This window comes from Mangrovimicrobium sediminis (assembly GCF_004745945.1).
Lineage (GTDB): Bacteria > Pseudomonadota > Gammaproteobacteria > Pseudomonadales > Halieaceae > Mangrovimicrobium > Mangrovimicrobium sediminis.
Genome location: NZ_SRLE01000012.1, coordinates 57,672 through 114,557, shown reverse-complemented (window position 1 = coordinate 114,557; position 56,886 = coordinate 57,672). Strand labels below are relative to the sequence as shown.

53 protein-coding genes (2 of these 53 running past the window's edge) are annotated in these 56,886 nt (G+C 67.1%); 35 read left to right on the top strand and 18 right to left on the bottom strand.

Going from position 1 to position 56,886, the window contains the following annotated elements; genetic code table 11:
- Together E4634_RS16840 and E4634_RS16835 are read right to left on the bottom strand one after the other, a co-directional pair.
- A protein-coding gene (locus E4634_RS16840; RefSeq protein ID WP_135445825.1) for an acetyl-CoA C-acetyltransferase crosses the window boundary here: on the bottom strand, window positions 1–1,025 show its 5' portion. Its footprint begins 184 nt before the window's first position; 1,025 of the gene's 1,209 nt are visible here — the first part of the coding sequence; the start codon lies at window positions 1,023–1,025; its stop codon lies off the left edge, out of view.
- A gap of 153 nt (window positions 1,026–1,178) precedes the next feature.
- Entirely contained in the window at window positions 1,179–2,162 is a 984-nt protein-coding gene (locus E4634_RS16835) for a zinc-dependent alcohol dehydrogenase family protein (protein ID WP_135445824.1), read from the bottom strand.
- Window positions 2,163–2,331: 169 nt separating this feature from the next.
- Between E4634_RS16835 and E4634_RS16830 the strand changes: the two genes are divergently transcribed.
- The 10 genes from E4634_RS16830 to E4634_RS16785 all read left to right on the top strand — a co-directional run bounded on the left by E4634_RS16830 (window position 2,332) and on the right by E4634_RS16785 (window position 12,312).
- Window positions 2,332–2,802 (top strand): VOC family protein, encoded by a 471-nt coding sequence (locus E4634_RS16830; RefSeq protein WP_135445823.1) that lies wholly within the window; start codon window positions 2,332–2,334, stop codon window positions 2,800–2,802.
- Between the two features lie 71 nt (window positions 2,803–2,873).
- Complete coding sequence (locus tag E4634_RS16825) at window positions 2,874–3,647, top strand: 5-formyltetrahydrofolate cyclo-ligase (protein ID WP_135445822.1); 774 nt, start codon at window positions 2,874–2,876, stop codon at window positions 3,645–3,647.
- An 11-nt stretch (window positions 3,648–3,658) separates the two neighbouring features.
- A complete protein-coding gene (locus tag E4634_RS16820) occupies window positions 3,659–4,372 on the top strand; it encodes a queuosine precursor transporter (protein ID WP_135445821.1) in 714 nt (237 codons plus the stop codon).
- Window positions 4,373–4,490: 118 nt separating this feature from the next.
- Complete coding sequence (locus E4634_RS16815) at window positions 4,491–6,455, top strand: amidohydrolase (protein ID WP_135445820.1); 1,965 nt, start codon at window positions 4,491–4,493, stop codon at window positions 6,453–6,455.
- 29 nt (window positions 6,456–6,484) lie between these two features.
- Window positions 6,485–7,309, top strand: a complete 825-nt coding sequence (locus tag E4634_RS16810; RefSeq protein ID WP_135445819.1) for a transporter — start codon at window positions 6,485–6,487, stop codon at window positions 7,307–7,309.
- Window positions 7,310–7,366: 57 nt separating this feature from the next.
- A complete protein-coding gene (locus E4634_RS16805; RefSeq protein ID WP_135445818.1) occupies window positions 7,367–7,774 on the top strand; it encodes a GFA family protein in 408 nt (135 codons plus the stop codon).
- 63 nt (window positions 7,775–7,837) lie between these two features.
- A complete protein-coding gene (pfkA, locus tag E4634_RS16800) occupies window positions 7,838–8,812 on the top strand; it encodes a 6-phosphofructokinase (protein ID WP_135445817.1) in 975 nt (324 codons plus the stop codon).
- A gap of 41 nt (window positions 8,813–8,853) precedes the next feature.
- On the top strand, window positions 8,854–10,440 hold the full coding sequence (locus E4634_RS16795) for a phospholipase D family protein (protein ID WP_167854952.1): 1,587 nt from the start codon (window positions 8,854–8,856) through the stop codon (window positions 10,438–10,440).
- Between the two features lie 194 nt (window positions 10,441–10,634).
- Entirely contained in the window at window positions 10,635–11,855 is a 1,221-nt protein-coding gene (locus tag E4634_RS16790) for an MFS transporter (protein ID WP_135445815.1), read from the top strand.
- 19 nt (window positions 11,856–11,874) lie between these two features.
- Window positions 11,875–12,312 (top strand): cupin domain-containing protein, encoded by a 438-nt coding sequence (locus E4634_RS16785; RefSeq protein WP_135445814.1) that lies wholly within the window; start codon window positions 11,875–11,877, stop codon window positions 12,310–12,312.
- Between the two features lie 62 nt (window positions 12,313–12,374).
- On the opposite strand, the gene E4634_RS16780 is transcribed toward E4634_RS16785, so the two are convergent.
- The gene (locus E4634_RS16780) at window positions 12,375–13,043 is read right to left on the bottom strand and encodes a TSCPD domain-containing protein (RefSeq protein WP_135445813.1); all 669 of its coding nucleotides are present in this window, start codon (window positions 13,041–13,043) and stop codon (window positions 12,375–12,377) included.
- A gap of 28 nt (window positions 13,044–13,071) precedes the next feature.
- On the bottom strand, window positions 13,072–15,222 hold the full coding sequence (locus tag E4634_RS16775) for an adenosylcobalamin-dependent ribonucleoside-diphosphate reductase (protein ID WP_135445812.1): 2,151 nt from the start codon (window positions 15,220–15,222) through the stop codon (window positions 13,072–13,074).
- Window positions 15,223–15,666: 444 nt separating this feature from the next.
- On the opposite strand from E4634_RS16775, the gene E4634_RS16770 reads away from it, so the two are divergent.
- The 5 genes from E4634_RS16770 (at window position 15,667) to E4634_RS16750 (ending at window position 20,530) form a co-directional block, all read left to right on the top strand.
- A complete protein-coding gene (locus E4634_RS16770) occupies window positions 15,667–17,667 on the top strand; it encodes an FAD-dependent oxidoreductase (protein WP_135445811.1) in 2,001 nt (666 codons plus the stop codon).
- 17 nt (window positions 17,668–17,684) lie between these two features.
- Window positions 17,685–19,100, top strand: a complete 1,416-nt coding sequence (locus E4634_RS16765; RefSeq protein WP_135445810.1) for a cytochrome c3 family protein — start codon at window positions 17,685–17,687, stop codon at window positions 19,098–19,100.
- Window positions 19,101–19,119: 19 nt separating this feature from the next.
- The gene (locus E4634_RS16760) at window positions 19,120–19,698 is read left to right on the top strand and encodes a Tll0287-like domain-containing protein (protein ID WP_135445809.1); all 579 of its coding nucleotides are present in this window, start codon (window positions 19,120–19,122) and stop codon (window positions 19,696–19,698) included.
- Window positions 19,685–20,050: a c-type cytochrome gene (locus E4634_RS16755; protein WP_240725228.1), complete on the top strand. Its 366-nt coding sequence runs from the start codon at window positions 19,685–19,687 to the stop codon at window positions 20,048–20,050. The genes E4634_RS16760 and E4634_RS16755 overlap by 14 nt, the downstream gene beginning before the upstream one ends.
- A gap of 66 nt (window positions 20,051–20,116) precedes the next feature.
- Entirely contained in the window at window positions 20,117–20,530 is a 414-nt protein-coding gene (locus E4634_RS16750) for a globin family protein (RefSeq protein ID WP_135445808.1), read from the top strand.
- A 96-nt stretch (window positions 20,531–20,626) separates the two neighbouring features.
- On the opposite strand, the gene E4634_RS16745 is transcribed toward E4634_RS16750, so the two are convergent.
- A complete protein-coding gene (locus E4634_RS16745; RefSeq protein ID WP_135445807.1) occupies window positions 20,627–21,586 on the bottom strand; it encodes a DUF3667 domain-containing protein in 960 nt (319 codons plus the stop codon).
- Between the two features lie 105 nt (window positions 21,587–21,691).
- On the opposite strand from E4634_RS16745, the gene E4634_RS16740 reads away from it, so the two are divergent.
- The 6 genes from E4634_RS16740 (at window position 21,692) to E4634_RS16715 (ending at window position 27,496) form a co-directional block, all read left to right on the top strand.
- Window positions 21,692–22,969: a valine--pyruvate transaminase gene (locus E4634_RS16740; protein WP_135445806.1), complete on the top strand. Its 1,278-nt coding sequence runs from the start codon at window positions 21,692–21,694 to the stop codon at window positions 22,967–22,969.
- Window positions 22,970–23,009: 40 nt separating this feature from the next.
- Complete coding sequence (locus tag E4634_RS16735) at window positions 23,010–24,881, top strand: AsmA family protein (RefSeq protein ID WP_135445805.1); 1,872 nt, start codon at window positions 23,010–23,012, stop codon at window positions 24,879–24,881.
- A 305-nt stretch (window positions 24,882–25,186) separates the two neighbouring features.
- Entirely contained in the window at window positions 25,187–25,921 is a 735-nt protein-coding gene (locus E4634_RS16730; RefSeq protein WP_135445804.1) for a DUF1538 domain-containing protein, read from the top strand.
- Window positions 25,921–26,730 (top strand): DUF1538 domain-containing protein, encoded by an 810-nt coding sequence (locus E4634_RS16725; RefSeq protein ID WP_135445803.1) that lies wholly within the window; start codon window positions 25,921–25,923, stop codon window positions 26,728–26,730. The genes E4634_RS16730 and E4634_RS16725 overlap by 1 nt, the downstream gene beginning before the upstream one ends.
- An 11-nt stretch (window positions 26,731–26,741) precedes the next feature.
- Entirely contained in the window at window positions 26,742–27,092 is a 351-nt protein-coding gene (locus tag E4634_RS16720) for a P-II family nitrogen regulator (RefSeq protein WP_135445802.1), read from the top strand.
- The gene (locus E4634_RS16715) at window positions 27,092–27,496 is read left to right on the top strand and encodes a CBS domain-containing protein (RefSeq protein ID WP_135445801.1); all 405 of its coding nucleotides are present in this window, start codon (window positions 27,092–27,094) and stop codon (window positions 27,494–27,496) included. Before E4634_RS16720 ends, E4634_RS16715 begins: the two co-directional genes overlap by 1 nt.
- 7 nt (window positions 27,497–27,503) lie before the next feature.
- On the opposite strand, the gene E4634_RS16710 is transcribed toward E4634_RS16715, so the two are convergent.
- From E4634_RS16710 to E4634_RS16695, 4 genes are all read right to left on the bottom strand, one after another.
- Entirely contained in the window at window positions 27,504–27,965 is a 462-nt protein-coding gene (locus E4634_RS16710) for a ferritin-like domain-containing protein (RefSeq protein ID WP_135445800.1), read from the bottom strand.
- A gap of 77 nt (window positions 27,966–28,042) precedes the next feature.
- On the bottom strand, window positions 28,043–28,333 hold the full coding sequence (locus E4634_RS16705) for a DUF1330 domain-containing protein (protein ID WP_135445799.1): 291 nt from the start codon (window positions 28,331–28,333) through the stop codon (window positions 28,043–28,045).
- 115 nt (window positions 28,334–28,448) lie between these two features.
- Window positions 28,449–29,315, bottom strand: coding sequence for an LLM class F420-dependent oxidoreductase (locus tag E4634_RS16700; protein WP_135445798.1), 867 nt, complete (start codon window positions 29,313–29,315; stop codon window positions 28,449–28,451).
- Between the two features lie 207 nt (window positions 29,316–29,522).
- Window positions 29,523–31,394 (bottom strand): N-acyl-D-amino-acid deacylase family protein, encoded by a 1,872-nt coding sequence (locus E4634_RS16695; protein ID WP_135445797.1) that lies wholly within the window; start codon window positions 31,392–31,394, stop codon window positions 29,523–29,525.
- 75 nt (window positions 31,395–31,469) lie between these two features.
- Between E4634_RS16695 and E4634_RS16690 the strand changes: the two genes are divergently transcribed.
- The 3 genes from E4634_RS16690 (at window position 31,470) to E4634_RS16680 (ending at window position 35,151) form a co-directional block, all read left to right on the top strand.
- On the top strand, window positions 31,470–32,936 hold the full coding sequence (locus E4634_RS16690) for a protein adenylyltransferase SelO (RefSeq protein WP_135445796.1): 1,467 nt from the start codon (window positions 31,470–31,472) through the stop codon (window positions 32,934–32,936).
- 153 nt (window positions 32,937–33,089) lie between these two features.
- Window positions 33,090–33,428 (top strand): YegP family protein, encoded by a 339-nt coding sequence (locus E4634_RS16685; protein WP_135445795.1) that lies wholly within the window; start codon window positions 33,090–33,092, stop codon window positions 33,426–33,428.
- 91 nt (window positions 33,429–33,519) lie between these two features.
- Window positions 33,520–35,151 (top strand): tRNA-dihydrouridine synthase, encoded by a 1,632-nt coding sequence (locus E4634_RS16680; protein ID WP_135445794.1) that lies wholly within the window; start codon window positions 33,520–33,522, stop codon window positions 35,149–35,151.
- Window positions 35,152–35,158: 7 nt separating this feature from the next.
- Here E4634_RS16680 and E4634_RS16675 read toward each other — a convergent pair whose 3' ends face one another.
- Window positions 35,159–35,518, bottom strand: coding sequence for a rhodanese-like domain-containing protein (locus E4634_RS16675; RefSeq protein ID WP_135445793.1), 360 nt, complete (start codon window positions 35,516–35,518; stop codon window positions 35,159–35,161).
- A 178-nt stretch (window positions 35,519–35,696) separates the two neighbouring features.
- Here E4634_RS16675 and nhaA point away from each other — a divergent pair, with 178 nt between their 5' ends.
- From nhaA to E4634_RS16650, 5 genes are all read left to right on the top strand, one after another.
- A complete protein-coding gene (gene nhaA, locus E4634_RS16670) occupies window positions 35,697–37,049 on the top strand; it encodes a Na+/H+ antiporter NhaA (RefSeq protein ID WP_135445792.1) in 1,353 nt (450 codons plus the stop codon).
- 204 nt (window positions 37,050–37,253) lie between these two features.
- Window positions 37,254–37,871: a hypothetical protein gene (locus E4634_RS16665; RefSeq protein WP_135445791.1), complete on the top strand. Its 618-nt coding sequence runs from the start codon at window positions 37,254–37,256 to the stop codon at window positions 37,869–37,871.
- Window positions 37,872–38,057: 186 nt separating this feature from the next.
- Window positions 38,058–38,549: a (2Fe-2S)-binding protein gene (locus E4634_RS16660; RefSeq protein ID WP_135445790.1), complete on the top strand. Its 492-nt coding sequence runs from the start codon at window positions 38,058–38,060 to the stop codon at window positions 38,547–38,549.
- Entirely contained in the window at window positions 38,546–40,699 is a 2,154-nt protein-coding gene (locus tag E4634_RS16655; RefSeq protein WP_135445789.1) for a xanthine dehydrogenase family protein molybdopterin-binding subunit, read from the top strand. Before E4634_RS16660 ends, E4634_RS16655 begins: the two co-directional genes overlap by 4 nt.
- 22 nt (window positions 40,700–40,721) lie before the next feature.
- Window positions 40,722–41,258: a GNAT family N-acetyltransferase gene (locus E4634_RS16650; protein WP_135445788.1), complete on the top strand. Its 537-nt coding sequence runs from the start codon at window positions 40,722–40,724 to the stop codon at window positions 41,256–41,258.
- Here E4634_RS16650 and E4634_RS16645 read toward each other — a convergent pair.
- From E4634_RS16645 to E4634_RS22015, 5 genes are all read right to left on the bottom strand, one after another.
- A complete protein-coding gene (locus tag E4634_RS16645) occupies window positions 41,218–42,300 on the bottom strand; it encodes an alpha/beta hydrolase (RefSeq protein WP_167854951.1) in 1,083 nt (360 codons plus the stop codon). The genes E4634_RS16650 and E4634_RS16645 overlap by 41 nt on opposite strands.
- Window positions 42,287–43,246 carry a lysophospholipid acyltransferase family protein gene (locus E4634_RS16640; RefSeq protein ID WP_135445786.1) on the bottom strand — a complete coding sequence of 320 codons (960 nt, stop codon included), beginning with the start codon at window positions 43,244–43,246 and terminating at the stop codon, window positions 42,287–42,289. Before E4634_RS16640 ends, E4634_RS16645 begins: the two co-directional genes overlap by 14 nt.
- Window positions 43,243–43,944: a hypothetical protein gene (locus E4634_RS16635; protein ID WP_135445785.1), complete on the bottom strand. Its 702-nt coding sequence runs from the start codon at window positions 43,942–43,944 to the stop codon at window positions 43,243–43,245. The genes E4634_RS16640 and E4634_RS16635 overlap by 4 nt, the downstream gene beginning before the upstream one ends.
- Window positions 43,941–45,140, bottom strand: a complete 1,200-nt coding sequence (locus E4634_RS16630) for a hypothetical protein (RefSeq protein WP_135445784.1) — start codon at window positions 45,138–45,140, stop codon at window positions 43,941–43,943. The genes E4634_RS16635 and E4634_RS16630 overlap by 4 nt, the downstream gene beginning before the upstream one ends.
- Window positions 45,141–45,252: 112 nt before the next feature.
- Complete coding sequence (locus tag E4634_RS22015; protein ID WP_276606633.1) at window positions 45,253–45,381, bottom strand: hypothetical protein; 129 nt, start codon at window positions 45,379–45,381, stop codon at window positions 45,253–45,255.
- A gap of 320 nt (window positions 45,382–45,701) precedes the next feature.
- On the opposite strand from E4634_RS22015, the gene E4634_RS16625 reads away from it, so the two are divergent.
- On the top strand, window positions 45,702–46,718 hold the full coding sequence (locus tag E4634_RS16625; protein ID WP_135445783.1) for a M20/M25/M40 family metallo-hydrolase: 1,017 nt from the start codon (window positions 45,702–45,704) through the stop codon (window positions 46,716–46,718).
- A 93-nt stretch (window positions 46,719–46,811) separates the two neighbouring features.
- Window positions 46,812–47,306 carry a peptidoglycan-binding protein LysM gene (gene lysM, locus E4634_RS16620; RefSeq protein ID WP_135445782.1) on the top strand — a complete coding sequence of 165 codons (495 nt, stop codon included), beginning with the start codon at window positions 46,812–46,814 and terminating at the stop codon, window positions 47,304–47,306.
- Window positions 47,307–47,606: 300 nt separating this feature from the next.
- Here lysM and E4634_RS16615 read toward each other — a convergent pair whose 3' ends face one another.
- Both E4634_RS16615 and uxaC read right to left on the bottom strand, forming a co-directional pair.
- Complete coding sequence (locus tag E4634_RS16615; protein ID WP_135445781.1) at window positions 47,607–49,082, bottom strand: mannitol dehydrogenase family protein; 1,476 nt, start codon at window positions 49,080–49,082, stop codon at window positions 47,607–47,609.
- On the bottom strand, window positions 49,079–50,500 hold the full coding sequence (gene uxaC, locus E4634_RS16610) for a glucuronate isomerase (protein WP_135445780.1): 1,422 nt from the start codon (window positions 50,498–50,500) through the stop codon (window positions 49,079–49,081). The genes E4634_RS16615 and uxaC overlap by 4 nt, the downstream gene beginning before the upstream one ends.
- A 347-nt stretch (window positions 50,501–50,847) precedes the next feature.
- On the opposite strand from uxaC, the gene E4634_RS16605 reads away from it, so the two are divergent.
- Genes E4634_RS16605 through E4634_RS16590 form a run of 4 tightly spaced genes read left to right on the top strand, consistent with a single transcriptional unit; the run spans window position 50,848 to window position 55,820 of the window.
- Complete coding sequence (locus E4634_RS16605; protein WP_135445779.1) at window positions 50,848–51,837, top strand: TRAP transporter substrate-binding protein; 990 nt, start codon at window positions 50,848–50,850, stop codon at window positions 51,835–51,837.
- Between the two features lie 3 nt (window positions 51,838–51,840).
- Entirely contained in the window at window positions 51,841–52,329 is a 489-nt protein-coding gene (locus tag E4634_RS16600; RefSeq protein ID WP_240725227.1) for a TRAP transporter small permease, read from the top strand.
- A 6-nt stretch (window positions 52,330–52,335) separates the two neighbouring features.
- Window positions 52,336–53,634 carry a TRAP transporter large permease gene (locus E4634_RS16595; protein ID WP_135445778.1) on the top strand — a complete coding sequence of 433 codons (1,299 nt, stop codon included), beginning with the start codon at window positions 52,336–52,338 and terminating at the stop codon, window positions 53,632–53,634.
- A 32-nt stretch (window positions 53,635–53,666) separates the two neighbouring features.
- Window positions 53,667–55,820: a hypothetical protein gene (locus E4634_RS16590; RefSeq protein WP_206046922.1), complete on the top strand. Its 2,154-nt coding sequence runs from the start codon at window positions 53,667–53,669 to the stop codon at window positions 55,818–55,820.
- A 39-nt stretch (window positions 55,821–55,859) separates the two neighbouring features.
- Here E4634_RS16590 and E4634_RS16585 read toward each other — a convergent pair whose 3' ends face one another.
- Window positions 55,860–56,886 carry the 3' portion of a DUF1552 domain-containing protein gene (locus tag E4634_RS16585; protein WP_206046921.1) on the bottom strand. The gene runs 317 nt beyond the window's last position, so 1,027 of the gene's 1,344 nt are visible here — the last part of the coding sequence; its start codon lies beyond the right edge, outside the window — the gene reads right to left on this strand; its stop codon occupies window positions 55,860–55,862.

The following is a 56,886-nucleotide window of genomic DNA, read 5'->3' as shown; positions in this document are numbered from 1 at the left end:
ATACCCAGGTCCTGCATGTAGCGCAGGCCGATGGAGGCGAAGGCCTCGTTGATCTCCCACAGGTCGATGTCTTTCTTCTCCAGGCCGGCGACCTTCAGGCATTTCTCGGCCGCAGGTCCCGGGCCGGTGAGCATGATGATCGGGTCGGTGGAGAGCACCGCGCTGGCGACGATGCGGCCGCGGGGGGTCAGGCCGAGGTCCTTGCCCGCTTTTTCCGAGCCGATGAGCACGGCGGAGGAACCGTCGACGATGCCCGAGGAGTTGCCCGGCGTGTGCACGTGGTCGACCTTGTCGATCTGCGTGTACTTGGACAGGATCATGTCGTCGAAGCCCAGGGCGCCCATCTGCTCGAAGGAGGCGCGCAGGCCGGCCAGGGTTTCCAGCGTGGTGCCGGGCTTGATGAAGTCGTCTTTTTCCAGGATGACCAGGCCGTTTTCGTCCAGCACCGGCACCACGGACTTGTCGAAGTAGCCGTTGTCGCGGGCGTGGGCCGCGCGGCGCTGGGATTCAACGGCGAAGGCGTCGACGTCCTCGCGCTTCCAGCCGCCGAGGGTAGCGATAGTGTCCGCGCCGATGCCCTGGGGCACGAACTTGGTCTTCAGGCAGAAACCGGGGTCGTTGCCGAAGGCGCCGCCGTTGGAGCCGATGGGCTCGCGCGACATGCACTCGACGCCGCCGGCGACGATGAGGTCCGCCCAGCCGGCCAGCACCTTGGCCGCGGCGGAGTTCACCGCCTCGAGACCGGAGGCGCAGAAGCGATCCAGCTGCACGCCGGGCACGGATTCATCCCACTCGGCGTTCTGCACGATGAGCTTGGCGATGTCCGAGCCCTGCTCGCCGGTGGGGGTGACGCAGCCCATGATCACGTCGTCGACATAGGACGTGTCCAGGTCGTAGCGGCGCTGCAGTTCGCGCAGCAGGCCGGCGCCCAGGTCCACGGGTTTGACCTCGTGCAGGCTACCGCCCGCCTTGCCCTTGCTCCGCGGGGTGCGGATGGCGTCGTAAATGTACGCGGTGTCGTTCATGGCTTAACCCCACTGCTGTGTCAGGAGGGCCACATGATGCGCCAGCGCCCCGCCAGGGGACAATGATGATTGCGCCACCAAAAATTGACCGTAGCGCCCACCCTAAAGTGGGGTCAAGTACAACGTTTTTTAAAGTCGTACCAGAGCCCACTTTCAGGGGACGAGGACGGCGGCGCCGGAAAAGCGGCCGGCGCGGAGGTCGTCGAGGGCCTCGTTCGCGCGCTCCAGGGGGTAGCGGTGGACGGTGGTGTGGATGGGAATTTGTGCCGCCAGGGGCAGGAATTCCTCGCCGTCGCGGCGGGTGAGGTTGGCGACGGAGACCAGTTCGCGCTCACCCCAGAGGATGGCGTAGGGGAACGAGGGAATATCGCTCATGTGGATGCCGGCGCACACCACGCGGCCGCCGCGGCGCACAGCGCGCAGGGCCTGCGGCACCAGCTCCCCGGCCGGGGCGAAGATGATCGCGCCCTCCAGGGGTTCGGGAGCATCGCAGGTGGAGTCGCCCGCCCACACCGCGCCGAGGTCGCGGGCGAAGTCCTGCGCCTCGCTGTCGCCCTCCCGGGTAAAGGCGAATACGCGCTGGCCGCGGTGCCGGGCCACCTGGATCAGGATATGGGCCGCCGCGCCAAAGCCGTACAGGCCGATGTTCTCGCAGTCCTCCACCAGGCGGTAGGAGCGATAGCCGATCAATCCCGCACACAGCAGCGGCGCCGCCTGGATATCGTCGAAGCCCGGCGGGATGGGGAAGCAGTAGCGCGCATCGGCCACGGTGTACTCGGCAAACCCGCCGTTGATCTGGTAACCCGTGTAGCGCGCCTCGTCGCAGAGGTTTTCCTTGCCGCGGCTGCAATACCAGCAGTGCCCACAGCTGCCACCCAGCCAGGGCACGCCGATGCGCTGGCCCAGTTCGAAACCGGTGACGCCCGCGCCCAGCGCGCTGACCTCACCGACAATCTGGTGCCCGGGCACCAGCGGCAGGGCCGGCTCGGTCAGGTCGCCATCGACGACATGCAGGTCGGTGCGGCAGATGCCGCAAGCGGTGATTTTCAGTTGTATCTGACCCGGTCCCGCTGCGGGCACCGGCAGGTCGCGCAGTTGCAGGGGCCTGCCCCCGCCTTCAAATACCATCGCACGCATGGCTGTACCTCCTTATTCCTTCATTCACAGCATGCCACCAACGATGGGCGCTTGCGCTGCGAATTCACATTTCCCGGCCAACCAGCAGCTATAGTGATGACGACCCCCGCGAGAACACCTCTCCGGGAATCCACCGGCCCGACCAACGCCCAACACCACGGAGTCCAGCATGCCGCCCAAACCCACCCCCGACGGTTACCACAGCATCACCCCCTACCTGAGCATCACGGGAGCCGCCAGGGCTCTCGAGTTCTACACGCAGGCCTTCGGCGCCCAGGAGCGTTTCCACATGGAGATGCCCGACGGCCGCCTGGGCCACGCCGAATTACAGATCGGCGACTCGGTCCTCATGCTGGCCGATGCCTGCCCGGAGATCGACTTCCCCAGCGCCAGTGAAATCGGCGGCACGGCGGTCGGCATCCACCTGTATGTCGAGGACGTGGATGCGGTGTTCGCGCAGGCCCTGCAGGCGGGCGCCACCGAGCTGCAGCCAGTGGCAGACCAGTTCTACGGCGACCGCACCGGTACCCTGCGCGATCCCTTCGGCCACATGTGGTTCCTCGCCACCCACAAGGAAGACCTCACCCCGGAGGAACTGCGCGCCCGCGCCGAGTCCATGAACGCCCAACTGGAAACCTGACCGCCCGGACAGGATTTCATTGGTACAGCTCTTGCATCACCCCTGGCAACAAAATCAGGGGAAGCAAAAGCATGACCGAGGGGACGACAATTCGTGACGGCCGCTGGCGCGGTCGCCACGCCGGCAAGGACGCGCTGCGCCAGCGCGTGTGGCGCACGCTGGATGAGCAGGGCTACGCGGTCGGCAGCCCCTACAGCGCCATCCCGGACTTTGTCGGCGCCGACCAGGCTGCCCTGCAACTCGCCGCCCTGCCGTTCTGGGCCAGCGCGCAGGTGGTCAAGTGCAACCCGGACCGCGGCCAGGCCTGGGTGCGCCTGCAGGCACTAAAAGAGGGCAAGCGGGTGTACACGCCGGTGCCCGAGCTGACCGCGGAGTTCCCGTTCATTCACCTGGACCCGGCGGCGCTCACGGCAGCGGGCATCCCGTTCGAGGACGTGATGTATTCCGAGGGCGCCCTCGCCCACGGCGAGCGCGTGGAGTTCGAGCAGATGGCGCCGATGGACATCTGCGCGGTGGGCTGCGTCGCGGTCAGCCCCAGCGGCGGGCGCACCGGCAAGGGTGCGGGCTTCGCCGATCTGGAGATGGGCATCTTCCGCGAACTCGGGCTGTTGCGTCCGGGCGTGCCGGTGGTAACCACGGTGCACGAGGCGCAACTGGTCGAGGACGCCGAGATCGTCATGCAGCCCCACGACACCCCGCTGGACTGGATCATCACCCCCGAGCGCTGCATCGAGACGCGCTCGCCCTACCCGCGGCCGGGGCAACTGGACTGGGATGCGGTACAACCGGACCAGTTCGCCGCCATTCCCTTCCTGTCCGCCCTGCGCGCGAGGCTCTCGCCCTGAACACCGACGCCGTGAACACTCACACCCCGAACACCGACGCCCACGACGCCAGCCACCTGCCCGAGCATCGCGAACTACCGCGCCGCGAGCTGAAGTTCATCATCCTGCTGACCATGTTCATCGCCTGCATGAGCTTCATCAACGTGGTCAGCGCCAAGTTGTGGAGCTTCGCTGGCCTGACCATCTCCGGCGGCATCATGGCCTACTGGCTGACCTTCCCGGTGACCGACGTGGTCGGCGAGATCTTCGGCCGCCGCCGCGCCCAGCTGGTGGTCTGGCTGGGCTTCGGCGCCAACGTACTGGTGCTGGGCATGTCGCAGCTGGCGGTGGCGCTGCCGCCCTCCCCCTACTACCAGGACCAGGCCGCCTTCAGCACGGTGCTCGGCGCCGTACCACTGATCGTGGTCGCCTCCCTGGCCGCCTACCTGGTCGCCCAGAGCCACGACGTCTGGGCCTTCGAGTTCTGGCGGCGGCGCACCGGCGGGCGCCACCTGTGGCTGCGCAACAACCTCTCCACCGTCGGCTCGCAGCTGCTCGACTCGCTGGTGTTCAACGGCATCGCCTTCTGGCTGTTTGCCGAGGAGCGCATGGCGCTGTCGGAGTTCATCGCCATGACCCTCGGCTACTGGATGTTCAAGGTCGGCATCGCCATCTGCGACACCCCGGTGGTCTACGCCCTGGTCTACTGGCTGCGCGCCGACGAGCCGCGAAGCGAGCCGCCCTGAGGCCCGCGTCTATCCCCTGACATACGTCACTGCCTGGTCGCCAGACCCGGCTATACTTGGCGTGGACCTGAGCGGCGCCGACCGCTTATGAAACCCAGTCCACACCAGGGGGGACTCCATGCGAGGCTACCGGACCACGCGCTTTGCGCCAGCATTCATCGTCACTTTCGCCTTGCTGCTCGGCGGCTGCCACGACACCCCATCGGACGAGGGCAAGGTCGCGCAGGAAAGTCCCGCTGCGGACGCCGCAACAGTGGCTGACGACAGCGCCAGCCGCCCGGAGACAAACCTCCCGCGCACGGCAAAGACAAAACCCGCGGACACCATCTACAGCGGCGGCACCATCCTCACCATCGACGACAACGCGCCGCGCGCCGAGGCGGTTGCGGTGCGTTCAGGACGCATCGTGGCGGTCGGCGACCGCGCGGAAATGGCGCGTTTTCGCGGTGCAGACACCCTCGACTTCGACCTCGGCGGCATGACGATGCTGCCCGGCTTCGTCGACAGCCACGGCCATGTCATCCTCGGCGGGCTGCAGGCGCTGTCCGCCAACCTGCTGTCCCCGCCGGACGGCGAGGTGCGCGACATCGACAGCCTGGTCAGCACCCTGCAAACCTGGGCCGACGGCCACGCGGACATCATCGACAAGATCGACCTGATCATCGGCTTTGGCTACGACCAATCCCAGCTGGCCGAAGTGCGCCACCCCACCCGCGAGGACCTGGACCGCGTGTCCACCGACGTGCCCGTGCTGATCATCCACCAGTCCGGCCACCTCGCCTCGGTCAACTCCCGCGGGCTGGAGAAGATGGGGCTGGATGCCAGCTCCGCCGACCCGGCCGGGGGCGTCATCCGCCGCGATGCCGACGGCGCACCCAACGGTGTGCTCGAGGAGAACGCCTTCTTCGGCAACGGACCTGCGCTACTCGGCGGCCTCGGCGAGGAGGGTCTGCTGGCCTTTGCCAAAGCCGGCAGCGGCCTGTGGGCCAGCTACGGCTACACCACGGCGCAGGAGGGCCGCGCCGTACCGGGCATCATGAACGCCGCCCTCGCCGCCGGCGAACAACAACTGCTCGCCATCGACCTGGTGGTCTACCCGGATGTGCTTATCGACCGCGAGGGGATTCTCAAGCATGTCTCCGGCAGCTACCGCAACCGCGTGCGTATCGGCGGCGCCAAGCTGACCATCGACGGCTCGCCGCAGGGCTTCACCGCATTGCGCGACCGCCCCTACTACGCGCCGGTGGGCGACTATGCGCCGGGTTATCACGGCTATGCCGCCGCCAGCATGGAACAGGTCGTCGACGCGGTGGATTGGGCCTACGTCAACGGTGTGCAATTGCTCACCCACGCCAACGGCGAGGGCGCGGCGGACATGCTCATCGCCGCGCTGCAGGCGGCCACCGACAAGTACGGCATGGCCGACCGCCGGCCGGTGATCATCCACGGCCAGTTCACCCGCGAGGACCACGTCGACGCCTACCGGCGCCTGGGCGTGTTCCCCTCCCTGTTCCCCATGCACACCTTCTACTGGGGCGACTGGCACCGCGAGCACACGGTCGGCCCGGTCAATGCAGACAACATCTCCCCCACCGGCTGGCTGATGCAGCGCGGCATGATGTTCGGCACCCACCACGACGCCCCGGTCGCCCTGCCGGACAGCATGCGCGTGCTCGACGCCACGGTCACCCGGCGCACACGCTCCGGCGACATCCTCGGCCCCGCGCACCGTGTAGACGTGATGACCGCCCTGAAAGCCATGACCCTGTGGCCCGCCTGGCAGCACTTCGAGGAACACGACAAGGGCTCTATCGAAGTCGGCAAGCTGGCGGACTTCGTCGTGCTCTCGGACGACCCCACCGCCATCGACCCGGAACAACTGGACTCCCTACGGGTCAAGGCGACGATCAAGGAGGACACCGTGGTGTACAGTGACTTCGAGGATGCCGATGCCCAGGGCTTCCACAGTGACTTCCCCCCCGGTACCTCCCTGGCCACGGACTACCCGTTGCTGGAAAGCGTGAAACACGCCGTAGGAGGCTCGCCAACACCGGACGCCGCCACAGATCCATCCACGAAGTAGCCACAGATCCATCCACGGAGGAGGAGACAATGGCCAAGCCCCGCATCCGCCGCCAGCGAGCGCTACTGCCCCTGGCACTGGCCCTGCTGCTGTCACTGCCCGCCGCGCTCGCCACGGCACAGAGCCAGGAAGACCTCGCCAAGCAGCTGGCCAATCCCATCGCCGCGCTGATCAGCGTGCCGTTCCAGCTCAATTTCGACTCGAATATCGGGCCGGAGAACGACGGCGAGCGGGTGACGCTGAATGTACAGCCGGTCATCCCCGTGTCCATGAACGAGGACTGGAACCTGATCTCGCGCACCATCCTGCCGCTGGTCTGGCAGGACGACATCGCCCCAGGTGCGGGCAGCCAGTCGGGCCTCGGCGACACCGTACAGAGCGTGTTCTTCTCGCCCAAGGCGCCCACTGACAGCGGCTGGATCTGGGGCGCCGGGCCGGTCATGCTGCTGCCCACCGCTACCGACAAACTGCTCGGCGCTGACCAGTGGGGCGCCGGCCCCACCGCCGTGGCCCTCAAGCAAAGCGGCGGCTGGACCTACGGCGGCCTTGCCAACCACCTGTGGTCCTTCGCCGGTGACGACGACCGCGGCGACGTCAACGCCACCTTCCTGCAGCCGTTCCTCACCTTCACCACGCCCACCGGCTACAGCTACGTGCTGCAGACGGAGTCCACCTATGACTGGGAATCCGAGCGCTGGAGCGTGCCGGTACAGGTGGGTGTATCCAAGGTGACGCGCATCGGCACGCAGGCGATCCAGTTCGGCGCGTTCGGCCGTTACTGGGCACAGAGCGCGCCCAACGGCCCGGAGGATTTCTCCCTGCGCCTGGTGCTGGTACTGTTGTTCCCGAAGTAACCTGTTGTTCCCGAACTAGCCTGTTGTTGCCAATGTAACGTAAGGAAACCCGTTCCCATGACCTACCCGATGCGAGGGGCCTGCCAGTGCGGCGGCGTCACCTACCAGTTGCTCAAGCCGCCGATGAAGGTGATCGCCTGTCACTGCCGCGAGTGCCAGAAACTCTCCACCAGCGCCTTTTCCATTACCGCCCTGGTGGAGACTGACGCCATCGAGTTCCAGGGCGAGCTCGCGCACTGGGAACGCAGTTCCGACAGCGGCAACATCAACGCGGCGAAGTTCTGCCCCACCTGCGGCAACCGTATCTACCACTTCAACCCCGCCGACCCGGGGCGCATCAAACTCAAGCCGGCCACGTTGGACGACACCAGCATCATCGAGCCCACCGCGCATATCTGGGTGAGCCAGAAGCAAGCGTGGTTCCAGATCCCCGAGGGTGTGGAGGTGTTCCAGGAGCAATCCTGAAACCCGCCCCTGTCACCGCGGCGCCCGGGCGCGCCTCTCCCTGGACGTGTTGGTAGTGTTGTTATGAAAAGAATCGGAGTGTTTACCTCGGGTGGCGATGCGCCGGGCATGAACGCGTGCCTGCGCGCGGTGGTGAAAACCGCCTGCGCCGATGGACTCGAGGTATTCGGCATTCGCCACGGCTACCGGGGCATGATCGCCGGTGACATCCGCGCCCTGGACCCGGCCGCGGTCAGCAACATGCTGCAACGCGGCGGCACCCTGTTGAAAACCGCGCGCTCGCCGGAGTTCGCCACCGCCGAGGGCCGCGCCCGCGCCTGGGCACACCTGCAGCAGTGGGGCATCGAGGGCCTGGTGGCGATCGGCGGCGACGGCACCTTCACCGGCGCCGAAGTGTTCAGCCGCGAGCACGGCATCCCCATCGTCGGTGCGCCCGCCACCATCGACAACGACCTGTACGGCTCGGACTTCACCATCGGCTTCGACACCGCCATCAACACCGCGCTGGATGCCATCGACAAGGTGCGCGACACCGCCAACTCCCACGACCGCGTGTTTTTCATCGAGGTCATGGGCCACCACGCCGGGCATATCGCCATCCACTGCGGCATCGGCGGTGGCGCCGAGTTCGTCATGGTGCCGGAGACGGCGACGTCCATCGAACAGTTGATCGCCGCCCTGAACCGCGGGCGCGATCACGACAAAACCTCGTTTATCGTGATCGTCGCCGAGGGCGGCGCCCTGGGCGACGCCGAGGTGATTGCCGCCCGCGTCGGCGAGGAACTGCCGGCCCTGGACATCCGCGTGTCCAAGCTGGGCCACGTGCAGCGCGGCGGCGCGCCCACTGCGGCGGACCGCCTGTTGGCCTCGCGCCTGGGTAACGCCGCGGTGGAGGCGCTGGTCGGCGGCGCCAGCGGTGTGATGCTCGGTGTGTGCAACGACCGTATTACGCACACGCCCTTCGAGCAGGCGATCCACACGCAAAAACCGATCGCGGCGGAACTGCTGAAACTGGTGGATGTATTGAGCAGCAGCTAGCCGCGTCCGCTATGCTGCTTACTCAACCCCGGAGCCAAGCCATGCCACAGGCGCCCGCCGCCCCACAATGTTTCGCGCTACCAGCCCGCCTGGCACTGCTGGTGCTGAACTTGTGCCTGATCCTGGGTCTGGCGGCCTGCAGTTCACTGCCGGTGCTGGAGGGACGCGACACCAGCCACGCCATCAGTGCCGACGCGGATACCACCTTCGGCCGCACTGTCCGCGGCATGCTGGAGAGCCACCCGCAGCAGTCCGGCTTCAAGACACTGCCCGACGGCGAAAACGCCTTCCTCGCGCGACTGCGCATGATCGCCGGGGCCGAGCGCTCGCTGGATGTGCAGTACTACATCTGGCACAAGGACCTCACCGGCAACGTGCTGGCCGGGCAGTTGCTGGCCGCCGCGGACCGCGGGGTGCGCGTGCGCCTGCTACTCGACGACCTCGACACCGCCGGCAAGGACCACCTGCTGCGCGTGCTCGACAGCCACCCGAATTTTTCCGTGCGCCTGTTCAACCCCTTCGCCAACCGCAGTGCCCGCGCTGAGGACTTCGTCGCCGATACCGCGCGCATCAACCGCCGCATGCACAACAAGACCCTCACCGCCGACAACCAGGTGAGCGTGTTCGGCGGGCGCAATATCGGCGACGAGTATTTCCAGGCGGGGACCGAGATGGGCTTCGGCGACATGGACGCCCTCGCCGTCGGCCCCATCGTGCAGGAGATCTCCGCCCAGTTCGACCTGTACTGGAACAGCCGCTGGGCCTACCCCATCGACGCCTTCGACTGGCCGCAGCCGGTCACCGCCCAGGACCTGGAGGCACTGCGCGCCGCCGCGGCGCGCAATCTCGAACAGGCGCAGCAGTCCGAGTACGCCGGGGTGCTGACCCAGTTCCGGCTGGCCCAGGTGAGTTCGCTGGCCGAGTTGGACTTTGTCTGGTCGGACTGGCTGCTGGCTTACGACCAGCCGGACAAGGTGACCGCGAGCGAGGTCGGCGACGAGACCCATCTGGCGCCAAAGCTCCGGCAGGGCCTGGACCTGACCCGCCACGACCTGATCATCGTCTCGCCCTATTTTGTACCCGGCAAGCAGTTCACCCGCTACCTGACGGACATGGTCGCGCGCGGCGTGCGCGTGCGCATCCTCACCAACTCGCTGCAGGCCAACGACGTCAGCCTGGTCCACGCCGGCTACATGCGCTACCGCGACGACCTGGTGCGCGGCGGCGTCGAGCTCTACGAATTCCGCGCCTCCCAGGAGCGCCTGGACGGCGGCGAGCGCACCCGCATCGGCGCCTCGCGCTCCAGCCTGCACGCCAAGTTCTTTGTCTTCGACGCCACCTACGTGTTTGTCGGCTCGTTCAACCTGGACGGACGTTCCGTAGCGCTCAATACGGAACTCGGCGCCTATTTCCTCAGCCCGCTGCAAGCGTCGGCCATGGCCGCGGACTTCGACGACTGGGCACTGCAGGTGGCCTACCGGGTGCAACTGGACGACGCCGGCAAGCTGCAGTGGCTGACCCGGGAATCGGGGGTGGAGCGCGTGGTGTACAAGGAACCGGACACGACCTGGTGGAAGCGCTTTTCCACCCGCGTGCTGTCCTGGATCGTGCCGGAGGCACAGTTGTAACAACGCGTACGGAGGCACAGTTGCAAATAAGCGTCCGGAGGCGAAGTTGTGAAGTAGCCCCCGGAAGCGCTGCTGCGAACCACCGCCGGAGACATTCCGGCTGCCCGCAGCGCGCACAGGCTGTATCATAACCGCGGGGGACAGCAGCCAGTGCTGGACCGGGCTGCAACAAGAATAACAATCGGAGTATTTCCATGGCTGTAAGCTTTGCCGTCGGCTGGCGCCAGATTCTCGCCAGTTTCATGATGTTGGCTGCCACCGGCATGATCGCCGCCACCTATTCGCTGGTCGCGGTACCGCTGGCGGAGGAGTTCCAGCCCACGCGTACCGTGCTGATGCTGTCCATGACGGTGCTCTCCGGCACCTGCGCTGTGCTCGCGCCGTTCCTCGGCACCCTGCTCGACAAGATCTCGCTGCGCCACGCCATGCTCGCCGGCGGCCTGATGCTCGGCGCCGGCTACGCCACGCTCTCGCTGTGCACGACCTTCAACCAGGTATTGCTGGTGTTCGGCGTACTGATGGCGCCGGCCAACCTGCTCACCGGGCCGCTGGCGGTCACTGTGCTGCTCTCGCGCTGGTTCGCCGAGCGTCGCGGTCGCGCGGTGGGTTTCGCGGTAGCCGGCATCTCCGCCGGCGGTTTCTGTTTCCCGCTGGTCATCCAGGCCCTGCTCAATCATTTCCCCTGGCGCGAAGCCTACCAGTGGCTGGGACTGATCCTCGCCGGGCTGACCGCCGCGGCCGCGGCCATGGTGGTCAACCACCCGTCCCAGCGCGGCCTGCACCCGGACGGCGCAGCCGAGGCGCCGGCCATGGCCCAGGCGGAAATGGCCCGGGCACCGGTCTCCCCGCGCCAGGTGCTGGCCAACCCGGCGTTCTGGATGATCGCCGGCACCGTGGCCGTGGTCACCGCGGGCATGAAGGGCATGATCACCAACCTGGCGCCGATGGTAATGGACACTGGCATCGACGTGGCCCGCGCCGCGCCGCTGATCTCGGTGTTCGCCGGCTGCAGTTTTCTGGCCAAGCTCAGCTTCGCCGCGATGTCCGACCGCATGGGACCCAAGCTGCTGATGAACCTGGCCCTGGGCGGCTTCGCCTCAGGCATGATCTGCCTCACCCAGGCGGAGAACGGCTACTGGGTAATCGCCCTGGGCGTCGCGCTCACCGGCCTGTTCGGCGGCCTGATGGTACCGATGGAGAGCTACCTCGCACCGCGGGTGTTTGGCCAGCGGGTGGTGGGCAAGGCCATGGGTATGCTCTCCGGGGTCATCCTCGTCGCCATGCTCTCCACGCCTCCGCTGTTCGGTTTGATCTTCGACCTCACCGGCAGCTACACCGGCATTTTCTGGACCTTCGGCGGACTGGCGCTGGCCACCCTGCTGGTGGTACCGGCAATTCGCCTGCAGGTCGACTGACCCCGGAGGACACCCCTTGATGCGCATGTTAATCACGCTCGTCCTGCTCGCCGCCAGCGCGGTATGCGGCGCCGCCACCGAGGAACTGCTGCGCAGCGGGCAGACCTGGGAGGGCATGCCGCTGACCTACCCGCCGGGCCAGGCCGAGATCACCTCGGTGCGCCTCACCCTGGAGCCGGGCCAGCTCTCGACCTTCCACTGCCACCCGGTGCCCACCTTCGGCTACATCCTCGCGGGCCGGCTGGAAGTGGAGACCATCGACGGTGCGAAGATCGTGTTCGAGCCGGGAACGTCAACGGTGGAGGTGATGCGCACCGTGCACCGCGGCCGCGCACTGGACGGCCCGGTGGAGGTTATCGTGTTCTACGCCGGGGCCGAGGGCGTGCCGACCACGGTGCTACCCGAGAAAGACCCGGAGCACCGCTATTGCAACGCGCCGCAAACGGCCCGGGACTGAAACGAAAACGGCCGCGCTGTTGCCAGCGCGGCCGTTGCGGGTAAGCGCCTGTCAGCCGCGGCTCAGCCGCACTTGGAATCCCCGCAGTTGAGGCAGGTCAGGCAGCCGTCCATGAGGATCGCCGCCTTCACGCTGCACTTGCGGCACAGGCTGGCGGTGGCCGGGAACTCACCGCCGGCGCCGTCGTCACCGGTGCGCTGGGCGTACTGCTCTTTTTTCTCGTCGAGAATCTGCTTCTGGTGGTCGGTCAGGCTGGGCATTTCCAGCAGGCCGATGTTCTGCAGGTGGTCCTCGATCACCCAGCCAATCTCCGCCACCAGCGAGGGCATGAAGCGCCCGCCGGACTTGAAGTAGCCGCCCTGCGGATCGAACACCGCCTTCAGTTCCTCCACCAGGAAGGTGCAGTCGCCGCCCTTGCGGAACACCGCGGAGACGACGCGGGTGAGTGCGACGATCCACTGGAAGTGATCCATGTTCTTCGAGTTGATGAAAATCTCGAAGGGCCGGCGCAGTTCGTGGTCGGTGCCCGGGTTGAGGATGATGTCGTTGATGGTCACGTACAGGGCGTGGTCCGACAGCGGCGTCTTGATCTTGTAGGTGGCGCCGTCCAGGGCCTCCGGCCGCGAGACTTTCTCGTGCATCTGCACGATGTTGCTCTCGGTTTCCCGCTCCTGTTCCTCTTTGGACTTGACCTGGAAACCGACAATTTTCTGGTCGATCTTCTTGCTCATGTTATTTCCTCGGTGAGGCGACGTGGCCTCAGAATTTTCCGTAGTAACCTTCTTTCAGGGCGTCGAACAGGTTCGCCGCGGTGTGCATCTCGCCGTCGTACTCGACTTCGTCGTTACCCTTGAACTCGACGGTGGAGCCGTCCTCGAGCTTGAACACGTAACGCGTGTTCTCGAGGTCGTCTTCCTTCACCAGTACGCCCTGGAACACCTCGGGGTTGAAGCGGAAGGTGGTGCAACCCTTTAGGCCGCTCTGCGCGGCGTACAGGTAGGTGTCCTTGAAATCCTCGTAGGCGAAGTCCGTGGGCACGTTGACGGTCTTGGAGATAGACGAGTCCACCCACTTCTGCGCCGCCGCCTGCACGTCCACGTGCTGCCGCGGGGTCACCGCATCCGCGGCGATGAAGTACTCGGGCAGGGCCTTGTCCGGATCGTCGGTGAAGGGCATGGCCTCCCGGTTGACCAGCTCGCGGTAGGCGAGCAGTTCGTAGGAGAACACATCGACCTTCTCCTTGCTCTTCTTGCCCTGGCGGATCACGTTGCGGCTGTAGTGGTGGGCGAAGCTGGGCTCGATGCCGTTGCTCGCGTTGTTCGCCATGGACAGCGAGATGGTGCCGGTAGGCGCGATGGACGAGTGGTGGGTGAAGCGTGCGCCCTCGCGGGTGATCGCCTCGACCAGTTCCGGCTCTTCCTTGGCCAGCGCCTGCATGTAGCGGCTGTACTTGGCGTGCAGCACGCGCCCGGGCAGCTTGTCGCCGACCTTGACGCCGTCGGCGGCCATTTCCGGGCGGCGGCGCAGCATGTCGCCGGTGACCTCGAACTCCTCGCCCATGATCGGCGCCGGGCCTTTCTCGCGGGCCAGGTCCAGGCCCACCTTCCAGCCGGCCACGGCCATCTCGCGGCTGACCCGCTCGGTGAACTCCAGGGAATCGGTCTCGCCGTACTTCATGCGCAGCATGGCCATGGTCGAACCGAGGCCGAGGAAGCCCATGCCGTGGCGGCGCTTGCTGGTGATCTCCCGGCGCTGCTCTTCCAGCGGCAGGCCGTTGATCTCCACCACGTTGTCCAGCATGCGGGTGAACACCGCGACCACCTCGCGGTACTCCTCCCAGTCGAAGTGGGCGTCGGCAGTGAACGGCTCGCGCACGAAGCGGGTGAGGTTGACCGAACCCAGCAGGCAGCTGCCGTAGGGCGGCAGGGGCTGCTCGCCGCAGGGGTTGGTGGCGCGCACGTCCTCGCAGAACCAGTTGTTGTTCTTCTCGTTCACCTCGTCGATGAGGATGAAGCCCGGCTCGGCGTAGTCGTAGGTGGAGCTCATGATGGCGTTCCACAGCTTCACCGCGCGGATGCGCTCGTAGACCTTGCAGGCCACCTGGCCCTGGGCGTCGGTCACGTAGCCGTCGGTGACCGGGAACGGGCGCCACAGGATCTCGATGTTCGGGTCGGCCTCGGCGCGGGCGTATTCTTTCTCGGTGAGCGGGAAGGACAGCGGCCACTCGTCGTTCTCGCGCACGGCGCGAATGAAGTCCTCGGTGATCAGCAGCGAGAGGTTGAACTGGCGCAGGCGGCCGTCCTCGCGCTTGGCTTTCACGAACTCGAACACGTCCGGGTGGTTCACATCGAAGGTCGCCATCTGCGCGCCGCGGCGGCCGCCGGCGGAGGAGACGGTGAAACACATCTTGTCGAAGATATCCATGAAGGACATCGGGCCGGAGGTGTAGGCGCCGGCGCCGGTGACAAAGGCGCCCTTGGGCCGCAGGGTGGAGAATTCGTAGCCGATACCGCAGCCGGCCTTGAGCGTCAGGCCGGCCTCGAGGTTGCGCTGCAGGATGCCCTCCATGGAATCCGGCACAGTGCCTGACACGGTGCAGTTGATCGTGGAGGTCGAGGGCTTGTGCTCCTGCGCGCCGGCGTTGGAAACGATGCGTCCGGCGGGGATGGCGCCGCGCTGCAGGGCCCAGATAAAGCGCTGTTCCCACTCCTGGCGCACCGCGTCGTCCTCTACCGAGGCGAGGGCGCGGGCGACGCGGGAATAGGTGGCGTCGATATCGCGATCGACCGGTCCACCCTGGCTGTCCTTGAGTCGGTACTTGCTGTCCCAGATGTCGAGGGAAGCGCTCTGCAGGTCGATATTATTGTGGTTACCGCGCCCGGCGGTAGCTTTCTTGGCCGCTGATTCCAATGTTTTCCCCTTTTAAAAGCCAGATTCGCTGCCTCGCAAACGCCGCGCAGCTTGTTAAGGTGAGCCCCGTATTTATACCTACATATCGACACGCCGGCAACGGTGAGCACTATATCTAGTGTAAATTTTTTATTTTGCACCATGACAGGGCAAATCCCGATGCGCCCGGAAACGCACCAGCGGGTGGCACCGCGGCGGTGCAAACGCCCCGCGATCAGACATCGCAGGTCGCTGCCGACCCCGCGGCTTTTCGCTAACCCCTTGATTATTGAGAAAAGTCAATCTGTGGCACGCATCCTGCTTTGACACAGTCAGGCGAGTGCGAGCTCGTCATTTTCTGCAAACTTGGTACTTCAATACGGGCAAAGGCGCCCTCCCCCCACCTCTTGGGGGGAGGGCTTTTTTTTGCGCGTAAAAAAAGTGCCTCGCTCGAAGGGAAGCGGGATGACTCTGGCGCAGGCAGCAGATTCAGCGACTCCAGCCACCGCCAACGCGGCGCGGGCGCAGGCGCCCGTGGTTATCGTGGGAGCCGGGCCGGTCGGTGTGCGCGCACTGCGGGAAGTGCGTCGCCAGCGGCCGGAACAGCCGGTAATCCTGTACGGCGAGGAGCGCCACGACCCCTACAACCGGGTGCAGCTCTCCGGGCTGCTCTCGGGCCAGCACAAAGTCCACGAACTGGCGCTGGCCGCCGACGTGCTGGCGCAGGAAGACCCGCTGACCGAGTTCCGCCGCTGCCGGGTCACCGCCATCGAGCGCGAGGCGCAACAGGTGCGCGACGCCCGCGGCGACTGCCAGCCCTACAGCCGGCTGATCCTGGCCACCGGCTCGCGGCCCTTCGTGCCGGCGCTGGTCGGCGACACCCTCGCCGGCGTGTACACCTTCCGCGACATGGCCGACGCCGAAAAGCTCGCCGCACGCCGCGTACAGAGCAAACACACCCTGGTGCTCGGCGCCGGCCTGCTCGGCGTCGAGGCCGCCCACGGCATGCGCCGTCACAACACACGCGTCACGCTGATCGACCACAACCCGCACCCCATGTCCCGCCAGCTCGACGCCACCGCCGGCGGCATCCTCGCCGAGCGCCTGCGCGAGCGCGGCGTGGAACTGCTGCTCGGCACCAGCGTACGCCAGGTGCTGGGCACCAGCCGGGTCGAGGGCGTAATCCTGCGCGACGGCACCGAGATCCCCTGCGACACTTTGGTAGTAGCCACCGGCATCCGCCCCAATATGGACCTGGCGATTGACGCCGGCCTGGCCTTCGGCCGGGGCATCACCGTCAACCCGCAGATGCAGACCTCCGACCCGGCGATCTACGCCGTCGGCGAATGCTGCGAGCTGAACGGCGAGGTGTTCGGCCTGGTCGCCCCCGGCTATGAACAGGCGGCCATTGCCGCGCGCAACCTCGCCCTCACAGATACCGCCGATGCCGCCAGCTATCGCAGCACCCAGCTCGCCACCAGCCTCAAGGTGGTCGGCCTGCCGGTGTTCGCCAGCGGTGTGGCCGAACCCTCGCCGGCCATGCAGACGGTCAGCTGGCGCGCGGGCGACGACTACCGGCGCCTGACTCTGGTGGGCGGGCGCATCGTTGGCGTCAACGCCATCGGCGACTGGACACAACTGCCCGCGCTGCGCGAACTGCTGCGCCAGCGCAAGTGGATATCCCCCTGGCAACTGTGGCGCTTTCGCCGCAGCGGCGACCTGCTGGCGGACACCGCCACCGACGACGTCGCCAGCTGGCCGGCGCCCACCGTGGTGTGCAGCTGCAACGCGGTGTCCGTGGGCGAGTTGCGCGAGGCGGTGTGCGCCGGGGCGACGACAACCGCCGCCCTCACCGCGCGCACCCAGGCCGGTTCCGGCTGCGGCTCCTGCAAGCCTCTGCTGCAGCAGTTACTGGGCGACAGCGGGCCGCTGGCGCCGGGCAAGGGCTGGCGCGCGCTGGCCACGTTTACCGTGCCGGCGCTGGTCATCGCCGCCCTGGCCCTGCTGCTCTCCGCCCCCTACCCGCAGAGCGTGCAGCTGGACTGGGACTGGGGCGAACTGTGGCGCGACGGCCTGCTCAAGCAGATCAGCGGCTTCACTATCGTCGGCCTGAGCGCGCTCAGCGTGCTGGTGTCCCTGCGCAAGCGCCTGCGCTGGCTGCGCAAGCTGGGGGATTTCGCCTGGTGGCGCCTGGCCCACGTGGTGCTCACCGTGCTCGCCCTGGCGGCGCTCGGCGCGCACACCGGCTTCCGCCTCGGCAGCCAGCTCAACTTCGCCCTGGGGCTGACCTTCATCGCGCTGCTGCTGGCCGGCGGCGTGCTCGGCGTGAGTATCGCCTTCGAGCACCGCCTGGCTCCCGCGCAGGCGCGGCGCCTGCGCCGGGCCGGGCTGTGGAGCCACGTGCTGCTCTCCTGGCCGCTGCCGGCGCTGCTCGCCGCGCACGTACTCAAGACTTACTACTTCTAGCGGCGGCATGGGCGACGATGGCAAGCTCGAACACTCCCCTCTGGATTCTCTGGCTACTGCTTACGGTGTTGCTCGGCGGCTGGCTGCTGAGCACCCTGTTCGGCACCGAGGAGGAGGCTAAGACCGTGTTCCTGCCCGGCACCACCACCCCCGGTCACCACCAGATCGAAACCGTGTGCAGCGCCTGCCACGGCGAGTCCTTCTCCGACCGCGACGCCATGCAGGAGCGCTGCGAGGGCTGCCATGCGGATGCCCTGAAGGCGGCCAAGGACGACCACCCGAAGTCCAAGTTCACCGACCCGCGCAATGCCGACCGCATCGAAGTGCTGGATGCGCGCTACTGCGTGACCTGCCATGTCGAGCACCGCCCCGAACTCACCGCGCCGATGGGCGTCACCATCCCCGCGGACACCTGCTACCTGTGCCACCAGGACATCGCCGGGGACCGGCCCAGTCACGAGGGCATGGGCTTCGATACCTGCACCAGCGCCGGCTGCCACAACTTCCACGACAACACCGCGCTGTACGAGGACTTCCTGCTGCGCCACGCGGACAGCCCGGCCACCGACTTCGCCGCCCGCACCCTGCAGGCCAATCTCGCGGAGATCGCCGAGATGCTACCCGACTACCCGCTGGCGGACTGGCCGATCCAGCCCGTGGCGCTCGCCGACCAGGCCCTGCCCGAAGGCGTGGAGATAGACGCGCACATCGCCGAAGACTGGCTGGCCAGCGGCCACGCCCGCTCCGGCGTCGGCTGCAACGCCTGCCACGTTGTCGCGGCCAATGAAGACGCGCAGCCGGCCTGGACCGACCACCCGGACGAGACCGCCTGCGCCGGCTGCCACGCCGGCGAGGTGCAGGGCTTCTACGCCGGGCGCCACGGCATGCGCCTGGACAGCGCCAAGCTGGGCAGGCGGCTGGCACCGATGACCCCGGGCGAGGCGCGACTGCCGATGCGCGCGGAGGCGGCAGACCACGAACTTGACTGCCAGTCCTGCCACGGCGCACATCGCTACGACATTCGCGAGGCCGCGGTGCAAAGCTGCCTCGGCTGTCACGCCGACGAACACTCCCTGGCCTACGAAGAATCGGCCCACCACCGCCTGTGGCAGGCGGAACTGGCCGGCAGCGGCGAGCCCGGCAGCGGCGTGAGCTGCGCCAGCTGCCATATGCCGCGCGTCGACAAGGATTATTTCTGGGGCACCTTCGTGCACAACGAGGTCCAGCACAACCAGTCCGCCAACCTGGCGCCCAACGAGAAAATGCTGCGCCCGGTGTGCCTGCAGTGCCACGGCCTGGGCTTCGCCATCGACGCCCTGGCCGACCCCGACCGCATCCGCGACAACTTTTCCCAAGCCCCGACGGTGCACATCGAAAGTATCGACCTGGCCCTGCGCCGGGCCGCTGCCGACGATGCACCCGAGGACCAATAACTCCCCAGGAGGATTCACCATGCTCAATACACGAAAGACCCTGATCGCCACCGGCCTCGCTTCCCTGCTCGCCCTGCCCGGCCTGGCCGGCGCCGCCGACGCGGACAAGCCGATGTTCACCCCCAAGCAGATGACCGACTGGCTGCACCTGGTCATGTCGTCCGACCGCACCGTGTACACGCGGATGATCGTCAACCGCCTGCAGAACAAGGAAAAGGTGATCAAGGCCAGCGAACACTTCGAGGACGAAAAAGCACTGGTACTGCCCGCGCAGATGTTCCGCTTCGGCGCGGAGATGGTCGGCGAGGCGACCGACGACTTCTCCTACTCCCTGCTCAGCGAGTGGCCGATCAACAAGCAGAACGCACCGCGCACGCCGGTAGAAAAAGAAGGCCTTGCCTTTATCGCCGCCAACAAGGGCGAGAACTTCTACGCCACCGAGGAACTGGGCGGCAAGACCTACTTCACCGCGGTCTATGCCGACGTCGCCGTGGCCCCGGCCTGCACCACCTGCCACAACGACCACAAGGACACCCCGCGCAGCGACTTCAAGCTCGGCGATGTGATGGGCGGCGTGGTCATCCGTGTTCCGCTGTAAGCGCGGCGCACTGGCGCTGGCGCTGCTGGCAACAATGCCAGCAGCGGCGGCGGACTACCCCGAATTCCCCGGCGAGCGCCTGGCGCTGGGGCGCAGTGTCTGGCTGGACACCTGCGAGGGCTGCCACGGCTACGGTATCGCCGGCGCACCGCTGGCCACCGATGCCCAGCAGTGGGCGCCGCGTGTCGCCAAGGGCAGGGAGACGCTCTACAGCCATGCACTGGAGGGCTTCTTCGGCCCGCGCAGCACGATGATGCCGGCGCGCGGCGGCAATGAGGCGCTCAACGATGAAGAAGTGACCGCCGCGGTCGATTACATGGTGATGCTGGCCACCGGCCAGTCACTGCCCTGAAACGACCCGGCGACGAACGATAAACCGAAGGGATACGACACAACGACACCACACGAGGATGCAACCATGACTCCGGAACAAATCAACCTGGTAAAAACCACCTGGGCCCAGGTGGTCCCGATCTCCGAGCAGGCCGCGGAACTGTTCTACGGCCGCCTGTTCGAGATCAACCCCGCCTACTCGGACCTGTTCAAGGGCGATATGAAGGCGCAGGGCAAGAAGCTCATGTCCATGATCAACACCGCGGTGAACTCGCTGGACAACCTGGAGGCGGTGGTTCCCGCGGTACAGGCCCTGGGCCAGCGCCATGTGGCCTACGGCGTGAAGGACGAGGACTACGACGCGGTGGCCGCCGCCCTACTGTGGACCCTCGGCCAGGGCCTGGGTGAAGGCTTCACCCCGGAAGTGGAAGAGGCCTGGACCACCACCTACACCACCCTGGCGACAGTGATGATCGAAGCCAGCCACCAGGCGGCCTGAGCGCCGTCCCGCCGCGGGGAGCCGGTGGCCGGCTCCCCGCGTCTCTCCGCACGTTTCTCCCCGCTATCTCGCAGCTTCCCGGATGCCTGGTAAAAATCAGAGCAGCGCCAGCGCCAGCACCGCCACCGCGGACAGGCCCAGCGCGAACATCACGCCGTAGCTGATATAGATAAACAGCGACTTGCCAATCGCCCCGCCCCATCCCGAGCCGTAGGCCCGGCGCAAGGCCAGCGGCAGGTACAGCACGCCCCACGCGAACAGCCAGCCGGTGGCGCTGGGCAGCGCATACTCCAGCCCGATTTCCAGCATGTACAGCAGGTAGACGAAGGCGTGGTAGTGCAGTGCAAACACCATGTGTTGCAGGTAGTGATAGGGGGACATCAGGTACATGAGCTGGATCAGCGCGGCGAACAGCGGCAGCAGCAGGAACATCATCTGCGGCGTGTAGTCGAGCATGGCGTCGACCATGCGCTGCGGGTCGTCCTTCAGCGTGCGCGAGTTGTTCTCCAGGCGCTTCTCGAAGTCCTGCATCCACTGCGGGTCGTCCTCCCCCGAGAGGTTCAGCTGCAGGCCGCCGAATTCCTGCGGGTCCTCGGCCTCGCGCTGGCGGGCCTGCTCCACGGCCTCGACGATACGCTTGCGCTCCGCCTCGGAGACAAACTCCAGCGCCTCCTCCAGCTGCTCCGCCGTGGCCGGCTCGTCTTCGCTGTGGATGACCATGTCGGGATCGAAGTTCTTGCCGGCGGACAGCCCCATCGCCAGGAACATGAGGAAGCTGAAGACCAGGTAGATGCGCAGCGGCGGCAGGTAGCGCGCGCGGCGGCCGGCGAAGAACTCGGCGCTCAGGTAGCCGGGACGGAAGATGAGGGGGTACAGGGTGCGCCAGAAACGCGAGTCGATATCGAACAGGTCGCCGGTGAGTTCCGCCGCCATGCCCAGGAAACGCTTGTCGTCGCGGCCCTCGCGCTGGCCGCAATCCACGCAGTACTCGCCGAGCACCCGCGCGCCGCAGTTGCGGCAGTGCCTGACGTCCTGCTCCAACGCCTGCTCCCCCATCTGTGCCTCCCCCGAACAACACCGTCGCTGCGATATGTGCATGCCGGCGCGGTGCGAGCTACCATAGCGGTATAGCAACGCCCGCATACAAAGAAGAACTGTACAGTGAAACTGTCGAATTTTGGCGAAAAATTCGCCGGCGACTCCGGCATCGTCGCATTGATGGACGATCTCGGCAGCGCGCTCAACGAAAACCCGGACATGATCTTCATGGGCGGCGGCAACCCGGGCCGCGTCGCCGAACTGGAAGCGGTGTTCCGCCAGCGCCTGGAGAGCATCCTCGCCGACCCGGAGCGCCGCCACAGCCTGTTCGGGGTGTACCAGTCGCCCCAGGGCGACCGCGACTTCCGCCGCGCGCTGGCCGCCTTCCTGCGCGGCCAGTACGGCTGGCCGGTGGACGAGGCCAATATCGCCATCAGCAATGGCAGCCAGTCGGCCTTCTTCTTACTGTTCAACATGCTCGCCGGCGCCATGCCCGACGGCAGCCAGCGGCACATCCACCTGCCGCTGTCGCCGGAGTACATCGGCTACCGCGACACCGGGATGGGGCCGGGGCTGTTCACCGCCACGCGGCCGACCCTCGAGTTACTCGACGAAAACCAGTTCAAGTACCGCGTCGACTTCGACCACCTCGCCCCGGGCCAGGACGCCGCCGCCCTGTGTGTCTCGCGGCCCACCAACCCCACCGGCAACGTGCTCACCGACGACGAGGTGGCGCACCTGGACAGCATCGCCGGTCAGTGCGACATCCCGCTGATCATCGACGGCGCCTACGGCCAGCCGTTCCCCGGCATCCTGTTCAGCACCGCGCGCCCGCACTGGAATGACAACACCATTCTCGCCCTCAGCCTGTCCAAGCTGGGCCTGCCCGGGGTGCGCACCGGCATCCTGGTGGCGCGCGAGGACATCATCCGCGCCTTCACCAACGCCAACACGATCGCCAGCCTCGCCTGCGGCACGCTGGGGCCGCTACTGGCCCGCGAACTGTTCGCCAGCGGCGAGATCCTGTCGCTGACCCGCGACTTCATCACCCCGTTTTACCGCGAGCGCGCGCAGCAGACGGTGCAGTGGTGCCGGGAGTCTTTCGCCGGCCTGCCCTGGCGGGTGCACCGCCCGGAGGGGGCGATCTTCCTCTGGCTGTGGTTCGAGGGCCTGCCGATCAGCAGCCAGGAACTGTACCAGCGGCTCAAGCGGCGCGGCGTGCTGGTGGTGCCCGGGCACAATTTCTTTGTCGGCATCGATGACGACTGGCCCCACCGTCACGAGTGCCTGCGCGTGTCCTACGCCATGGACGGTGATAGGGTAAAAGCCGGGGTGGCGCTGATCGCCGAGGAAGTGCGCCGCGCCTACACCGAGGGCGGCAGCGAGCGCGCCGTCCCCTGAAACCGCGCCCGCTCCGCCGTCGGGCAACACAGGAAAGAGCATGTCACGCAAACTGTTGATCGTACTCGCCATCCCGCTGCTGCTGATAATCCTGGTGGTTATCCTGGTGCCGCTGCTGCTCGACGAGGACAAACTGCTGGCCCTGGCCGCCGAGCAGGTGCGCGAAAAGACCGGCGCCACCCTGCGCGTCGACGGCGACACCCACATCGGCCTGTTCCCGCGGCTGGCACTGGCGCTGGGCGAGGTATCGCTGCAGATGCCCGCGGAGAGCGAACCCGGCCTGCGCGCGCAGCGGCTGGCGATCGGCGTGCAATTGTTCCCCCTGTTGCGCCGCGAGTTGGTAATCGACAGCATCGAGCTCGACGGCGTGGATGCCAAGATCGTCAGCGAACCCGCGCCGGCACCGCTGGACACCACCAAACTTAGCGACGCTGAACTCAAGGCCTTCTATGACACCCGCCGCGAGACCATGCAGGCGGCCGGTGAGAGCGCCGGCGCGGCCACCGCCCTGGCCATCCCGCTGGCGCTGAACGTGGGCAAGCTGAACATCGACAATTCGCGGGTTACCCTCAGCGAGCGCGGCAGCAGTGAACAGACCGTGGTCGAGATCGAGCGGGTGACCGCCAGCGGCCTCAATCTCGCCGGCCGCACAATTCCCGTGGAGGCGCACATCCGCCTGCCCGGGGATACGCCGCTGGACCTGAAGGTGGACGCGCGCCTGGCCATCGACCAGCAGAGCCAGCAGGCCACCATCGAGTCGCTGCGGGCCGTGGTGAGCGGCGCGCTGGCCGAGCCGCTCGAGGTCGAGGCCTCCGGCCCGGTGCTGATGAACCAACAGGTGGCCGACCTGCAGCTGACCGCCACCACCGGCGCCCTGGAGGCGAAAGGCAAACTGCGCTACGCCAGTTTCGAGAGCCCGCAGATCAACGCCAACCTGCACCTCAACGAGTTCACCCCCGCCATCTTCGCGGTGGCCAGCCCCGAGGCCGCCGCCGCGGCCGGCGAGGATGCCACGGCGCAGGCCGGCGACACGCCGCTGCCGCTCAATGCGCTGCGCGCCATCGACACCCTCGCGCTACTGCGCATCGACAGCGCGCGCTTCTCCGGCCACGAACTGAGCGATCTCGACGCGCGCCTGCGCGCGGTGGACGGAATGGTCAACCTGTCGCGGGTCACCGGCAAGCTACACGGCGGTGACATCGATTTTCGCGCCAGCCTCAACGCCAGGGGCAGCACCGCGAAGCTCAATACCGCGGGCAGCCTGGCCAACGTCGACATCGCCGCGGGCCTGGCCGCCTCGGGCGTGCAGGACGCGCTCACCGGCCGCGCCAGCCTCAACTGGAAGCTGCACGCTTCGGGCAACACCACCAATGCGCTCACCGGCAGCCTGCGCGGGCCGATCGAGCTGACCACGCAGGACGCCGTGCTCACCGCCGTCGGCGTGGAGCAGAAGCTGTGCCAGGCGGTCGCCCTGGTCAACCAGGAGCGCATGAGCGCGCAACTGCCGGACAGCAGCCCGTTCCAGCAGCTCTCCGCCACCATCAACCTGGGCGGCGGCAAGGCGCGGCTGCAACCGCTGGCGGCGCAGTTCCCGGACATCGGCCTCACCGGCCAGGGCGAGATGGACCTGCTGAGCCTCGACTTCAAGACCAGCTTCGTCGCCCGCCTGTCCGCCGGGCTGTCCGAGCTCGACCCTGCCTGCCGCGTCAACCAGCGCCTGACCGCCATCGACTGGCCGGTGCGCTGCAAGGGCAACATCGGCGGCGAGCCGAAGGACTGGTGCTCTATCGACAGCGGCGGCATCGTGCGCGACCTGGCCACGGACGAGGTCAAGCGCAAGGCGAAGAAGGAATTGCAGGACAAACTCGGCGACGACGCCGGCGATGCGCTGAAAAAGCTGTTCGGCAACTGAGGTCGATCGTATCCGGCGCCGGCCTTGCCCTCAGGCAGCGCCACCACTGGCACGGAGATTGCTTTATTTCAGCAATGCACGGGAAAACAATCGACAGGAAAAAACTGGCGAGCAACTCCGCGGCGGGGACCGTTGAGCGACCTGGCCAGGCGCGCGACCCGCAGGGGACAGCGCGTCGTGAACACCCGGACGTAACCGCTTTGCGCTACAGTAACTGAATGACAGTGGAGTGATGGCTTCCGGGCGGAGCCGCCGAGCAGGCACTGACAATAACCCGCCCGACAGGCAACGACGCAACCTACCCGATGAACGCCACCCTGAAAAAACTCTTCGCCGCCTGCGTCGGCAGCATACGCGACCTGCTGCCGATCATCCTGGTGGTGCTGTTTTTCCAGTTCGTAGTGCTCGGTAAACCGCTGCCGGACGTGGGCCAGCTGGTACTCGGCGTGGTGTTTGTAGTACTCGGCCTGACCTTCTTTATCCATGGGCTGGAGCAGGGATTGTTCCCGATCGGTGAATCCATGGCCACGGCGTTTGCCCGCAAGGGCAGCCTGTTCTGGCTGATCACCTTCGCCTTCGCCCTGGGCTTCGGCACCACGGTGGCCGAGCCGGCACTGATCGCGGTGGCCGCCGAGGCTGCGACGGTGGCCGCCGAGGGCGGCATGATCGAAGCCACCGACGCCGCCCGTGACAGCTACGCCTCCGGGCTGCGCTTCACCGTGGCGCTGTCGGTGGGACTGGCCATCGTGCTCGGTGTGGTGCGTATCCTCAAGGGCTGGCCGGTGCAGTGGCTGATCATCGGCGGCTATGTGCTGGTCGTGGTCATGACCGTGTTCGCGCCGCCGGAAATTATCGGCATCGCCTACGACTCCGGCGGCGTGACCACCTCCACCATCACAGTGCCCCTGGTGACCGCGCTCGGCGTCGGCCTGGCCTCCTCGATCCGCGGGCGCAACCCGATGATCGACGGCTTCGGGCTGATCGCCTTCGCCTCGCTGACGCCGATGATCTTCGTCATGGGCTACGGGATGCTGATCTGATGGAGATCCTGCTCGCCATCTGGCAGACCACCGTGGCCACAGTACGCGACGTGCTACCCATCGCCGTGATCATCTTCGGCTTCCAGTTCGCGGTGTTGCGCCGGCGGCCGGCCAACCTGGCGCAGATCCTGTTCGGTTTCGGCTGGGTGCTGATCGGCCTGTCGCTGTTCCTGCTCGGCCTGGAGTGGTGCCTGTTCCCCCTCGGCCGGGTGATGGCCGAACAGCTCACCGACCCGGCGTTCATCCGCAGCGTCGGCGACATGAGCGACGGCCTGGACTGGAGCGACTACTACTGGGTGTACATCTTCGCCTTCCTCATCGGCTTCGCCACCACCGTGGCCGAGCCGTCGCTGATCGCCGTGGCAATCAAGGCCAACGAGGTATCCGGTGGCGCCATCGGCATCTGGGGCCTGCGCGTGGCGGTGGCGCTGGGTGTGGCAACCGGCATTTCACTGGGCTGCTACCGCATCGTGGTCGGCGACCCGATCCACTGGTACATCATCGCCGGCTACATCCTGGTCGTGTTGCAGACCGCTTTTGCACCGAAATTGATCATTCCCCTGGCCTACGACTCCGGCGGTGTCACCACTTCCACGGTGACCGTGCCGCTGGTCGCCGCCCTCGGCCTGGGCCTGGCAGAGACCGTGCCGGGGCGCAATCCGCTGATCGACGGCTTTGGCCTGATCGCCTTTGCCAGCCTGTTTCCCATACTCTCGGTGATGGCGTACGCTCAGCTCTCCGAACTGCGCGCGGCTCGCACCGCCCGCCGCCGGGAGAAAGCCGCGGCGGACGAGCCCCCCACTCCCTGAAGGAGCACCCCATGCATTTCAAGATGATTATCGTGTTTACCCAGGACGACAAGACCGACGACGTCATGCAGGCGGCGCGCAAGGCCGGGGCGACCGGGGCGACGGTGATCCACAACGCCCGGGGCGAGGGCCTCAAGGTGAGCAAGACATTTTTCGGCCTGACCCTGGAAACCCAGCGCGACGTCATCCTGTTCCTGGTGGAAGAGCACCTGTCGCGGCACATCCTCGAGGAGATCAACCGCGCCGGGCAATTCGACGAGAAACCCGGCACCGGCATCGCCATCCAGATCGACGTCGAGGACGCGGTGGGCATTACCCAGCAGGCCATGGAAATCTCGCAGGACGTGGAGGAGTTACTCTGATGCAGAAGAAAGTCATCAAGGCGCGGGACGTGATGGTCGCCAAGCACCTGGAACTGGACGGCATGGCTACCGTGGCCCAGGCGCTGCAAGCGATGCGCGCGGAAAAGGCCAGCGTGGTGATCGTCAAGAAACGCAATGAGCACGACGCCTTCGGCATCCTGCTGCTGTCGGACATCGCCAAGAAAGTACTGGCCAAGGACCGCGCGGCGGAGCGCGTCAATGTCTACGAGATCATGTCCAAGCCGGTGATCCCGGTGGACCCGGAAATGGATGTGCGCTACTGCGCGCGCCTGTTCGACCGCTTCGGCCTGTCCAATGCGCCGGTGATCGAGAACGGGGAAGTGATCGGCATCGTCAGCTACGACGAGCTGGTGTTCGACGGGCTGTGCGAGCTGATGGACTGAGCGCCGCTCAGTCCTTGATGGAAGCCAGGCGCTTGACCAGCTGCTCGGCGTGGGACGCCTCCTCGGCGGCAAACTGCGCCGCGACGCGCCGGGTCTCGGTGTCGCTGCTGATCTCGGCAAACGAGCCGTAGAACTTCTTCGCCGCGCGCTCGTTCTCCAGCGCCAGCAGGATCGCCTCGCGCAGGCTCATGTTCGGCGTGGCCTGGCCGCTGGCGCTACTCTCCGGGGATTCGCCCTCGGGCCAGTCGAACTCGTCGTCGTTGAGCAGGGGCAGGTCCATGCCCGCCCCGATCTCCGAGACCTCCTCCAGGTGTAACTGGGACTCGCGCGCCATGCGGTCGAAGAACTCCGCCACCGACGTATTCTTGTGCGAGCGCATGCGCTCCGCGAGCGCCAGGTAACAGGCCCGCGCCTCCGACTCCATCTCTACCGAGTGGGCGAGAAACCGGGCGAGTTCTTCATTTGCCATGCTTGTATAACCTCACTGCCATGCGCAAGATTCTGACGCATCCGGCGGCTGCGGCCAAGTGGCACAAGCGGGTAGTACTAGATTCCCTCGACGATGATCGCCCGGTAGTCGGCAGCGCCGAGCCGGTAGGGCAGCGCGTCCTGGTACTCGGGGCTGTTGTACCAGGCCCGGGCCTCCTCCACGGTGGGGAACTCCACCATGATCACCGCCTCCGGGGGCTGGCCCTCCAGCGGCTCGATGGCACCGTAGACCACCCGCGGGGTCAGCGCATGCTCGCCGCGTGCGGCGCGGGTGCGCGCCTTGTACTCGGCGAGCGAGTCCGGGTCGCGGATTTCGGTTTCCTGGTAGACGATGACGTAGGCCGGCATGGTGGTTCTCCCGTGTTTTTGGTTATTGCGTTGCTGGTTACTGAATTGCTGGTTATTGGGTTGTGGTGATTACAGCGCGTGGTGGCGTGTTGCCGCAGTGCGCACCGCGGTGCGCTCAGCCGGCATCCCACAGCCGCTTGGCCGCGGCGAGGTAGTCGATATGCGCGTCGATGTCGTCGCCCAGCCCAGTGTTCATGGAGGGGATGCAGCCGTACTGGCCGCCGGCGTCGCGGAACAGACGCAGGTCGTCGACCGCCTGCTGCGGGCTCAGGGCAAACTGGGCCAGCAGTTCGCGGCCGAACTGGGCCTCGTCGCGGCCGTACTCGGCCAGGTAGTGGCGCACCCGCCCCCAGGCTTCCACCGCGCCCTTGCCGTCCGCGGCGAAAATGAAACCGTCGCCGAGGCGCGCGCCGCGCTTGTAGCCCGGCTCCGAGTGGCCGCCGACCCACAGCGGCACCTGGCGCCGCGGCCGCGGGTTGATGCCGCCGCGGTCGATACGGTGAAACTCCCCGGTGTAGTCGATCACCGGCTCCGCCCACAGCTTGCGCAACACTTCGATCTGTTCGTCAGCGCGCCGGCCGCGGGTCCTGAAGTCCGCCCCCAGGGCCTCGAACTCCACGTAGTTCCAGCCGATACCCACGCCCAGGCGCAGGCGCTCGCCGGACAGCAGGTCGACGTCCGCCGCCTGCTGCGCGACCAGCGCGGTCTGCCGCTGCGGCAGGCACAACACGCCGGTGACGAAACCGAGTTTATCGGTGAGCGCGGCGGCGAAGGCGAAGAAGACAAACGGGTCCTGGAAGCTGTGCTTTTCCGTGTACGGGCCCATCAGCCTGGGCTCGCGCCCCTCCTGCGGGGTCTTCACCACGTGGTCGTAGGCCATGATGTAGTCGTAGCCCATTTCCTCGATGGCGCGAACAAACTTGCGCACTGACTGCGGGTCGGCGGTGACTTCGGTGGTCGGGTAGGAGGCTCCGAGCTGCATGGGGCGATGGTTTCCTGTTGTTATGGATCGAGCGTTATGGATCGAGCGTTATGAATCAAGAGTTACAGGTCGAGAGTTATGCACCGGGTTCTATAGCGCAAGCGGTACCGGTTGAGTGTTATCCAGTCCGGCTGCGCGGCCCGTGTGCCGGGTAACCGATGTTATCGAACCCGCGGCGGGCGCGTCATGCCGGATGGCGCACGCCCCTCACCCGGCGCGCAGGGCGCGGCCCAGCGTCTTGCTACCCAGGGCCGCCGTCGCGGCGCCTTCGCACCAGACCTCCTCGCCATTGATAAAGGTGTGGGTGACCACCCCGTCCGAGCGGCTGACCAGCTGGCGGTGCTCGAACTGCGGCCGGTGGATGAACTGGCGACTGGCTTTGTCGTCCCAGCTCGCCAGCGCCTGGGGGTCGAGCATGGTGATATCCGCCTGCGCGCCGAGCTCCAGCGAGCCTACGTCCAGGCCAAAGAACTCGGCGGGCTCGCGGGTCAGGCGGCGCACCATGGTCGCCACCGTGCGCAGGGAATCGCGCTGGGCCAGTTTCAGCGAGTTCAGGTTGGTGTCGAAGAACGCCATGTTGGTGATGTGGGCGCCGGAATCGTTGAACCCGGGCAGGGTCTGCTCGTGCAGCAGCAGGTCCAGGGTGTCGCCCTCGTCGAGGTTGGCCACGTCCACGTAGTAGCGGAAGCCTTTGTCGTACTCGCGCATCAGGTGCAGCATGAAGCCGGCGTCGTCAATCACCGGGTCCGGGAAGCGCTCGAAGGCCGCGCGCTCGGCGTCGCTGCGCGCCTGGCCGCGGCCGCCGTTCTGGAAGTGGCACAGGCGGCGGTACACCTGGTCCAGGCTCTCGCCCTCCCACTGCGGCACCGGGGCGCCGTCGAAGTGCATCATGGCCAGCTCTCGCGGCACCAGGTTGTCCGGCATGCCCAGCTTCGCGCGCAGGGTGGCCAGGTTGCGGCCGCCGCGGCCGTGGCGCCACTCGCGGCGGAACTGCTCGACGAACTGCGGGTCGTCGAGCAGCGCGCGGCGGCCCTCGACATCCTCGTATTCGCAGGCGATCAGGCGGCTGGCGGCGGGCAGTTCCTCGTACAGCGGGCTGACGATACCGTCGGACCAGACGCGAAAATTGGTGCCCAGGGCCTGGAAGTGAATGCGGCCGCGGAACAGCCAGCTGTTCATCAGCGCGGCGAAGCCCAGGAACACGTTGACCGCGCGCGGCGCCAGGGCGAAGCGGATGGCAGACAAGCCCGTGGTCTTCAGCGGCGTGCCGAACAGGCGCCCGCTGGTCAGCGTGAAGTAGAAGAACGCCTTGAGGCGGTTCTCCAGGATCGGCGTGGTCTGCCACACGCGTCCGCGCTCGCGCACTTTGCGCAACAAGCGCCGCAGTTCACCGAAGCTGGCGAACTGGGTAGGGATGCGGCGGTCCTTGTGCGGCTCGTTGGCCAGGTAGTGGAAGGGCAGGCCGTCGGTGGACAGGCCCAGGTAGCCCTGGTCCAGGGCCGCCTCGAGCAGGCTCTCCATGTGCGCCTGCTCGGCGGCGCTGGGCGCGCGCGAGATGCTCGCCTCCAGACCCATGGCCTCGACGCGCAGCATGGAATGGGGCAGGAAGACACCCACGTTGGGCCCCAGCGGCAGCCCGGCGAAGTGATCCAGGTACTCGGCAGTGTTGTTCCAGCTCACCGCATCCACGCATTTTTGCAGCACCGGCTTGGGGATGTTCTCGACGCGGGTGAAGCAGTCGACAATCGGGTTCTGCTGCGGCGTCTGCTGGCTGCCGAAGGCGGTGCCCAGGCTGCAGTTGCCGACCAGCACGGTGGTGGTGCCGTGGCGCACCACCTCGGAAAGCCCCGGATCGAGGTCGACCTCGAGATCCAGGTGGGTGTGGATGTCGAGCAGCCCGGGCATCAGCCACTGGCCGCTGCCGTCGATCACCTGCGCGGCCATAGAGCGCGGCAGGAACATGCCCTTGGCGGCGATCCTGCCCGACTTGATGGCGATGTCCATCTCGCGCGGTGTCTCGCCGCTGCCGTCGAACACCAGCGCATTGCGAATCAGCACATCCCAGGTTTTCCTCGACACTCACGCCCTCCCCGAGCCCGCTTGGTTTATCATGAATGCTGGCACACAACGCATGCGCAGGAACAGTCTACCAGCATGGGTCCCATTGCATTCGACAACAGTTTCGCCCGCCTGCCGGCGACATTCTACACCCGCCAGGAGGCGACGCCGGTGGAGCGCCCCAGTGGCATCCGCGTCAATCGCCCACTGGCGAAAGCACTGGGTATCGACCCGGACTGGCTGGCCAGCGCCGAGGGCGTGGCCACGGTGGCCGGCAACCACCTGCCGCCGGGGGCCGAACCGCTGGCCGCGGTGTACGCCGGTCACCAGTTCGGCAGCTATAACCCGCAGCTGGGCGACGGCCGCGCGCTGCTGCTCGGTGAGGTGGTGGACGCCGACGGCCGGCGCTTCGATATCCAGCTCAAGGGCGCCGGGCCGACCCCCTACTCGCGCGGCGGCGACGGCCGCTCGCCGCTGGGCCCGGTGCTGCGCGAGTACATCGTCAGCGAGGCGATGCACGCCCTCGGCGTACCCACTACCCGCGCCCTGGCCGCGGTGAGCACCGGCGAGCCGGTAGTGCGCAACCAGTTCCACCCGGGCGCGGTACTGGCGCGGGTGGCCTCCAGCCATATCCGCATCGGCACCTTCCAGTTCTTCAGCGCGCGCGGCGACCACGACGCCCTGCGCCTGCTGGTCCACCACTGCCTGGTGCGCCACTACCCGCAGCGCGCGGATGACGACAACCCGGCGCTGGCCCTGCTCGAGAGCGTGATCGCGGCGCAGGCCGCGCTGATCCCGCAGTGGCAGGCGCTGGGTTTCATCCACGGCGTGATGAACACCGACAACATGCTGATCTGCGGCGAGACTATCGACTACGGCCCCTGCGCCTTCATGGACGAGTACGACGCGCAGAAGGTGTTCAGCTCCATCGACCAGGGCGGCCGCTACGCCTTCCGCAACCAGCCGAGCATCGGCCACTGGAACCTGCTGTGCCTGGCCCAGGCCCTGCTGCCGATACTCGACGGGGACGAGGCCGCCGCGGTGGCGCTGGCGCAGCCCGCGGTCGACCGCTACCCGGAACTGTTCCAGGCCGCCCACGCCCAGCGCCTGGCAGACAAGTTCGGCTTCACCGAAATCCTCGAGGACGACCGGCCGCTGGTCGACGCATGGTTCCAGTTGCTGACCGATCACGCGCTGGACTTCACTCTGGCCTTTCGCCGCCTGCGCGATCTCGCCGCCGGCGAGGACGGCGTGGCGCAGCTGCTCACGCTGCCGCCGGCCGCCGACGACTGGCTGGCGCGCTGGCGCGAGCGACTGGCGCGCGACTACCTGGATGCCGACACCCGGCGCGCGCGCATGACCCGCGCCAACCCGGTGTTCATCCCGCGCAACCACCTGGTCGAGGCGGCGATACGCGCCGCCGAGGACAACGGCGATTTCAGCCCCTTCCATGCCCTCGTCGAGCGCACCGCGAAACCCTTCGACTACGACCCGGACGACGCCGGCTTCGCCATGCCGCCACGCCCCGAGGAAGTCGTCACCAAGACCTTCTGCGGCACCTGATAGCGCCGCGCACCCGCGCTTGGCCCGATCGGGCCACACCGACTATAGGCGATCACCGTATTAAAACTTGGCGCTGCGCCGGGCACGGACTAGGCTGTAGCAACGGCTGCCCAGGTGGCCTGCACTAACAAGACACTACCGCGGAGAGAAACCATGCCGGGACATTTTGAGCTGAAAGCCGCGAAGGGCGGCCAATTCTTTTTCAACCTGGTCGCCACCAACGGCCAGACCATCCTCAGCAGCCAGATGTACAAGAGCAAGAAGACGGCCAAGGCGGGCATCGCCTCGGTGCAGGCCAATTGCAAGGACGACACGCGCTACGAGACCAAGCAGTCGACCAACGGCAAGGCGTTCTTCGTGCTCAAGGCGAAAAACCACCAGGTGATCGGCAAGAGCCAGATGTACGAGTCCGATGCCGCCTGCAAGGGAGGCATCAAGTCGGTCAAGAACAACGGTGACACCGCCAAGCTCAAGGACGAAACCGCCGCCTGATCCTTCCCTTCCCCGCGGCGCGTTCGTGCATCGCGCCGCGGGCGCAGTATAATCCCGCCTGATTTCCGCCAGTCACCCAACGGGTCCCGCCGTGAGCACAGCATTCTTTCACAAGCGCCTGACCGCGCCCTTTACCATTCCCTCGGGTATCGTCAGCACCGCCGTCCCGATCATCCAGTACATCTTCGACAACGTCCCGGAAGTGGGCGTGCTGACCACCAAGAGTATCGGTCTGGAGCCGCGCCTGGGCTACCGCGAGCCGGTGCTCAGCCAGTACGCGCCGGGTTGCTTCGTCAACGCCGTGGGGCTGACCAACCCCGGCGCACGGGCCGCCGCCGAGAGCATGGCCCAGTTAAAGGTGCCGGAGGACCGCTTCCTGCTCACCTCGATCTTCGGCGGCAGCGTGGCTGAATTCGTGGAAGTGGCGAAGATCCTGGCGCCGGTCTCCGACGGCCTGGAGCTCAACCTGTCCTGCCCCCACGCCAAGGGCTACGGCATGGCCATGGGCCAGGACCCGGACATGGTGCGCGAGATCGTCGCCGCAGTGAAAGCGGTGGTCGACATCCCGGTAATTCCCAAGCTCACCCCCAACACGCCGGATATCGGCAGCATCGCGCGCGCCGCCGAGGCCGGCGGCGCCGACGGCTTCTGCGCCATCAATACCGTGGGGCCGGGCTATACCTCGGCCCACGGCCAGCCGGTGCTGTCCAACGGCGCCGGCGGCATGTCCGGCAAGGGTGTGCTGCCGATCGGCCTGAAGTGCGTGCGCGAGGTGCGCGCGGCCAGCGGACTGCCGATCATCGGCTGCGGCGGGGCCTCCTCGGCGGATGACGTGCGCGCCTACCGCGACGCCGGCGCCAACGTGGTCGGCATCGGCTCCGCCCTGGTCGGCATGACCAGCGAGGAGATCGCCACCTACTTCCGCACCCTGGCCGCGGACCTCGAGGGCGGCAGCGACCGCGCCGGCGAGCAGGTCTACTACGACGTCGACATGCGCTTCGCGCCGGTCACCCTGGCCGCCAACCAGCGCGTGTGCGAGGACATCACCGTGCTGCGCTTCGACCGCCGCATCAACATCCAGGCCGGCGAATTTATTTTCCTGTGGATTCCGGGCCTGGGCGAGAAGCCCTTCTCCGCACTCACCGACGACCCTTTCTCCCTGGCGGTGATCGACGTCGGCGAGTTCACCCACGCCCTGATGGACCTGCCGGTGGGCACCGAGTGCTACGTGCGCGGCCCACACGGCATCCCGGTGGACCCGCCGGAGGACGCGCGCATTGTCGCGGTGGCCGGCGGCACCGGCCTCGCCGCGGTGTACCAGATCGCACGGGATTTCGGCAACGCGACCATCTTCGCCGGTGCGCGCAGTGCCGAGCGCCTGTACTTCCTGGATGAGTGCCGCCAGGTCGCCGATGTACAGGTGGCCACCGACGACGGCAGCGAGGGCTTTCACGGGGTGGTCACCGAGCTCCTGCGCCAGCACCTGGCGGCGCTGTCAGCCGACGAGCGGGCGAAGCTGGTGTTCTACAACTGCGGGCCGGCGCCCATGGTGCGCGCGGCGGAGGTGGTGCAGCGTGAATTCTGCGCGCCGCGCCAGATCTTCAGCTCGATCGACTACCTGACCAAGTGCGGCGTGGGCATCTGCGGCGCCTGCGCGGCGCCGGACGGGCGCCGCCTGTGCGTGGACGGCCCGTTCCTCGCCGCTGACAGCGCGCCGGCCTGAACCGGCGTCAGTCGCCGAACAGTTCCTGCTCTTCCTTCACCCGGGCCACCGGACAGGTGACCACGGCGACCTGGGTGTAGCCCAGCTTCTGCAACTGCTGGGCGGCCAGGGTGGCGCGCCCGCCGGTCGCGCAGTGGACGTACAGCGGGTGATCGGCATCGGAGACCACTTCCGGCAGCTTCATTTCCAGGATGCCGCGAGGAATGTGCAGCGAGCGCGGCGCCGCGAGGTTGTGCACCTCCACCAATTCACGCACGTCGATGATGGTGCCGCCGTTGTCCTTGATCTCGGCCAGGGCGGTGGCGGCATCGACGCAGCGCAGGTGGGCGCGCGCCTCGGCGACGAGATCGCTGACTGATTTCAACATCGCAGTTCCTCCTTCGGGATACGGCAGCGCCGCGCGGTTTCGCGGCGCGCGCCTACCATAAGCCAGATCGGCAGCTCGCGTAAACGCAGCGCGGCAGTCAGGTTTGCGCAGGATCATGCCCGGGTTACACTCAGCGGCCCACCCGCTGCGTAACCTGTCCGCAAAGGAGTCAAACCGTATGGCCAAGGGCATCTACCACGCCCCCTGGGAAAAAGCCTTTGACCGCCTGCTGAGCCCGCTGGAAGAGTTCATCCATCGCCAGACCACCAGCGGTATCCTGCTGATGATCTGCGCGGTGATCGCCCTGGTGATCGCCAACAGTCCGCTGCACGACAGCTACGAGCACTTCCTGCACGAGGAATTCGCCCTGCGCTTCGGCAGCCACGAGTTCAGCCTGTCCATCCACCACTGGATCAACGAGGCGCTGATGGCGATGTTCTTCTTCGTCATGGGGCTGGAACTCAAGCGCGAGTTGCTGGTGGGCGAATTGTCCTCACCCAGCCAGGCGCTGCTGCCGATCTTCGCCGCCCTCGGCGGCATGTTGCTGCCGGCACTGGGCTATTACATCTTCAACCCCAGCGGGCCCGAGGCCGCGGGCTGGGGCGTACCGATGGCCACCGACATCGCCTTCGCCATCGGCGCGCTGAGCCTGCTCGGTTCGCGGGTGCCGAAGAGCCTGATCACCTTCCTTATCGCCCTGGCCATCGTCGATGACCTCGGCGCGGTGGCGGTCATCGCCCTGTTCTACACCGCAGACCTCGACCTGGTGGCGCTGGGCTATGCGCTGCTGATGACCCTGGCGCTGGTCGCCCTGAACCTCGGCGGTGTGCGCCGGCCCCTGCCCTATGTGTTTATTGGCGTCCTGTTGTGGGCGGCGATGCTGGCCAGCGGCATCCACGCCACCATCGCCGGCATCGTGGTCGCCTTCGTCATTCCCATCCGGCCCAAATTCCACCCGGCCACCTTCATCGAGCGCATCAAGGACACCACCCGCGAGATGCAGAAGTCGGTGGAGCTGGACCCGGACATCATCCACAACAACCGCCTGCGCGCCCTGGTCATGTCGCTGGGCAACGGTACGCGCCTGACCCAGGCGCCGGCGCAACGCCTGGAGCACTTCATGCACCTGCCGGTCGCGTACCTGGTGATTCCCATATTCGCGCTGGCCAACGCCGGCATCCCGATCAATTTCGGCGATTTCGGCGCGGTACTCACCGACCAGATCACCCTCGGCGTGGTCTGCGGCCTGCTGCTCGGCAAGCCGCTGGGTATCGCCGGGTTTACCTGGCTCGCCGTGGTACTGGGTGTGGCGAAGCTGCCCAGCGGCCTGGGCATGCGGCATATTTTCGGCGTGGGGCTGATTGGCGGGATCGGCTTCACCATGTCCATCTTCATCGCCGACCTCGGTTTCAGCGGCAATGCCGAACACCTGCTCGCCGCCAAGACCGGCATCCTGCTGGCCTCGGCGCTGGCCGGCTTCGGTGGCTTCTTCTGGTTGATGCTGGCTACCGGGGCACGACGGGGCGCCTGAAGCCGTGCTCCAGCCGAACGAGCCACGCGTCAGCTGAACGCTGGCGCAGCCCCGTTCCCTGAAAAACGGCCCGGAAATTTCCCAATAATAGAGAGGTGTGGTATTTTTTGGGAGCGTCCCAGCGACGCATACAATGAGATCGGGGCAAGCTGGCGCGCGGAAGGCATCGGGCACCGGCGGCACAAGACCAACAGGGGAACACACATGAATAAGAATTGGATAGCGGCCTGTGGCGCCGCCGCACTCGTATTTGCAACCGCCACTGCTCAGGCCGCAGTGATGTATTTCTCGCCCGCTGGCTCGGGGACTTTCAGCCAGAACGACGACGTCTACTGGGACATGCAGTCCTCCGCCATCGGCACCAGCAGCGTGGGCGGGATCGGCGAATTCTACCTCACCGACCACGGCGACTTTCACTTCAGCTCGCCGGGCGACATGGCGATCATCTCCGGCACGGAAGGCGGCATGGTCTTCGCGCCCGGCGCAGCCATTGGCCCCTCAAGCGACTGGGACACGGAAAATTCCGACAACGAATACGTGGGCACCACCGACTACGACGGTGTCCTTAGCACGGGCCAGACCGGTATCTTCGGCGTGCGCTTCCAGATAGGCGGCGAGTGGCACTACGGCTGGGTGAGCATCACCGAAGGCTCGAGCAACCAGACCATCAACGGCTGGGCCTACGAGTCCACCCCGAATACCCCCATCGCCGCCGGAGCCGGGGCTGTCGTCGAAGAGGTACCTGCCCTGCCCCTGGCCGGCCTGCTGCTCACCTCGCTGGGCGTGTTCGGCCTCGGCGCGAGGCGTCTGCGCCGCGCCTGAGCCGGCAATAGCAGCACCGCCAAGCCCGCCCTCAACCGGCGGGCTTTTTTGTGCGCGCTGCCTTCGCACACAAGCGCCGACGTTTTCGCGCACCGCAGCGGAAGTGCCAGCGATCGCCGGCATTGTCCTGACAGCGACTCGGCGAAGGCGGTATCATCAGGCTAACCCGTTTCCCGGAACTCTCGCGTGCAACCCGTCACCTATGAACTGCTGTTGAACGGCCGCAGCCGACAGGTCACTGTCGAAGAAGACACCCCGCTGTTGTGGGTGCTGCGCGACCTGCTCGGCCTCACCGGCACCAAGTTCGGCTGCGGCATGGGCCTGTGCGGCGCCTGCACGGTACACCTGGACGGCACCCCCGCGCGCAGCTGCCTGCTGCCGATTGCGGCGGTAGCCGGACGCGCCATCACCACCATCGAGGGCCTGGCCCAGGACGGCCAGCACCCGCTGCAGCGCGCCTGGGTCTCCGAGGGCGTGCCCCAGTGCGGCTACTGCCAGTCCGGCCAGATCATGACCGCCGCCGCCCTGCTCGCCGACCAGGGCCAACCCAGCGACGCGGACATCGACAGCGCCATGTCCGGCATCCTGTGCCGCTGCGGCACCTACGACCGCATCCGCCGGGCGATCCGCCGCGCCGCCGTGGAGTTGTGGGAACCGGACGGGGAAGCCGGCCAATGAGCCTCACCCGACGCGCGTTCATCCGCAACCTGTCCGCGACCGGGGGCGGCCTGTGCCTGGGCTTCACCCTGCACTCCCGCGCGCAGGGTCCGGACGAGTTGCGCCCCAACGCTTTCCTGCGCATCAGCCCCACCGGCGCCATCGCCCTGCAGATCCACAAGGCGGAGATGGGACAGGGCGTGGTTACCGGTTTTTGCACCGTGGTGGCTGAGGAACTGGGCGTCCTTCCCGAGGCCATCGACTTCCAGTTCGCTCCGGTCGACCCGGCCTTCAAGGACCCGGATTTCCACATGCAGATCACCGGCGGCAGCACCTCGCTGCGGGTGAACTACACGATGCTGCGCCGCACCGGCGCCAGTGCGCGGGACATGCTATTGCGCGCCGCAAGCGCGCGCAGTGGCAAACCGTACGCGGCGCTGGCCTGCGTGGAGGGCCGGGTGCGCGACACCGACGGCGGCGTCGACTTCAGCTTCGCGGAACTGGCCGACGAGGCGGCCGGCTTCCCGGTGCCTGAGGATCCGCCGCTCAAGGCCGCGGCAGACTTTACCCTGGTCGGTCGCTTCGACGACCGCCTGGACAGCGCGAGCAAGGTCGACGGCAGCGCGCGCTACGGCATCGATGCGGGTCCGCCGGGCGTGCCCTTGGCCGTCATGGTGCGGCCGCCGGTGGCCCACGGCCGGATGACCGGTTTCAGCGCGGACGCGGCGCGGGCCATGCCCGGCGTACTCGCGGTGGTCGCGGTGGATGGCGGCGTGGCCGTCGTCGCCGGCAACTACTGGCGCGCGCGCAAGGCGGCCGAGGCCGTCGAGGTTCGCTGGGAGGCCAGCTCCTCCGAGCTGGTGGACAGCCAGCGCATCGACGACGCCCTGCGCGCGGCCTTCCGCGACGGGGATTTTCGCGAGGTGCGCGAGGACGGCGCGCCGCCGCCGGAGAACGCCGGTGCGCTGCTGGAGGCCGAGTACTCGGTGCCGTTTCTCGCCCACGCGGCGATGGAGCCGCTCAATTGCACGCTGGTACCGGATGGCGATGGCGCCGAGGTCTGGGTGGGCACCCAGGCGCCGGACCTCGCGCGCAGTTTCGCCGCGCTGGGCCTGGGTATCGATGAAGAGCGCATCGTGGTCCACAACCAGTTCCTCGGCGGCGGCTTCGGCCGCCGCGCGTTCGCCGACAACGTGTTCGAGGCGGCGCAGATCGCCCGCGCCATCGACGGCCCGGTCAAGCTGGTGTGGAGCCGCGAGGACGACACGCGCCACGACTTCTACCGCCCGGCCTCGCGTTCGCAGTTGCGCGCCCGGCTGGACGGCGGCCACGTCTTGGGCTGGGAGCACCGCATCGCCGGGCCCAGCGTCATGCAGTCCGCGGCCGCGTCCATCGCCCCGGGCCTGCTGCCGGGCTGGATTCCGGACGGACTCATTCGCTTCGGCGCCGGCCTGCTCGGCGATCGCGACGGCTCCTCGGTGGAGGGGGCGAAGGAGCTGCCCTACGCCTTCGACCATGTGCGCGTCAGCTACTGCAATGTCGAGACCCCGGTGCGCCTGGGCTTCTGGCGGTCGGTCGGGCACAGTTTCAACGCCTTCGTGGTCGAGTGTTTCGTCGACGAACTGGCCCACGCGGCGGGCGAAGACCCGTTGGCCTTCCGCCGCCGCCACCTGGCGGCCGACAGCCCGCAGCGCCGGGTGCTCGACGCGGTGGCCACGCTGGCCGGCTGGGGCGCGGCGCCCGCCGGCCACTTCCAGGGTGTGGCGGTGCACGCCTCCTTCGAGTCGGTGGTCGCCGAGGTGGTGGAAATTTCCCTGAGCGACGGCCAGCCGAAACTCGAAAAGGTCTACTGCGCGGTGGACTGCGGCACCGCCGTCAACCCGGACATCGTCCGCGCGCAGATGGAAAGCGGCATCGTGTTCGGCCTCACCGCCGCGCTCAAGGGCGAGATCACCTTTGTCGACGGCGCCGTGCAGCAGGGCAATTTCCACGACTACGAGATCCTGCGCATGCACGAGGTGCCGCCCATCGAAGTGGCCATCATCGACTCCGACGCGCCGCCCACCGGCGTTGGCGAACCCGGCACCCCACCCGCCGCCCCGGCACTGGCCAACGCAATCTTCGCCGCCACCGGACAGCGCCTGCGCAGCCTGCCGCTGCGCCTGGCCTGAAGCGTTCGCGAGCAGCCGGCGCATGACACCCACGCTGAGCCTGCGACAGGCCACGCCGGAGGATCGCGAGGCGGTGCGCGAGGCCTACGCCCGCAGTGCCGACCTGCACCGACCCTGGACCTATCCGCCGGCGGACCTGGACAGCTACCTGAGCGATCCGCACCGCTATTTCCTGTGCCCCGACGGGGAGCGCGAACTGCTCGGCACCTTCCACCTCTCGGGTATCGTGCGCGGCTATTTCCAGTCCGCCTACCTCGGCTACGAGGCCTTCGCGCCACACCAGGGCAAGGGTTACATGCGCACTGGCATGTCCCTGCTTATCCGCGAGGCCTTCTCCGTGCTCAAGCTGCACCGGCTCGAAGCCAACATCCAACCGGAGAATACCGCGTCCCTGCGCCTCGCCGCCGGTGCCGGTTTCGTGCGCGAGGGCTTTTCCCGGCACTACCTCAACGTGGGCAATCGCGGCTGGCGCGACCACGAGCGCTGGGCACTGCTCAACGACGCGTGGATGGACCCGATCAGCGACGCGCTGTCTCCGCTGCCGCCAGACGGGCAATAAAGCCGTCGACGACCGCGGCAAAGCGCGGGTCATCGCTGCTGCCACCGTGTTCCGCCTGTGCCAGTTCCACCACGTCTGTCCAGGGCGCGGCGAGTGCGGACTGCGCCAACTCCCGGCCGAACCGCGGCGGCGTGACCCTGTCGCGCCCCCCGACCAGGAACAGCACAGGGCAGGCTATGGTCGCCAGTTGCCGCGTGTTGCTCACCGTGCGCAGGGGCGGGGCGATATCCACGTCGACCAGGGCCCGGGCATACCAGGGCACGTTGGCGTCCACCCAGGCCTGGATGTCCGGCGCTGTTGAATCGAGGATCAGACCATCCACCGGGTAGCTGGCGGCGATTTCGCTGGCGACGAAGCCGCCGATGGAAAAACCGTAGACCACGATGCGCGTGCCGCGCACCGCATCCAGGCCGGTCACGTGCTCGAAAAAGCGCTGCGCCGCCGCGCGCAGCTCCTCGATGCGCGTTTCCCCGGCGCTGCCGCCCATGCCGGGATAGTCCATTGCGAACAGGTTCCGCCCTGGCGCGAGCAGCTTTTCGCTCTCGGTGACATCGGGTATGAGATGAAAGCCGTTGCCGCCGAACAGCAGCAGGGTGGTGTCCGGGTCCTCGGCGAGGAACGCCGCGACCTGCAGCGCCGGCGGGTCGAGGCGGTAGAGGACGAAGCGGTGCCCCGGCTGGCGCTGCCGCAATGCCTCGGCATCGAATCCCCGCACCGCCTCGGTGTATTCCAGCCCCCCGGGCGGGTAGGCGGGGCCGACATCCCAGCGATCACCTCGCTGTTGCACGTACTCGTCCCGCGCCAGTTGCGCCAGTTCCCGCTCCACGTCGGCCAACGGATAGGCGGCCTCCTGCGCGAGTTGTGCGGAGGTCGCCGGCCCGTGCAGGGCCACCCGGTACAGCAGTTCCTGGCGGCGGTCCTGCAGCATCATCGCCTCGTCGATATGCACGGTGGTACAGCCCGCAAGCAGGGCCGCCAGCAGCGCCAGCGCAGCCAGGCACCCGCCCCGCAGCCGGCGCCCACAACACTCAATGTTCGGCATACAAGATCTCCTCGCGGGTTTCGATACCCAGGTGACGTCCCAACTGACCTGCCAGCCGGCGCAGCGCGCCGGGACCATCCACTTGCGCAAGGCCCGCGTCCAGGCGGCCGCGCAGCTGCGACAGGTACACCCAGTGCGCCGGGGCGCGCCGCAGCTGCCCCTCCAGCGCATGCAACAGGCGGGAGGTCTGGCGATAGATATCGTAGTCGTCGTCCCCGGTCACCTGCATGAAATACGGCTGCTCGAAACGGATACTCACCCGGCCGCTGTCGCTGCTCTCCACATACCCGTGCACGATGAGCGCCCCCGATTTGAGGGCAAGGAAGGCGGTGCCCGACATGGCGTAGGTCAGCTGGGAGAGAAAGGGTACCAGCAGGCACTGGCCGTTGACCTCGTAGACGTCCGGCATCATGGTCAGCACCTCGCCGTTGCGCAGCGCCTGTAGGGCGCGGACGCCGCCGCGGCGGTCGTTGAAGATCGGCCTGAAATTATCACAGCTCTTGCGCAGGATCTCGCCGTAGCAGGCGGTACCCGGGTTGCGTTGCGGCGGGTCGTAGAAGGCGTTTACGCGCCGCTCGCTGCCCAGTTCCAGGCACACCTTGAGCAGGCCGAGGGCGAAGGGGCCGTAGTGCGGAGTGACGATCAACAGCGGCCCGCGATGCTCGCGACAGGCTTGCCAGTGCTCGCGGGATTCTATCGCGACATGCGCCTCCACGTGCCGGCGGATACGCGATGCCGGCGCGCGCAACAGGGCCTCGTTGGTCGCCAGCGTCATGCGCCGGGAGAGGAAGAAGCGATACGCCTCCAGCAGGCTGTGCCAGCCAGTGATGCCGAGCAGGGCGAGGTTGTCGCGTAACACCTGCGTCTCCTGCGCCGCGCGCCACAGGTCCGCCGTCGCCAGCGCCCGCTGGTGCAGGTTGCGGCCCGCGCCGATAAAGGCCGTCACTGGCACGCCCTGCCGAGCCGGCTTTTCAGGTCCTGGATCGCGCGCCAGTCACCGCCGCTGCGACCCTCGTTGGCCCGCAGCAGGTGCAGGGCCGCCTCCAGGCGCAGCAGTTGCTGCAGGTCGAACTGGGCCGTGCACTGTCGCGAGCGGCGTCGCAGGTGATCCCGTGCGGGTTCGTCCTCCGCGATTTTCAGCAGCGCACAGCCGTGATCCCGGTAAATCCACTGCTGCACCGCGAGAACATCCAGACCGACCGGCAGTTCCTCCCACTGCATGCGCTCCCCGCGGCGGGTAACGCGCACGGTGCGCGGCCGAAAGCGGGTACACAGGTACAGGGGCAGCGCGGAAAACACATAGGGCTGGCCCGCGCAGTCTACTTCCACGCCGGCGCGCAGGGTCGTGGGGTAGCCCTCCGGGAACACCAGGTAGGCGGTATCGGGCGCGAGGCAACCCTCCGAGCGCACCGTGGCGAGCAGGCTCGCCCGCGAGGTGACACTGACGTCCTCCAGTTCCGCCACGCAGTCGGGCAAGGTCGGCCCATCGACCACCACGACCGCAGTGGATTCGCAGCGCGCCCGGTGAACCAGCGACGCGATATCGCGCAACCAGGGTGCGATGACCAACACCGGTGCCGAGACCTGCAACGGCTGCGCCGCAGGGGGCAGGGGCTGATGGGTATACCTGTCGATATCTTTCATGAACTCCTCCTCTCGGGGTCCGGATGGCGCGGGCGGAAGTAGCCGGCCATCCTGTTCAGGTAAAAAAGCAGTGCCAGCAGCATCAGCGCGGGCAGCGCGAGCAGGCCGGCGAGGTCCAGCAGCACCAGCGCGAGATCAAACGGTCTCGGGGCGACCGGGATTGACTGCCACCACTGCGCCAGTGCCGGCGGCAGGGTCTCGCGGTACAGCGCGATGCGGCCGAGGACGAAAGCGGAGAAGCCGGCGACAAACACCAGGCTGAGCAGCGCATAGGGCAACAGCACGCGCGACGCCTCCCCACCCAGGCTGGCCAGCGGCGCGCGGCCCATCGCCACCCGCAGCAGGCGGCGCAGGGTCTCGCCGACCCGCGCGTGCAGGTTGACCACGCCGGTGAGATCGCTGAGCAGCCAGTAACCGTCGAATTTCAGGAAGGGATTCAGCGTGTGCAACATGGTCACGGTGGTCAGCCAGGACAGCGCCGCGGCCACCGGCCCGCCGCGCATCAGGAGCACGACATCGACCACAGCGAGAAACAGCGCCTGGAAATAGAGTCCGCCCAGGTCGACCCGCGCCCGCGCCCGAGTGGGCAGGCGCCAGGCATCCGTGACCTCGGCGTAAAACACGGGAAAGATCAGGTACAGTCCCACGCCGATGCCACCGATGGCGCCACCCCCGCGGTGGCAGGCGCAGATATGGCCGAGTTCGTGTAGCAACATGCCAACCAGCAATAGCAGCACCGCCAGCAGGGCGTCGCTACCGGGCGGCAGGCGCGCGAGAACGACATCGCCCCACACGGCGACGTGCAGCACCAGGCAGAGCAACAGCAGGCCCGCGACCACCAGCGGCGAAAACAACCAGCCCAGGCGCGGGACGATATGGGCGAGGAACTGCGCGGACAGGATACGGGCGCTGATCACGAAGGGTGTGCGCCGGGGTGTGGTCACCGCGCCATCGAACAGGCTCTGCGGCAGGTGCTGCCGCGCCAGGCGCGCCGCCTCGCGTAGTTCCGCGCTGGCATGGTCATTGCCCGCTCCACGCTCCTGGTGGGCGCGCAGGGTGTCGAGCACGCGCTTGAGGGCTGGCGACACCAGGTAGTTGAGGTGGTCCACCTGTACCAGGTAGCGCGAGGCTTGCGCCCCGCCGTCAAAGGGTACGACGTGCAGTTCGCGCCGCAACCGGGGTATCTCTTCGTCCATGAATATCTCCGTCTTGCCTGCCCGAAACAGCACAGGCACCGGGTGGGGGTTCCTTCCCCCTAAAGGAGGCGGGCCCCTGGCGGGACCCGCACTCCGACGGACGGGCTACGACTCAGTTGACCTCGTAGCCGCAGCGGCTGTACCAGCCCTCCGGTTCGACATCGCTGACCGGGCCGATCACGGCCTCCATCTCGAGCCGCTCTTCCAGTTCTTCCACAGTGAAGATGTTGTCGTTATCCATAACCTTGTCCTCTCGAATGATTGGTGATTGTGAGTTCGAGAGCGACGCCCATGGACCCCAGGGTCCGGCCGGGATGGGCAGGCAGGAAATCCGTTATCCGCACCGCGCCCCTCGTTGGCAGCGATCAAGCTCGTTCCCTCGAACTCGTGGTAAACACTATTATTTCAGTGTCGGAGCGTCAACGAGCAGCTCCGGCCGAATTACATCAATGCAGGGCAGCGGGTATAATTGGGTTATTGCCGCGGGGACTCACCCCGCTCGGCTATCGCTCGACTATCGCTCGACCCTCGCTCGACTCACACTAGATAAGGCCGCGCCCCATGCCTGGATTCCCGCTTCACCGCCACGCGCTGCGCGCGCTGTTTTTGTCCTTCACGATACCCCCCGCGCTGTCCCTTGCGATGTCCTGTGCGCTGCCCCTTGCGCTTAACTTTGCGTTAGCCGCTGTATTAGCCGCGCCAACCGCGGCCGCCGCTCTCACATTCACGCCGCACATCGACCGCGACGCCCTGCTCACGGATATCCGCACGCTCGCCGATGATCGCATGGAGGGGCGCGAAATGGGCACCCGCGGCAACGCCCTGGCCCAGGATTATATCGAGCGGGCACTCGCGGACAGTGGCCTCGCCGCAGTCGGCCGCGGCTGGCGCCACCCCTTCGCCTGCCGCCAGCGCCAGCGCGAACTCGACTGCGCCAACCTCCTCGGCACACTGCCCGGCAGTTCCCCGGAAACTATCGTCGTCAGCGCCCACTTCGACCACCTCGGCGTCGGCGACGGCGATATCTACAATGGCGCAGACGACAACGCCTCGGGCGTAGCTGCAGTCCTCGCCCTCGTCCGCGCCCTGCGCGACTGGACCCCTCGCCACACTATTGTCTTCGCCTTTTTCGATGCGGAGGAGTTCGAGCACCAGGGCGCGACCTGGCTATTGGCAGACCCGGCCCTGGCGCGCAGCGACATACGGCTCAACATCAATCTGGACATGCTCAGCCGCAGCGAGCGCGGCGAGTTGTACGTCGCCGGCACCCACCACTACCCCGGCCTGCTGCCGCTGGTGCAGGCGCCGGCGTCGAGCGCGCCGGTCACCCTGCTGGCCGGCCACGACCGACCGGAACTGGGCGAGGACGACTGGACCGCCGGATCGGACCACCACGCCTTCCACCTGCGCGGCATTCCGTTCCTGTATTTTGGCGTGGAGGACCACCCGGACTACCACCAGCCCAGCGACGAGTTCGCGCGTATCAACCCCGATTTCTATGTCGATGCGGTGCGCACCGTGGCCGCCGCCCTGCTCGCGGCGGACGCCTTCCTGCCCCCCGGGGGCCTGCCCCACTGACCGGGTTGCCCGCGGCCCGATTTCCACTATAGTTGCTATCGACTCGGGGTAGCCCCGCCACCCCCAACACCACTCACCCAGGGAGAACCGACTATGGGCCTGTTCGATTTCATCAAGACCGCCGGCGCGGAAGACCTCGAAAAAACCGTGGAAGTCAGCGCCGAGCGCGTCGACGAATTGCGCCAGCAGGCCATCACCAAGAGCATCGCTGCCCTGGATATCGATGGCGAGAAGGTGAAGGTAGCAGTCAAGGGCGAGGTGGCCACCCTCACCGGTACTTCACCGAGCCAGGAGGCACTGGAGAAAATGGTGCTGTGCGCGGGCAACCAGTACGGTATCGCAAGCGTCGATTGCCAGTTGACGGTGGATGCGCCGGCGGCAGCCCCCGCGGCCGCCGAGGCGCCCGCGGCAGCGACGGCGGAGTCGCGCTTTTACACGGTGAAGTCCGGCGATACGCTGGGCGCCATCGCCAAGGAGTTTTACGGCGACGCCGGCAAATACCCGGTCATCTTCGAGGCCAACAAGCCGATGCTCACCGACCCGAACAAGATCTACCCGGGCCAGACCCTGCGTATTCCCGAGCTGTGAGGCACGGCGCGCAGGCGTAATTCACGGTAATTGCGCCTGTCGCGTTCGCGGCGCCTAATGAGGGGATAAGATGCAGGAGAACCCCTCGACATGGCACGCTTCGGTTCCATCCTCGACCACATCGACGAAATCGTTTGCTCAGCCCTGTTCCTGCTGGCCGCCATCGTGGTGACCGCAGCGGGGCAGCTAGCATAGCGCAACCGCCCCTGCAGGCGGGGTCAGAGCCCTTTTTGGCGCTTATTGACGTGCGTCCGCCGGGGCGGCGACGAGACATCTAAAAAAGTCGTATCTGACCCCGCTTTATGATTCGAGCGCTGTTTTTATAGCGGCGGGTACGCCCTGGCTCACTATGCGATTGTAGTTCTGTTCGACTGCATGAAGGAAATCGGGTTGGCGCCGGGGCAGGTCGCCGAAGACGGCGCTGACAGCCATCGCGGCGCGGCAGGGGTGGTCGCTGCCTGTGATTGCAGCCTGTAGCTGCTCGCGCAGGGGGTCGTCTACCTCGAACGGATGGCCATCGTCGCGGCGGCCCTGCAGGTAGCGGATCCAACCGGCGACGGCCAGGGCCAGGATCGGCGTGGGGTGACCCTGGTCCGCCAGATCGCGGACGCTGGCGAGCCAGCGCTGGGGGATTTTCTGCGAGCCATCCTGGGCGATCTGGTAGGTCCGGTGCATGAGTGCGGGATTCGCGAAACGCTGGGCGAGTTGTGTCTTGTAGTCTTCCAGATCGAATCCTTCGGGCACGCTCAGCGTCGGCTGTGCCTCATCGTCCATGAAGCGCCAGACCAGGCGCGCAAACTGAGCGTCTGCCATCACCTCGTGCACGTGCTCGTGGCCGGCGAGGTAACCGAGATAGGCGATCAGCGAGTGGCTGCCATTGAGCAGGCGCAGTTTCATGGTCTCGAAGGGCGTCACGTCGTTGGTGTAGACCGCACCCACCGCGCGCCAGTCAGGCGCGCCACGCACGAAGTCATCCTCGACCACCCACTGGGCGAAGGGCTCGGTGAATACCGCGGCCGCGTCGTGCACGCCGAGCACCCGTTGCAGGTCCTCCAGGTCGCCTGCGGTGCTCGCCGGCACGATACGATCCACCATGCTGCAGGGGAAACGCGTGTTGGCGGCAAACCAGCCCGCCAGTTGCGGCGCCGCGCGCGCCGCGAAATCCGCCACCACCTTGCGCAGCACGCGACCGTTGTGGGGCAGGTTGTCGCAACTGAGCACGGTGACGCCGGGAGCACCCGCCTGCGCCCGCTGCGCCAGCGCAGCCACCAGGTAGCCCACGGCAGTGAGCGGACCCTGCGGGAAGTGGGCCAGTTCGTGCTGCACGTCCGGGTGTGCCAGGTCCAGCCCGCCGGATGCGCGGTCGTAGTGGTAGCCCTTCTCGGTGATGGTCAGGGTGATTACGCGAATCTCCGGCCGGGCCAGTACCGCCACCAGCGCCGCCGGGTCTTCCGGGGCGACCAGTACTTCACGGATGGCGCCGACCACCCGGTAGCGACTCTGCCCGCCCTCGCGTTCGACGACGGTGTACAGGCCGTCCTGCGGCTGCAGCTGGTCGCGCACCTCCGGCCGGCGCAGGCTGGCGCCGATAATGCCCCAGTCGCCACCGCCTTCGCGGTTGAGCGCCTGCTCGGTATACCAGGCCTGGTGGGCGCGGTGGAATGCGCCCACGCCGAGATGCACGATACCGGGCCGCAACTGCTCGAGCGCGTACTGCGGTCGCGCTACCGCTGCCGGCAGCCGCGCGAGCGCCTGCGTGCAAAGGCGCCCCGTCATAGCCGGTAGGCCCGTTTTGCCAGGTGGTAGCTGAGGTCCGCGGCCAGTTCCTGGGCCTCGTCCTCACCCAGGCGGTGCTCGGCCACCAGCCGCGCCAGGAAGGCGCAGTCCACGCGCCGGGCGACATCGTGGCGCGCCGGAATCGACAGGAAGGCGCGGGTGTCGTCGTTGAAACCCACCGTGTTGTAGAAACCGGCGCTCTCCGTTACCTGCTCACGGTAGCGGCGCATGCCCTCCGGGCTGTCGTGGAACCACCAGGCGGGGCCGAGTTTCAGCGCCGGGTAGTGGCCCGCCAGCGGCGCCAGCTCTCGGCTGTAGCTGGTCTCGTCCAGGGTGAACAGGATCAGGCTGAAGTCCGGCTCGTTGCCGAAGCGCTCGAGTAGCGGGCGCAGGGCGTGCACGTACTCGGTGGCGACGGGGATGTCCGCGCCCTTGTCGCGGCCGAACTGTTCCAACAAAAAGCCGTTGTGATTGCGGTAGCTGCCCGGGTGCAGCTGCATCACCATGCCGTCCTCCAGGCTCATGGCGGCCATCTCGGTGAGCATCTGGGCGCGGAACAGCTCGGCGTCCTGCGCCGTACACTGACCACTGCGCACGCGATCATAAAGCGCGCGCTTGTCGGCGTCGCCGAGGTCCGCCGTGCGCGCGCTGGGATGGCCGTGGTCGGTGGCGGTGGCGCCGCGCCGGCGGAAGTACTCGCGGCGGTTGCGCAGGGCGTTGAGGTAACCGTCGAAGGTCTCTACCGATTCACCAGTGAGTTCCCCCAGTTGCTGCAGGTTGGCGGCAAAGCCGTCGTGTTCCGGATCCAGCACCGGGTCCGGGCGGAAGGTGGTGATCACCCGGCCACCCCAGCCGCTGGCAGCGATGGCGTCGTGGTGGCGCAGGTCGTCCAGCGGCGATTCGGTGGTAGCGAGGACCTCGATATTGAAGCGCTCGAACAGCGCGCGGGGGCGGAAATCGGGTTCCCGCAGGCAGGCGTCGATCCGCTCGTAGTAGTGGTCCGCGCTCGCCGGCGCCAGTTGCTGCTCGAGGCCGAAGACCACGGCGAACACGTGATCCAGCCACAGGCGGCTGGGGGTGCCGCGGAACAGGTAGTAGTGCGCCGCGAAGCTGCGCCACACCTCGCGCGTGTCGTCCTGCACTGGCGCGCCGTCCGCCCGCGGGATGCCCAGTTGTTCCAGGGGCACGCCCTGGCTGTACAACATGCGCAGCAGGTAGTGGTCCGGCTGCACCAGCAGCGCAGCGGGATTGTCGAAGGGCAGGTCGTCGGCAAACCAGCGCGGGTCGGTGTGACCGTGGGGACTGATGATCGGCAGGTCGCACACCGCAGCGTACAGACGCCGGGCGATGTCGCGCTGGCCGCGCTCGGCGGGGAACAGCCGGTCGGGATGCAGGTACAGGGCGGGCGCGGTGCTCATGGCTGTGGATTTCCCCGGGAACGTGGTCGAACGGTTGCTGCAGGCACATCTGGTCAGGCCAATTAAAAAGCTTCCCACACACCCCGTGACAGGTCAACTCGCGACCGGCCACTCACCGGCCAGTTCACCGTCTCGCACTGCATAATGTGTGTATTCGCATTCCCCGGCAAGCGGGTCGCACTACGGCCGCGGGGGTGGCGACGACGTTGAATCCAAGGCGCTGAGTGGTTATAGTGCCGCAACAGGCATGCTGGTAAGGCCAATTTTGCGCCTCCCGCCACCGCCCCGCCGCGGGCGAAACGGCCACCACCACCTGCCGCATAACCATAATCGCATTCGGGTGTTGCATGTTGCGCAGGCATCACAGCTTTTTCCGCTTCGCCGGCGCCCTGCTCGCCTGCCTTGCACTGTGCGCCTGCCACCAGCAGCAACAGGTGGTCGTGCTGAAGATGGCACACGGGCTGGATACCCAGCACCCGGTGCACCAGGCCATGCAGCATATGGCCACGCGCCTGGGAGAGCTCTCCGCAGGCAGCATGCGCATCGACATCTACCCCAACGCCCAGCTCGGCGGCGAGCGCGAGATACTCGAACTGTTGCAGATCGGCAGCCTCGCCCTGACCAAAGTCTCCAGCGGGCCGATGGAGAGCTTCGTCCCCAGCTTCAAGGTATTCAGCATTCCCTACGTATTCCGCGACTACGCCCACCTGTGGCGCGTGCTGCAGGGCGAGGTGGGCCGCGAACTGCTGCAGGCCGGGGACGCGGTGCGCCTGCATGGGCTGGGCTATTACGACGCCGGCAGCCGCAGCTTCTATACCACGGCGGCACCGGTACACAGCCCGGCGGATCTCGCCGGCCTGAAGATCCGCGTGCAGAACAGCATCACCTCGGTGGAGATGGTGCGCGCGCTGGGCGGCGCGGCGACGCCCATTCCCTGGGCGGAGATCTACACGGCCCTGCAGCAGGGCGTGGTCGACGGCGCCGAGAACAACCCGCCGAGCTACTACCTCTCCAAGCACTACGAGGTGGCACCTTATTTTTCGCTCGACGAACACGCCTTCGTACCGGACATCCTGCTGGTCAGCCTCCCGGTGTGGGAAGGGCTGTCGCCGCAACAGCGGCAGTGGCTGCAGCAGGCAGCGGACGACTCGGTGCAGTTGCAGCGCCAGCTGTGGCGCGAATCTACTGCACACGCGCTGGCGCAGCTGCGCGCCGCCGGCGTGACCATCATCGAGCCGGACAAGCGCGCGTTTCGCGCCGCGGTTGCGCCCATGCACGCCAGCTTTCGCGGCACCGCCACCGGCGCGCTGCTGCAGCGCATTGCTGCGGTGGAGTAGACCGTGCCGCGTTCGCCAGTGGTCCGCTACATCGACACCCTGGTCAACGCGGTGCTGATCCTGTGCATGGCCGCGCTGGTGGTGAACATCCTGTGGCAGGTGACCTCGCGTTTCGCCCTCAATGACCCCAGCTCCTACACCGAGGAAATCGCCCGCTTCCTGCTCATCTGGATCGGCCTGCTGGGCGGCTGCTACGCCTACCGCCACAACTCCCACCTGGGCCTGGACCTGCTGACACAGAAACTGTCGCCCGCGGCGCAGCGCCTGGCGGCCCTGTTGATCGACACGGTTACCATCGCCTTCGCCGCGTTGGTGCTGGGCTACGGCGGCGGGCAACTGGTCTGGCTCACGCTGGAGCTGCAGCAGACGTCCGCTGCCCTGGGCATTCCCATGGGCTATGTGTACAGCGTGCTGCCGCTGAGCGGTGCGCTCATGGTGTTCTACTGCCTCGCCCTGCGCGATCGCACGCGCGCGCCGGAACAGGGAAGCTAGGCGGCCGTGGGCATTTCCGCACTGGTCCTGCTGGGCGTGTTCACGCTGCTGCTGTTGCTCAATGCGCCCATCGCCATCGGTATCGCCGCGGCCACCCTCGCCGCCATGCTGTTCACCATGGGTTTCGACGTCGCCGTCACCACCGTGGCCCAGCGCATGGTCAGCGGCATCAACAGCTTCACCATGGTGGCGATACCGCTGTTCATCCTGTCCGGCATTCTCATGGGACGCGGCGGCATCGCCCACCGGTTGATCGAGCTGGCCAAGGCGCTGATCGGCACCCTGCCCGGCGGCCTGGCCCTGGTCAACGTGCTTTCCACCACGCTGTTCGGCGCCATCTCCGGTTCCGCGGTGGCCTCCGCCTCGGCCATGGGCGGCTTCATGGTGCCGGCCATGGAAAAGGAGGGCTACGATCGCAACTTCAGCGCGGCGCTGACCGCCGCCTCCTCCACCGCCGGCCTGCTCATCCCGCCCAGCAACGTGCTGATCATCTACTCGCTGGCCAGCGGCAATGTGTCCATCGCCGCGCTGTTCATCGCAGGCTACGTGCCGGGCATCCTGCTGGCCCTGTCGCTGATGGCCATCGGCGCGTTCTACGCGATACGCCACGGCTACCCGGTGTCCGCGCCCACGCCGGCCCGCGAGACCCTGCGCCGCCTGCTGGACGCCCTGCCCAGCCTGTTGCTCATCGTCATCGTCATCGGCGGCATCGTCAGCGGCATCTTTACCGCCACCGAGGCCAGCGGCATCGCCGTGCTCTACGCGCTGTTCCTGTCGACGGTGGTGTACCGGGAGGTGCGGCCCGCCGAGTTGCCCGGCATCCTGCTGAAGACCGCGGAGACCTCGGCCATCGTGCTGTTCCTGGTCGCCGCCTCCAGCGCGATGTCCTGGATGCTCTCCTACGAAAACATCCCGCAGCAAATGAGCAGCTTTTTCATCGGCCTGTCGGACAACCCGCTGGTGATCCTGATGATCATCACGCTGATCCTGCTGCTGGTCGGCGCGTTTATCGACATCACCCCGGCGATCCTGATTTTCACGCCGATTTTCCTGCCGGTGGTGACCGCCATGGGCATGTCGCCGCTGCACTTCGGCATCGTCATCGTGCTCAACCTGTGTATCGGCATATGCACACCGCCGGTGGGTAGCGTATTGTTTGTCGGCTGCAGTATCGCGCGCTCCAACATGGCCGCCCTGGTGCGGCCGCTGCTGCCGATGTACGTGGCGATGTTCGTCATCCTGCTGTTGATCACCTACGTGCCCGCGCTCAGCGAATGGCTGCCGCGGACTTTCGGCTTGATCTAGCACCCCGTGAAAAACCACAAGGAGAAAGCGCTTTGATTACCCTGTCCCAACGTCGCCACAGCATGCTGGCACCCTTGCGTCGCGCCCTGCCCGGCCTGTGCATGGCGTTGACGCTGCTGGCCGGCGTCGTCCATGCCACTGACACTGCGGTGCAGGAACGCGCTATCGACAGCGCGGGATTCAACTTCGCCGATGCCATGTTCCAGCAACCTTATGTGGATGTCGACGAGTGGCGCGACGTACCTGTTCGCCACCGCTACGTGCACGGCGGCTTCACCGATACCGGCGCGCGCTTCTCCCTGTACTTTCCGCCGGCAAAGCAATACCAGGGCCGCTTCTTCCAGTACATCACCCCGGTGCCGGACAGCGAAAACCTGTCCCAGGGGCAAACCGGCGAGAGCGACAGGATCGGCTTCGCCATCGACAGCGGCGGCTATTTCATCGAGACCAACGGCGGCGGCGCGGTCGCCCCGGGCACCGACCCGACCATAGGCGCGTTTCGCGCCAACGCTGCCACGGCACAGTTCTCGCGACATATCGCGCGGCAGATCTACGGCGGTGAACGTCCCTACGGCTACGCCTTCGGCGGCAGTGGCGGCGCCTTCCGCACCGTGGCCGGCATGGAGAACACCGAGGGCGTGTGGGACGGCGCCGTACCCTACGTGCTCGGCTCGCCCATGGCCCTGCCCAACGTCTTCACCATCCGCACCTACGCCATGCGCGTGCTGGGCGACGACCTGCCGATGATCGCCGACCGCCTCGACGTGGGCGCGGCGGCCAGCCCCTACGACGACCTTACCGCCGAGCAACAGGCCGCCCTGCGCGAGGCCACCCGCATGGGCTTCCCTCCCGCCGGCTGGCAGCTGCACGAGCACCTGGGCCTGCACGCCTTCGCCATCATCTTCCCCATCGTCGGCATGATGGACCCCACCTACTTCGATGACTTCTGGAACCAGCCCGGCTATGAAGGCAAGGATGGCTCGCCCTCGCTCAAGGCCGCCCTGGTCAACAGCGACACCGAGGTCGCCGCGGTACTCGACCTGGCCGGGGCGCAGCGCGCGGGGCTGGATATCAAGACCCTGGCCGGCACCCCCAAGGGCCGCGCCGACGACGCCTGGAGAACCGCCCAGGGTGAAGCCAGCGCGGAACTGCCGGTCGCCCTGCAGCTGAAAGAAGGCTTCGACGGGCGCCTGCTCGGCGCGGACATCACCGTCGCTAGCGGTGCTGCGAAGGACAAGGCGTTTATCGTCACCGACATCCAGCACGGCTACGTGGTGCTCGACGACACCGCCAGCCGGGCTCTCGCCGGCCTCCGGGCCGGTGATAAACTGCACGTGGACAACCGGCGCTTCCTCGCCGTACAGACCTACCACCGCCACCAGGTGCCGGGGCCGGAGTACACGGTATGGGACCAGTTCCGCAATGCGGACGGCGAACCCATCTACCCACAGCGCAACATCCTCGGCCCGCTGATGGCTCGCGGCGCCACCGGTACGCAGATGACCGGCAGTTTCGGCGGCAAGATGATCCTGGTAGAAAACCTGCACGACACCGAGGCCTTCCCTTGGCAGGGCGACTGGTACCGGGGTCAGGTGGAGCAACAACTCGGCGACAAGGCCGCAGACCACTTCCGCATCTGGATGACCGACCACGCCAACCACGGCGACTTTACCGAACAGAAGGAGCCAACCCATACGGTCAGCTACATCGGCGTACTGCAGCAGGCGCTGCGCGACCTCAGCGCCTGGGTGGAGCGCGGCGTCGAGCCCCCGGCGAACACCGACTACCGCCTGGAGGATGGCCAGGTCGTGGTGCCGGCAACCGCCGCGGCGCGCCGTGGTGTGCAGCCGGTGGCGCGGCTGTCCGCCAATGGCGGCGCTCGCGCCGAGGTGGCTGCTGGGCAGGAAGTGACGCTCCGTGCGCTGGTCGATGTACCGCCGGGCACCGGAGAGATCGTCGCCGCGCAGTGGGACCTGGACGGCTCAGGGAACTTCGCCGAGCGCGCCGAACTGCCAGCGGGCGCTCTCCCGCGTAACAGGTTCGAGCTGGAAAAGACCGTGAGCTTCGACAGTCCGGGCACTTATTTCCCGGTACTGCGGGTGGCCAGCCAGCGCAACGGCGATGCGGCGACACCGTTTGCCCGCGTGCAGAACCTCGCCCGCGTGCGCGTGGTAGTCAAAGACTGATAGCGAATGCGCGGCGCCTGACCGGCGCCGCGTCACCCTTCAACCGAGCAGTTCGCCCACGCTGCGATTGGTCTCCATGGACAGCGTACCCCAGCGCTCCACCTGCACCCCCATGGCCTGCTGCAGGGTCAGCCCGACACGGCTGATCGGGTCGCCATTGCCGGCAAGGTGAAAGCCGGTTTTCACCAGGCCGCCGCCGTTGCCGGCAATCATCGCCGGAATCCCCTCCACCGCGTGGGCCTTGGCCACCGAGCAATCGGAGTGGGCCAGCACCACGCAGTTGTCGAGCAGCGTGCCGTCGCCCTCGGGGATGGCAGAGAGGGCGTCGAGAAAGTCTTTCCAGGCGAACATGCTGCGCTCGGCGAACCAGGCGACCTGCCTCTGGTGACCCAGTTCCGGGTCCACCGGCTCTTCGTGGGTGAGCGTGTGATGGGTCGAGGTGGTACCCGGCCGGCGCAGGTTGGAGGCGGTGTCCGAAAGCAACACGTTGAACACCCGCGTCTGGTTCGACTGCAGGGCGCGAGCCAGCAGGCCGGCCATCAGCCGGTGGTTCTCCAGCACGTTCTCCATGGTCGGGTCCTGCCCGGTTTCCGGCGGGGCCTCGGGCATCTGGAAGTTCTCCACCGGCGCCGGCGGCTGCAACTGCAGGGCGAGCTTCTGTTCCAATTCGCGGATCGAGGTGAAGTACTCCTCCAGGCGGTGGCGATCCGCGGCGCCGACTTCCCGCATCAGCCGCTGGCGATCTTCCTGCACCGCGGAGAGCACGCTCTTTTCCACCATGTAGTGCGGGTCGGGCACGAACTGCGCCGCGTTGGGGTTCTGGAAACCCTCGCCGAAAATGCGCTGGTACAGCGCCAGCGGCGACACCTCGCTGGGGTTGGGCGCGCCGGCGCCGCGAAACGAGTAGGAGCGCTGGATGCCCGAGGTGCTGACCTCGATGGAGCGAAATCGCGTGCCGCCGCCCATGACCCCGCTGATCAGCACGTCCAGGGTCGGCGCCTTGACCTCGTCGTTGGGCACCGGGATGCCGGTGCGCAGGCCGAGGCAGCCGGTCACGTGGGGTTTG

Excerpts from the sequence above, each read along its gene's own strand:
- E4634_RS16835 (WP_135445824.1), bottom strand. The coding sequence starts at position 2,162 with ATGCGTGCGATGGTATTTGAAGGCGGGGGCAGGCCCCTGCAACTGCGC.
- E4634_RS16830 (WP_135445823.1), top strand. The coding sequence starts at position 2,332 with ATGCCGCCCAAACCCACCCCCGACGGTTACCACAGCATCACCCCCTAC.
- E4634_RS16825 (WP_135445822.1), top strand. The coding sequence starts at position 2,874 with ATGACCGAGGGGACGACAATTCGTGACGGCCGCTGGCGCGGTCGCCAC.
- E4634_RS16815 (WP_135445820.1), top strand. The coding sequence starts at position 4,491 with ATGCGAGGCTACCGGACCACGCGCTTTGCGCCAGCATTCATCGTCACT.
- E4634_RS16810 (WP_135445819.1), top strand. The coding sequence starts at position 6,485 with ATGGCCAAGCCCCGCATCCGCCGCCAGCGAGCGCTACTGCCCCTGGCA.
- E4634_RS16805 (WP_135445818.1), top strand. The coding sequence starts at position 7,367 with ATGACCTACCCGATGCGAGGGGCCTGCCAGTGCGGCGGCGTCACCTAC.
- pfkA (WP_135445817.1), top strand. The coding sequence starts at position 7,838 with ATGAAAAGAATCGGAGTGTTTACCTCGGGTGGCGATGCGCCGGGCATG.
- E4634_RS16795 (WP_167854952.1), top strand. The coding sequence starts at position 8,854 with ATGCCACAGGCGCCCGCCGCCCCACAATGTTTCGCGCTACCAGCCCGC.
- E4634_RS16790 (WP_135445815.1), top strand. The coding sequence starts at position 10,635 with ATGGCTGTAAGCTTTGCCGTCGGCTGGCGCCAGATTCTCGCCAGTTTC.
- E4634_RS16785 (WP_135445814.1), top strand. The coding sequence starts at position 11,875 with ATGCGCATGTTAATCACGCTCGTCCTGCTCGCCGCCAGCGCGGTATGC.
- E4634_RS16780 (WP_135445813.1), bottom strand. The coding sequence starts at position 13,043 with ATGAGCAAGAAGATCGACCAGAAAATTGTCGGTTTCCAGGTCAAGTCC.
- E4634_RS16770 (WP_135445811.1), top strand. The coding sequence starts at position 15,667 with ATGACTCTGGCGCAGGCAGCAGATTCAGCGACTCCAGCCACCGCCAAC.
- E4634_RS16765 (WP_135445810.1), top strand. The coding sequence starts at position 17,685 with ATGGCAAGCTCGAACACTCCCCTCTGGATTCTCTGGCTACTGCTTACG.
- E4634_RS16760 (WP_135445809.1), top strand. The coding sequence starts at position 19,120 with ATGCTCAATACACGAAAGACCCTGATCGCCACCGGCCTCGCTTCCCTG.
- E4634_RS16750 (WP_135445808.1), top strand. The coding sequence starts at position 20,117 with ATGACTCCGGAACAAATCAACCTGGTAAAAACCACCTGGGCCCAGGTG.
- E4634_RS16745 (WP_135445807.1), bottom strand. The coding sequence starts at position 21,586 with ATGGGGGAGCAGGCGTTGGAGCAGGACGTCAGGCACTGCCGCAACTGC.
- E4634_RS16735 (WP_135445805.1), top strand. The coding sequence starts at position 23,010 with ATGTCACGCAAACTGTTGATCGTACTCGCCATCCCGCTGCTGCTGATA.
- E4634_RS16730 (WP_135445804.1), top strand. The coding sequence starts at position 25,187 with ATGAACGCCACCCTGAAAAAACTCTTCGCCGCCTGCGTCGGCAGCATA.
- E4634_RS16725 (WP_135445803.1), top strand. The coding sequence starts at position 25,921 with ATGGAGATCCTGCTCGCCATCTGGCAGACCACCGTGGCCACAGTACGC.
- E4634_RS16720 (WP_135445802.1), top strand. The coding sequence starts at position 26,742 with ATGCATTTCAAGATGATTATCGTGTTTACCCAGGACGACAAGACCGAC.
- E4634_RS16715 (WP_135445801.1), top strand. The coding sequence starts at position 27,092 with ATGCAGAAGAAAGTCATCAAGGCGCGGGACGTGATGGTCGCCAAGCAC.
- E4634_RS16710 (WP_135445800.1), bottom strand. The coding sequence starts at position 27,965 with ATGGCAAATGAAGAACTCGCCCGGTTTCTCGCCCACTCGGTAGAGATG.
- E4634_RS16705 (WP_135445799.1), bottom strand. The coding sequence starts at position 28,333 with ATGCCGGCCTACGTCATCGTCTACCAGGAAACCGAAATCCGCGACCCG.
- E4634_RS16700 (WP_135445798.1), bottom strand. The coding sequence starts at position 29,315 with ATGCAGCTCGGAGCCTCCTACCCGACCACCGAAGTCACCGCCGACCCG.
- E4634_RS16690 (WP_135445796.1), top strand. The coding sequence starts at position 31,470 with ATGGGTCCCATTGCATTCGACAACAGTTTCGCCCGCCTGCCGGCGACA.
- E4634_RS16685 (WP_135445795.1), top strand. The coding sequence starts at position 33,090 with ATGCCGGGACATTTTGAGCTGAAAGCCGCGAAGGGCGGCCAATTCTTT.
- E4634_RS16675 (WP_135445793.1), bottom strand. The coding sequence starts at position 35,518 with ATGTTGAAATCAGTCAGCGATCTCGTCGCCGAGGCGCGCGCCCACCTG.
- nhaA (WP_135445792.1), top strand. The coding sequence starts at position 35,697 with ATGGCCAAGGGCATCTACCACGCCCCCTGGGAAAAAGCCTTTGACCGC.
- E4634_RS16665 (WP_135445791.1), top strand. The coding sequence starts at position 37,254 with ATGAATAAGAATTGGATAGCGGCCTGTGGCGCCGCCGCACTCGTATTT.
- E4634_RS16655 (WP_135445789.1), top strand. The coding sequence starts at position 38,546 with ATGAGCCTCACCCGACGCGCGTTCATCCGCAACCTGTCCGCGACCGGG.
- E4634_RS16650 (WP_135445788.1), top strand. The coding sequence starts at position 40,722 with ATGACACCCACGCTGAGCCTGCGACAGGCCACGCCGGAGGATCGCGAG.
- E4634_RS16645 (WP_167854951.1), bottom strand. The coding sequence starts at position 42,300 with ATGCCGAACATTGAGTGTTGTGGGCGCCGGCTGCGGGGCGGGTGCCTG.
- E4634_RS16635 (WP_135445785.1), bottom strand. The coding sequence starts at position 43,944 with ATGAAAGATATCGACAGGTATACCCATCAGCCCCTGCCCCCTGCGGCG.
- E4634_RS16630 (WP_135445784.1), bottom strand. The coding sequence starts at position 45,140 with ATGGACGAAGAGATACCCCGGTTGCGGCGCGAACTGCACGTCGTACCC.
- E4634_RS22015 (WP_276606633.1), bottom strand. The coding sequence starts at position 45,381 with ATGGATAACGACAACATCTTCACTGTGGAAGAACTGGAAGAGCGGCTC.
- E4634_RS16625 (WP_135445783.1), top strand. The coding sequence starts at position 45,702 with ATGCCTGGATTCCCGCTTCACCGCCACGCGCTGCGCGCGCTGTTTTTG.
- lysM (WP_135445782.1), top strand. The coding sequence starts at position 46,812 with ATGGGCCTGTTCGATTTCATCAAGACCGCCGGCGCGGAAGACCTCGAA.
- E4634_RS16615 (WP_135445781.1), bottom strand. The coding sequence starts at position 49,082 with ATGACGGGGCGCCTTTGCACGCAGGCGCTCGCGCGGCTGCCGGCAGCG.
- uxaC (WP_135445780.1), bottom strand. The coding sequence starts at position 50,500 with ATGAGCACCGCGCCCGCCCTGTACCTGCATCCCGACCGGCTGTTCCCC.
- E4634_RS16605 (WP_135445779.1), top strand. The coding sequence starts at position 50,848 with ATGTTGCGCAGGCATCACAGCTTTTTCCGCTTCGCCGGCGCCCTGCTC.